Annotated in this window: 54 protein-coding genes and 2 tRNA genes (2 of these 56 cut by a window edge); 21 read left to right on the forward strand and 35 right to left on the reverse strand. The window is 66.8% G+C overall.

Annotation, left to right across the window (positions count from 1 at the left end):
* Positions 1–150, reverse strand: the beginning of a protein-coding gene (locus tag ACZ42Y_RS03975; protein ID WP_058371158.1) for a protein phosphatase 2C domain-containing protein. It extends 696 nt beyond the left edge of the window; the window shows 150 of its 846 coding nt (coding positions 1–150); it begins with the start codon at positions 148–150; its stop codon lies off the left edge, out of view.
* A gap of 153 nt (positions 151–303) precedes the next feature.
* Here ACZ42Y_RS03975 and ACZ42Y_RS03980 point away from each other — a divergent pair, with 153 nt between their 5' ends.
* Positions 304–4,173: a PKD domain-containing protein gene (locus tag ACZ42Y_RS03980; protein ID WP_058371157.1), complete on the forward strand. Its 3,870-nt coding sequence runs from the start codon at positions 304–306 to the stop codon at positions 4,171–4,173.
* 90 nt (positions 4,174–4,263) lie between these two features.
* Positions 4,264–4,833 (forward strand): nucleotidyltransferase, encoded by a 570-nt coding sequence (locus tag ACZ42Y_RS03985; protein ID WP_058371156.1) that lies wholly within the window; start codon positions 4,264–4,266, stop codon positions 4,831–4,833.
* A gap of 48 nt (positions 4,834–4,881) precedes the next feature.
* Here ACZ42Y_RS03985 and ACZ42Y_RS03990 read toward each other — a convergent pair whose 3' ends face one another.
* On the reverse strand, positions 4,882–5,037 hold the full coding sequence (locus ACZ42Y_RS03990) for a hypothetical protein (protein WP_464735745.1): 156 nt from the start codon (positions 5,035–5,037) through the stop codon (positions 4,882–4,884).
* 226 nt (positions 5,038–5,263) lie between these two features.
* Here ACZ42Y_RS03990 and ACZ42Y_RS03995 point away from each other — a divergent pair, with 226 nt between their 5' ends.
* A complete protein-coding gene (locus ACZ42Y_RS03995) occupies positions 5,264–5,671 on the forward strand; it encodes a hypothetical protein (RefSeq protein WP_058371155.1) in 408 nt (135 codons plus the stop codon).
* 50 nt (positions 5,672–5,721) lie between these two features.
* Here the strand turns inward: ACZ42Y_RS03995 and ACZ42Y_RS04000 are convergent, their stop codons facing one another.
* Positions 5,722–6,303: a signal peptidase I gene (locus ACZ42Y_RS04000; RefSeq protein WP_058371154.1), complete on the reverse strand. Its 582-nt coding sequence runs from the start codon at positions 6,301–6,303 to the stop codon at positions 5,722–5,724.
* A 39-nt stretch (positions 6,304–6,342) separates the two neighbouring features.
* Positions 6,343–7,482, reverse strand: coding sequence for an ATP-binding protein (locus ACZ42Y_RS04005; protein ID WP_058371153.1), 1,140 nt, complete (start codon positions 7,480–7,482; stop codon positions 6,343–6,345).
* 181 nt (positions 7,483–7,663) lie between these two features.
* On the opposite strand from ACZ42Y_RS04005, the gene ACZ42Y_RS04010 reads away from it, so the two are divergent.
* Complete coding sequence (locus tag ACZ42Y_RS04010; RefSeq protein WP_058371152.1) at positions 7,664–8,908, forward strand: hypothetical protein; 1,245 nt, start codon at positions 7,664–7,666, stop codon at positions 8,906–8,908.
* Positions 8,909–9,061: 153 nt separating this feature from the next.
* Here ACZ42Y_RS04010 and cyaB read toward each other — a convergent pair whose 3' ends face one another.
* The gene (cyaB, locus tag ACZ42Y_RS04015) at positions 9,062–9,622 is read right to left on the reverse strand and encodes a class IV adenylate cyclase (protein WP_464735746.1); all 561 of its coding nucleotides are present in this window, start codon (positions 9,620–9,622) and stop codon (positions 9,062–9,064) included.
* A gap of 138 nt (positions 9,623–9,760) precedes the next feature.
* On the opposite strand from cyaB, the gene ACZ42Y_RS04020 reads away from it, so the two are divergent.
* A complete protein-coding gene (locus ACZ42Y_RS04020; protein WP_058371150.1) occupies positions 9,761–11,065 on the forward strand; it encodes an ATP-binding protein in 1,305 nt (434 codons plus the stop codon).
* Here the strand turns inward: ACZ42Y_RS04020 and ACZ42Y_RS04025 are convergent.
* Entirely contained in the window at positions 11,062–12,435 is a 1,374-nt protein-coding gene (locus ACZ42Y_RS04025) for a phosphoadenosine phosphosulfate reductase domain-containing protein (protein WP_464735747.1), read from the reverse strand. The genes ACZ42Y_RS04020 and ACZ42Y_RS04025 overlap by 4 nt on opposite strands.
* Positions 12,436–12,472: 37 nt before the next feature.
* Entirely contained in the window at positions 12,473–13,660 is a 1,188-nt protein-coding gene (locus ACZ42Y_RS04030) for an MBL fold metallo-hydrolase (RefSeq protein WP_058371148.1), read from the reverse strand.
* Between the two features lie 114 nt (positions 13,661–13,774).
* Here ACZ42Y_RS04030 and ACZ42Y_RS04035 point away from each other — a divergent pair, with 114 nt between their 5' ends.
* The 5 genes from ACZ42Y_RS04035 (at position 13,775) to ACZ42Y_RS04055 (ending at position 21,019) form a co-directional block, all read left to right on the forward strand.
* Positions 13,775–15,433: an ATP-binding protein gene (locus ACZ42Y_RS04035; RefSeq protein WP_058371147.1), complete on the forward strand. Its 1,659-nt coding sequence runs from the start codon at positions 13,775–13,777 to the stop codon at positions 15,431–15,433.
* On the forward strand, positions 15,390–16,607 hold the full coding sequence (locus ACZ42Y_RS04040) for a DNA double-strand break repair nuclease NurA (protein ID WP_058371146.1): 1,218 nt from the start codon (positions 15,390–15,392) through the stop codon (positions 16,605–16,607). The genes ACZ42Y_RS04035 and ACZ42Y_RS04040 overlap by 44 nt, the downstream gene beginning before the upstream one ends.
* 21 nt (positions 16,608–16,628) lie before the next feature.
* Positions 16,629–17,213 (forward strand): CDP-alcohol phosphatidyltransferase family protein, encoded by a 585-nt coding sequence (locus ACZ42Y_RS04045; RefSeq protein ID WP_236698204.1) that lies wholly within the window; start codon positions 16,629–16,631, stop codon positions 17,211–17,213.
* Positions 17,214–17,279: 66 nt separating this feature from the next.
* Positions 17,280–19,328 (forward strand): hydantoinase/oxoprolinase family protein, encoded by a 2,049-nt coding sequence (locus tag ACZ42Y_RS04050; protein ID WP_464735748.1) that lies wholly within the window; start codon positions 17,280–17,282, stop codon positions 19,326–19,328.
* 14 nt (positions 19,329–19,342) lie between these two features.
* The gene (locus ACZ42Y_RS04055) at positions 19,343–21,019 is read left to right on the forward strand and encodes a hydantoinase B/oxoprolinase family protein (RefSeq protein ID WP_464735749.1); all 1,677 of its coding nucleotides are present in this window, start codon (positions 19,343–19,345) and stop codon (positions 21,017–21,019) included.
* Positions 21,020–21,105: 86 nt separating this feature from the next.
* Here the strand turns inward: ACZ42Y_RS04055 and ACZ42Y_RS04060 are convergent, their stop codons facing one another.
* The 5 genes from ACZ42Y_RS04060 to pyrD all read right to left on the reverse strand — a co-directional run bounded on the left by ACZ42Y_RS04060 (position 21,106) and on the right by pyrD (position 24,518).
* On the reverse strand, positions 21,106–21,357 hold the full coding sequence (locus tag ACZ42Y_RS04060) for a hypothetical protein (protein WP_058371445.1): 252 nt from the start codon (positions 21,355–21,357) through the stop codon (positions 21,106–21,108).
* A 94-nt stretch (positions 21,358–21,451) separates the two neighbouring features.
* A complete protein-coding gene (locus tag ACZ42Y_RS04065) occupies positions 21,452–22,447 on the reverse strand; it encodes an SIS domain-containing protein (RefSeq protein ID WP_058371143.1) in 996 nt (331 codons plus the stop codon).
* 137 nt (positions 22,448–22,584) lie between these two features.
* Positions 22,585–22,661, reverse strand: a tRNA-Ile gene (locus ACZ42Y_RS04070).
* Positions 22,662–22,962: 301 nt separating this feature from the next.
* Positions 22,963–23,493 carry a hypothetical protein gene (locus ACZ42Y_RS04075; RefSeq protein ID WP_464735750.1) on the reverse strand — a complete coding sequence of 177 codons (531 nt, stop codon included), beginning with the start codon at positions 23,491–23,493 and terminating at the stop codon, positions 22,963–22,965.
* Positions 23,494–23,609: 116 nt separating this feature from the next.
* Complete coding sequence (gene pyrD, locus ACZ42Y_RS04080) at positions 23,610–24,518, reverse strand: dihydroorotate dehydrogenase PyrD (RefSeq protein WP_168371327.1); 909 nt, start codon at positions 24,516–24,518, stop codon at positions 23,610–23,612.
* A 77-nt stretch (positions 24,519–24,595) separates the two neighbouring features.
* Between pyrD and ACZ42Y_RS04085 the strand changes: the two genes are divergently transcribed.
* Together ACZ42Y_RS04085 and ACZ42Y_RS04090 are read left to right on the forward strand one after the other, a co-directional pair.
* On the forward strand, positions 24,596–24,835 hold the full coding sequence (locus ACZ42Y_RS04085) for a hypothetical protein (RefSeq protein WP_058371141.1): 240 nt from the start codon (positions 24,596–24,598) through the stop codon (positions 24,833–24,835).
* Positions 24,836–24,917: 82 nt separating this feature from the next.
* Positions 24,918–25,412, forward strand: a complete 495-nt coding sequence (locus ACZ42Y_RS04090; RefSeq protein ID WP_058371140.1) for an NUDIX hydrolase — start codon at positions 24,918–24,920, stop codon at positions 25,410–25,412.
* A 12-nt stretch (positions 25,413–25,424) separates the two neighbouring features.
* On the opposite strand, the gene ACZ42Y_RS04095 is transcribed toward ACZ42Y_RS04090, so the two are convergent.
* The 9 genes from ACZ42Y_RS04095 to ACZ42Y_RS04135 form a co-directional block, all read right to left on the reverse strand.
* On the reverse strand, positions 25,425–26,693 hold the full coding sequence (locus ACZ42Y_RS04095) for a hypothetical protein (RefSeq protein WP_464735751.1): 1,269 nt from the start codon (positions 26,691–26,693) through the stop codon (positions 25,425–25,427).
* Positions 26,694–26,850: 157 nt separating this feature from the next.
* On the reverse strand, positions 26,851–27,894 hold the full coding sequence (locus tag ACZ42Y_RS04100) for a hypothetical protein (protein ID WP_058371138.1): 1,044 nt from the start codon (positions 27,892–27,894) through the stop codon (positions 26,851–26,853).
* Positions 27,895–27,916: 22 nt separating this feature from the next.
* On the reverse strand, positions 27,917–28,705 hold the full coding sequence (locus ACZ42Y_RS04105) for a VWA domain-containing protein (RefSeq protein ID WP_168371326.1): 789 nt from the start codon (positions 28,703–28,705) through the stop codon (positions 27,917–27,919).
* A 45-nt stretch (positions 28,706–28,750) separates the two neighbouring features.
* The gene (locus ACZ42Y_RS04110) at positions 28,751–29,536 is read right to left on the reverse strand and encodes a hypothetical protein (RefSeq protein ID WP_464735752.1); all 786 of its coding nucleotides are present in this window, start codon (positions 29,534–29,536) and stop codon (positions 28,751–28,753) included.
* 148 nt (positions 29,537–29,684) lie between these two features.
* Positions 29,685–30,560, reverse strand: a complete 876-nt coding sequence (locus tag ACZ42Y_RS04115; protein ID WP_464735753.1) for a hypothetical protein — start codon at positions 30,558–30,560, stop codon at positions 29,685–29,687.
* A 165-nt stretch (positions 30,561–30,725) separates the two neighbouring features.
* Positions 30,726–31,775, reverse strand: a complete 1,050-nt coding sequence (locus ACZ42Y_RS04120) for a WD40 repeat domain-containing protein (protein WP_464735754.1) — start codon at positions 31,773–31,775, stop codon at positions 30,726–30,728.
* A 132-nt stretch (positions 31,776–31,907) separates the two neighbouring features.
* Complete coding sequence (locus ACZ42Y_RS04125; protein ID WP_058371134.1) at positions 31,908–32,486, reverse strand: hypothetical protein; 579 nt, start codon at positions 32,484–32,486, stop codon at positions 31,908–31,910.
* Entirely contained in the window at positions 32,483–33,988 is a 1,506-nt protein-coding gene (locus ACZ42Y_RS04130; protein WP_464735755.1) for an oxygen-binding di-iron domain-containing protein, read from the reverse strand. The genes ACZ42Y_RS04125 and ACZ42Y_RS04130 overlap by 4 nt, the downstream gene beginning before the upstream one ends.
* Before the next feature lie 154 nt (positions 33,989–34,142).
* The gene (locus tag ACZ42Y_RS04135; RefSeq protein WP_058371132.1) at positions 34,143–34,697 is read right to left on the reverse strand and encodes a hypothetical protein; all 555 of its coding nucleotides are present in this window, start codon (positions 34,695–34,697) and stop codon (positions 34,143–34,145) included.
* A 200-nt stretch (positions 34,698–34,897) separates the two neighbouring features.
* Between ACZ42Y_RS04135 and ACZ42Y_RS04140 the strand changes: the two genes are divergently transcribed.
* The 4 genes from ACZ42Y_RS04140 to ACZ42Y_RS04155 all read left to right on the forward strand — a co-directional run bounded on the left by ACZ42Y_RS04140 (position 34,898) and on the right by ACZ42Y_RS04155 (position 37,463).
* Positions 34,898–35,725 carry a hypothetical protein gene (locus tag ACZ42Y_RS04140; protein ID WP_058371131.1) on the forward strand — a complete coding sequence of 276 codons (828 nt, stop codon included), beginning with the start codon at positions 34,898–34,900 and terminating at the stop codon, positions 35,723–35,725.
* Positions 35,726–35,751: 26 nt separating this feature from the next.
* Positions 35,752–36,012 (forward strand): hypothetical protein, encoded by a 261-nt coding sequence (locus ACZ42Y_RS04145; protein ID WP_464735756.1) that lies wholly within the window; start codon positions 35,752–35,754, stop codon positions 36,010–36,012.
* Positions 36,009–36,446, forward strand: a complete 438-nt coding sequence (locus ACZ42Y_RS04150; protein ID WP_058371129.1) for a PIN domain-containing protein — start codon at positions 36,009–36,011, stop codon at positions 36,444–36,446. Before ACZ42Y_RS04145 ends, ACZ42Y_RS04150 begins: the two co-directional genes overlap by 4 nt.
* A gap of 168 nt (positions 36,447–36,614) precedes the next feature.
* The gene (locus tag ACZ42Y_RS04155) at positions 36,615–37,463 is read left to right on the forward strand and encodes a hypothetical protein (RefSeq protein WP_058371128.1); all 849 of its coding nucleotides are present in this window, start codon (positions 36,615–36,617) and stop codon (positions 37,461–37,463) included.
* Here the strand turns inward: ACZ42Y_RS04155 and ACZ42Y_RS04160 are convergent.
* Complete coding sequence (locus ACZ42Y_RS04160; protein WP_058371127.1) at positions 37,460–38,062, reverse strand: hypothetical protein; 603 nt, start codon at positions 38,060–38,062, stop codon at positions 37,460–37,462. The genes ACZ42Y_RS04155 and ACZ42Y_RS04160 overlap by 4 nt on opposite strands.
* A 140-nt stretch (positions 38,063–38,202) precedes the next feature.
* Between ACZ42Y_RS04160 and ACZ42Y_RS04165 the strand changes: the two genes are divergently transcribed.
* A complete protein-coding gene (locus ACZ42Y_RS04165) occupies positions 38,203–39,846 on the forward strand; it encodes an ABC-ATPase domain-containing protein (protein ID WP_058371126.1) in 1,644 nt (547 codons plus the stop codon).
* A gap of 175 nt (positions 39,847–40,021) precedes the next feature.
* Here the strand turns inward: ACZ42Y_RS04165 and ACZ42Y_RS04170 are convergent, their stop codons facing one another.
* From ACZ42Y_RS04170 to ACZ42Y_RS04205, 8 genes are all read right to left on the reverse strand, one after another.
* Positions 40,022–41,140 (reverse strand): hypothetical protein, encoded by a 1,119-nt coding sequence (locus tag ACZ42Y_RS04170; protein WP_058371125.1) that lies wholly within the window; start codon positions 41,138–41,140, stop codon positions 40,022–40,024.
* Between the two features lie 777 nt (positions 41,141–41,917).
* On the reverse strand, positions 41,918–42,706 hold the full coding sequence (locus ACZ42Y_RS04175) for a hypothetical protein (RefSeq protein ID WP_464735757.1): 789 nt from the start codon (positions 42,704–42,706) through the stop codon (positions 41,918–41,920).
* Positions 42,707–42,857: 151 nt separating this feature from the next.
* Entirely contained in the window at positions 42,858–43,718 is an 861-nt protein-coding gene (locus ACZ42Y_RS04180; protein WP_083494553.1) for a 7-cyano-7-deazaguanine synthase, read from the reverse strand.
* Between the two features lie 45 nt (positions 43,719–43,763).
* Complete coding sequence (locus tag ACZ42Y_RS04185; RefSeq protein WP_058371123.1) at positions 43,764–44,489, reverse strand: tRNA(His) guanylyltransferase Thg1 family protein; 726 nt, start codon at positions 44,487–44,489, stop codon at positions 43,764–43,766.
* A gap of 32 nt (positions 44,490–44,521) precedes the next feature.
* Positions 44,522–45,745: a pyridoxal phosphate-dependent aminotransferase gene (locus ACZ42Y_RS04190; RefSeq protein ID WP_236698168.1), complete on the reverse strand. Its 1,224-nt coding sequence runs from the start codon at positions 45,743–45,745 to the stop codon at positions 44,522–44,524.
* 252 nt (positions 45,746–45,997) lie between these two features.
* Complete coding sequence (nrfD, locus tag ACZ42Y_RS04195) at positions 45,998–47,242, reverse strand: NrfD/PsrC family molybdoenzyme membrane anchor subunit (RefSeq protein ID WP_464735758.1); 1,245 nt, start codon at positions 47,240–47,242, stop codon at positions 45,998–46,000.
* Between the two features lie 5 nt (positions 47,243–47,247).
* Positions 47,248–47,910, reverse strand: coding sequence for a 4Fe-4S dicluster domain-containing protein (locus tag ACZ42Y_RS04200; RefSeq protein ID WP_058371121.1), 663 nt, complete (start codon positions 47,908–47,910; stop codon positions 47,248–47,250).
* Between the two features lie 22 nt (positions 47,911–47,932).
* Positions 47,933–50,476: a molybdopterin-dependent oxidoreductase gene (locus ACZ42Y_RS04205; RefSeq protein WP_464735759.1), complete on the reverse strand. Its 2,544-nt coding sequence runs from the start codon at positions 50,474–50,476 to the stop codon at positions 47,933–47,935.
* 174 nt (positions 50,477–50,650) lie between these two features.
* Between ACZ42Y_RS04205 and ACZ42Y_RS04210 the strand changes: the two genes are divergently transcribed.
* Together ACZ42Y_RS04210 and ACZ42Y_RS04215 are read left to right on the forward strand one after the other, a co-directional pair.
* The gene (locus tag ACZ42Y_RS04210) at positions 50,651–51,100 is read left to right on the forward strand and encodes a hypothetical protein (protein WP_058371119.1); all 450 of its coding nucleotides are present in this window, start codon (positions 50,651–50,653) and stop codon (positions 51,098–51,100) included.
* Positions 51,101–51,142: 42 nt separating this feature from the next.
* Positions 51,143–51,219 (forward strand) — tRNA-Ala (locus tag ACZ42Y_RS04215).
* Here ACZ42Y_RS04215 and ACZ42Y_RS04220 read toward each other — a convergent pair.
* The 3 genes from ACZ42Y_RS04220 to ACZ42Y_RS04230 all read right to left on the reverse strand — a co-directional run bounded on the left by ACZ42Y_RS04220 (position 51,198) and on the right by ACZ42Y_RS04230 (position 53,681).
* Positions 51,198–51,713, reverse strand: a complete 516-nt coding sequence (locus ACZ42Y_RS04220; protein ID WP_083494551.1) for a hypothetical protein — start codon at positions 51,711–51,713, stop codon at positions 51,198–51,200. The two genes, ACZ42Y_RS04215 and ACZ42Y_RS04220, sit on opposite strands and share 22 nt — an antisense overlap.
* Positions 51,714–51,937: 224 nt before the next feature.
* Positions 51,938–52,663 carry an HAD-IC family P-type ATPase gene (locus tag ACZ42Y_RS04225; protein ID WP_464735783.1) on the reverse strand — a complete coding sequence of 242 codons (726 nt, stop codon included), beginning with the start codon at positions 52,661–52,663 and terminating at the stop codon, positions 51,938–51,940.
* A 79-nt stretch (positions 52,664–52,742) separates the two neighbouring features.
* Positions 52,743–53,681: an HAD-IC family P-type ATPase gene (locus ACZ42Y_RS04230; protein ID WP_083494549.1), complete on the reverse strand. Its 939-nt coding sequence runs from the start codon at positions 53,679–53,681 to the stop codon at positions 52,743–52,745.
* A gap of 118 nt (positions 53,682–53,799) precedes the next feature.
* Between ACZ42Y_RS04230 and ACZ42Y_RS04235 the strand changes: the two genes are divergently transcribed.
* Both ACZ42Y_RS04235 and ACZ42Y_RS04240 read left to right on the forward strand, forming a co-directional pair.
* Entirely contained in the window at positions 53,800–53,904 is a 105-nt protein-coding gene (locus ACZ42Y_RS04235) for a CopG family ribbon-helix-helix protein (protein ID WP_168371324.1), read from the forward strand.
* Entirely contained in the window at positions 53,901–54,179 is a 279-nt protein-coding gene (locus ACZ42Y_RS04240) for a hypothetical protein (protein ID WP_058371116.1), read from the forward strand. Before ACZ42Y_RS04235 ends, ACZ42Y_RS04240 begins: the two co-directional genes overlap by 4 nt.
* Here ACZ42Y_RS04240 and aroE read toward each other — a convergent pair.
* Together aroE and ACZ42Y_RS04250 are read right to left on the reverse strand one after the other, a co-directional pair.
* The gene (aroE, locus tag ACZ42Y_RS04245) at positions 54,176–55,027 is read right to left on the reverse strand and encodes a shikimate dehydrogenase (RefSeq protein ID WP_058371115.1); all 852 of its coding nucleotides are present in this window, start codon (positions 55,025–55,027) and stop codon (positions 54,176–54,178) included. The genes ACZ42Y_RS04240 and aroE overlap by 4 nt on opposite strands.
* A gap of 162 nt (positions 55,028–55,189) precedes the next feature.
* Positions 55,190–56,608, reverse strand: the 3' portion of a protein-coding gene (locus ACZ42Y_RS04250; RefSeq protein ID WP_464735760.1) for a coiled-coil domain-containing protein. The gene runs 738 nt beyond the window's last position; only the last 1,419 of its 2,157 coding nucleotides appear in the window; its start codon lies off the right edge, out of view — the gene reads right to left on this strand; it ends in the stop codon at positions 55,190–55,192.

The raw sequence follows: 56,608 nt of genomic DNA on the forward strand, positions 1-56,608 counted from the left end.
CCAGGCTGCTAGGAGGGAGGCTCCCCCGCCGCGGCTCGTGGAGACACCGTCCGCCACGGCTATGGCGCCGTAGCCCCCGTGGAGCCACAGGCTGGCGTCGTCCTCGTAGTGGACCGTGTTCGCGGTTGCCACCCAGGCGCGCCACGCCACCCTCCGCGGCCCCTCCCCCGGGTAGCACCCAAAGACCCTATTATGTTACGTAGGGCTAGGCTGATTACCCTCCCTGGAGGCTGGACTACGGTTTTTAAGTACTAGCATGCTGGGGCTCAGCCGGGGCCAAGCTTGAAGCCCGGAAGGCTGTTGATGCTCATTCTCCTCCTACTAGCGCTCGCGGCGCCGCTGCTCGCAGGCCTCCCGGCGGGGGCGAGCGGGCCCACGGCGATAGACCGCGATATAACGGTTAACACTGTTCTGACCCGCGACGGGAGCCCCTACGTGGTAACCAGGGATATACGCATAATGGCGCAGGTCAAGATAGAGAGCGGTGTCACAATCATATTCGCGCCCGGCGTCACCGTCACTGTGGAGCGGGGGGTTATACTCGCTGAGGGCACGCGGAGCGAGCCCGTCATCCTCGTCGGCCGCGGCACCCTCGTGGTTGTTAGCTCTGTGCTCGTCTTCAAGCACGTCGTGGTGAGAAACGGGCTTGAGTTCGCAGAGTTCACAAGCTCCAACGCGACGTTCATAGACTCCGTGGTGCAGGGAGGCATCTCCTTCCGGTCAGCATACAGGAGCCTCTACAACTCAAGCCTCCTGCTGGACAACGTGACCATACAGGGGGACCTTGAGCTGGAGTCTATCGGCCTGGGTAACGAGTCTACAGTGGTCTACGGGTCCCGGATAGAGCTGAGCCGCGTCAACGCCACCGGCGCCTTCACGATACACGCGCGCGCGACGGGGCTGCAGCTGCGGGTCCCCGTTACCTACAACGTGACCGCCGGCAATAAGACTGTCACTGTTACCAGCTACAAGCTCATACCAGCCATCATGTACGCCGTGTACGACTCCAACATAACGGTGTCGGACTCCAGCTTCTCCAACATGAGCATAGTGGTTGACAGGAGCTACGCCGGGGAGGGGGCGGCGGTGTTCCGCAGCACCGTAACCCTGGAGCGCGTCAGGCTCGGCAAGCTCATCGTGGAGGGCCCTGACGGGCTCCTCTCCTCCCAGTTCAGCGTGCTCGACTCCTCGCTGGAGGGCGTCGTCCTCCACGGCTACGGCCTCTACAACGGGACCTCCTCCGGCCGGGCGCTTGACTACTCGAGCTTCACGGCGGTGAACTCCGTCCTAGGCTCCGTGGCTGTGAGGGGGGAGAGCATAGCGGACAACTGGATACGCGAGGACTGGGGCCTCTACGGGAAGTCGACGGTTATGAGGCTTGAGAGGTGCCAGCTCGACAGCCTGACCGTGGACGGCGAGAAGGGCGGCGTGGGCAATAAGGCGAGGCTGCTTGTCCTATACTCCAGGATCAACGGCGGCATATACATCAAGAGCGTTGAAGACGCCACGGCGGTGGTGAGCTACAGCTGCCCCCTGGGCCAGGGGCTCTACGGGCTCCGGGTGGACAGCGGCTACGTCTACGCGGGGCACAACTGGTGGGGCGACCCCTCCGGCCCCGCAGCCCCCGGGAACACGGGCGGCAAGGGGAGCAGGATAATGCTCGGCGAGAAGGCGACGGTCGACTACCGGCCCTGGCTCACCACCCGGCCCACCTGGTGCGTGAAGGGCAGGCCCCCCGTGGCGGGCTTCTGGTTCACGCCTAGACGCGTCTACTGGGGCTCCAACGTCACCTTCTACGGGCTCCTCTCCTACGACCCCGACGGCAACATCACGGAGTACCACTGGGACTTCGGCGACGGCACGGTGGCGAGCGGCGCGATAGTCACGCACGTCTTCGAGAAGCCCGGCGTCTACAACGTCACGCTCACCGTAGTCGACAACACGGGGCTGAGGGGCTCGAAGACGGCGGCTATAGAGGTGCTCAGGAGGCCCGCCAGGGTAGAGGCCCAGAGCATAATCGTCACCCGCGGCAGCCTGGCCCGCCTAGAGGCTCGGCTCCTCGACGGGCTCTCGGGCAGGCCCATCGTGGGGCGCTCTGTCAGCTTCTACGTGGATGGGAGGCTCGTCGGCACGGGCCGCACCGACCGCAGCGGCGTGGCGGTGGTGGAGTTTGACACCTCATGGCTCGGGCTGGGCAGGCACGATGTAGTGGCCAGGTTCGAGGGGGACAGCCTCTACGCCCCCGCGAAGGCCGGCGCGGCGGTAGAGGTGGTGTCCTACCGGGTATCCCTCACGGGCTACACGGCGTCCCCCGGGAGCGTGGACCCAGGCGGCCAGGCGATAGCCACCCTCCGGCTGCGGCTGGAGGGCGAGGGCTCGGTCGACGCGACGCTCGTCATAAACATGTTCGGGAAGAGCTACAGCGCCAAGGCCCCCCTCTTCCCCGGCGCGAACGTAGTGGAGGTCCCCATCCAGGTCCCCAGGGACGCGGCCGCCGGCAGCTACGACGCCAGCGCGACGCTCTACATAGCGGGCAAGCCCTACGCCTCCTGGAGGCTCCACAACCTGCTCCAGGTCAAGCCCGTGGTCTCCGCGAGCGTGGAGGAGGTGCGTGTCCTAGACCTGCCCGTTGTGGGTAAGAGCTTCCGGGTAGAGGTGAAGGTGGCCAACGAGGGGAACACGGCGGCCAAGCTGAGGGTCCACATATCCATAGAGGGCCTTGGGGAGGCCGACTCGGCGGAGGAGCTGGTCCCCCTGGGCGGCGACACGAGCTTCATAGTGAGCATCCCAGTCCCCCCTACAGCCTACCCGGGCACCTACACGGCCAGCATAGAGGTGCTGGACTCGAGCGGCAGGGCTGTAGCCACGGCCACTACGAGCATAAGGATACGGTCGGTGGTTGTGGAGCCGCAGCTCGAGAGCGCGAGCGTCGACATAGCTAGGAGGGGGCTGGTGGCCCACGTATCCTTCTACAACCCCAGCGAGCGCGACTCTGTGTTCCTGGCCAGGTTCCTGGTGGTCAGGGGCCAGGGGAACTGTGTGAACGTCAGCGCCTGCGCCATCTACGACTACGCCCAGGTAGTCACGGTGCCCGCTAGGAGCCACCGCACGCTGGACGTGAGCATGAGCCTGGGAACGGTGAGCCTCAAGCCCCTGGACGTTCTGAGCGTGGTCCTGGAGATCTACGATGACACGGGCAGCTACCTGCTCAAGAGGTACCAGATTGCCAGGGTGCCGGTGATAGAGCTCCTGCGCCGCAGCGTGGGGGTCGACGTGACGCCCAGCTACATCGCCGCCCCGCCCGGCGGCAAGGTTGACGTCAAGATAGTGGTTTCCTCGGGCGTCAGGATAGCGGGCGCGGCGCTGGAGCCGGTTAACGAGAGCTCCATAGCCAGGCTCTTCCTCCCGGCAACCCGCGTGGATATAGAGCCTGGGGAGTTCACCACCCTGTGGGCCGGGGTCCAGGTGTCCCCGGTGGCCGCGCCGGGGAGCGAGGACACGCTGTACCTCGTGCTCCGGCTGGGCGGCCAGGCGCTGGCAACAGTGCCCATCAGGGTCAAGGTGCCCTACGTGAAGCTTGAGGTGAAGAAGCTGGAGAGCTATAGGAACCTCGCAGTGCTGGAGGTCAGCGTGGCCAACCTAGACTCCATAGACTTCAAGAACGCCATACTCAGCATATCGTTCCCAGATAGTGTGACAGTGCTCGAAGCCGAGCCGGGCAACCACACGGCGGGGACCGCCTCCCTGCGGAGCGGCCTGCTGCGCCCAGGCGAGACCCTGTCCATGAGGGTGAAGGTGGCGTTGAGGAGCGGCAGCAGCATACCATACAGCGTCGTGCTTAGAGCGGTGCCGGATGGGGCGAGCGAGTCATTCACACTGGCAAGCACAAGCGGGCAGATACCCCTCGGCCCGAGCCGCGCCGGTCCCACCACGGCGTCCCAGAGGCCTACGACACCCACCACAGCAACGCCGGCGGGAGGCGCCGCGACACCCACCACGGCCGCCCACGCCACGCCCGCACCCGCCGCGGGAGGGGTGACGCTGACCCGCCGCCAGCGGGCCCTCATAGTGCTTGCGGTCAGCATCGTGGCGGTGGTCTCGCTGCTCGCCGCCATGGGCAAGCTGAGGCTCAGGCGCAGCCGCGGGGCCAGGAGGGCCAGCCGGGGGCCATGAGGCGGTAGCCATCTAAACCCTAAACCCAGGGGCCGCCACTAGCGGGCCACATGGGGGAGGCCCACCGCTCCCTTGGAGGGTGCATAGCCCGTGTACAGCATTCAGGACCTGGCGTGGCTGCTTTCGAGGCTGCAGCGGCACGGGGTGAAAGGGGTCATAGTGGGGAGCACGGTCGTAGAGCTAGAGCTGCGGCGTAGACGGTTCGAGGACGACGTAGACATCTTCGCCCTGGAGCCCAGCCCGCTGATAGAGGAGGAAAGGTACCACGCCATAGCGGAGGAGGAGGGCTGGCAGGTAGCCTACACGGCGCTGGGCACGCCGAAGTTCGTGGCGAGGCTCCCCAGCGGCGAGGAGGTTATAGTGGAGTTCTACGAGAATATCCACGACTACTACATACCGCCCGAGATGCTCGAGAGGGCGGGCAAGAGGAGGCTAGGGAACATCGAGGCCAGGCTGCTAAGGCTCGAAGACTACATAGTGCTCAAGGCGAAGGCGGCGCGGGAGACCGACATAGAGGACCTGAAGATAATACGCGAGTACATAGACGAGGGCAGGCTCAAGGTGGACGAGAGGCTGATCAGGCAGGGCATAGAGCTGCTGCCCGAAGAGGACAAGCGGTTTGTGGCCAACAAGCTACGGGAGATAGGCTTCAACATATAGAGCCCTCCGGCGCTGCCGGCCGGAAAAGAGGGAAGCCCAGGGGCTTCCTCACCGGGACGCCAGGAGGACAGCGCCCACGGCTACGAGGATGGCGCCAATCACCAGCGAGAAGGGTATGAGCAGCGCGCCGATGACTATGAGCGCAATACCAATCCAGTACCTTGTCTCGTCTTCCTCATCCCTGTAGCCGGGCTGGTCGGGCACGCCCCTCATCTCCGCTAGAGAATTATGGGCGTCAGCCCGCTAAAAATCATCGTTGATACCCGGGGGCCTGGAGGAGCAGAGCCATCCAGGGTTTAGGTAGCCCTTCTCCCTGCAGAATCCTCGGGGGATAAACCCTGGGTTTGCTCTACGCTTTTCGTGGCCCAGCCACGTTACCGTTATATTAGGCATTATAGTTGATAATCCTCGGCATTAGTGGTGGTTCTGCATGCTAAAAGAGTTCATTGTACCGGGCCTCATAGCGCTCATCGCGTCATCACTCATAATAGGCGTCATAGCCCAGTACGTTAAGACGGTCGTAAACCAGGCCGGTATGGATCTCGTGGAGGTGGCTAACGCGATTGCACAGAACAAGCTGAATAGGACAATAGTTGACAAGGTTAGCAGCGACTTTATAAGTATTGTAAACAAGTCTAACACGTTGATGATAAGCCTCCACCCTCTCGGTAATAGCAGTTTCATACTTGATGTTAACGGCTTCAAGACGCTGGTTAACAGCGAGGAGCTTGGGGAGGTGTGCAGGCAGATCTACAGCCTCAACCAGACGCTGGCAGAGAAGCTAGCCATATGCAGGCCCTTCCTGCACGCCGGCAGCAACACCAGTGCCTCCCGGTAGTCCTACCCGCCAGCCTACCGCATTAGTGTTTCTAGCGTTTGCCGAGACATCTACATGTAGCTCTCGAGGTCCTCACGTATACCTTTACTATAGCTCCTCACAGTGCTTAGCAGGAGCACCAGGGACGAGAGCATCATGACTATCACGAATATCCTCCCTACCGGGTTGGTTAGCACCAGGCCGAAGCTGCCCAGGCTGGCCACCTTCTCGGCCTTGCCCAGCACGCCCTGAGGGAGCACATACCAGGGGTCTGGCGTGGGGTTGTTGTCGCCTTTGGTGCGGAAGTAGAGGTGCCCGTTGATAACCTTCTTGCCTATCACGCGGTGGACCACTATTACCGTGCGTCTTACGTCTACGGGCCTCCCCTGGCTATCGATATCATATGCCACCAGGTTGAAGGCTATTATGTCACCTATGTGTATGTCATTAGGGTTTACATGGGTTATCATAACAACGTCGCCGGGCACGAGGGTTGGAACCATGCTCGTCGTCTGGATCACCGCGAAGCGCGGCAGAGTGCCCCGCAGGCTTAGCCCAACCGCTACAATGACGCCGAGCACGGCCAGGGCTAGTAGGGCTCCAGTCAGTGAGCCCTCCTCCGGCACAGTGAGGTCTAGGTAGTCGTTGCTCATACCATCCCCCACCTGCAGCCTGGGGGGCGCGGCCCCTCTTTAGGGGGCCGATACGGATTTCATATGCACGAGCACGCCTACCAGCATCAGCACCAGGCCCACGACTATGTACGGCAGCTTGAGGCCTGGTGGCACGAGGTTTATCATTGAGAGTGTTACGGCCATCGTGCCCAGTACTACGAGCCCGCCGGCCAGGAGGCCGTTGACGTAGCGGCGTAGGATGACGGCTCGGATCTGGGTTAGGGGTATCGCCCCGCGACGGGCCTGGAGGATCCTTCTGGCGAGCACGTTCGCGTGTGAAACGCTTACCAGGCGTGAGCGCGAGCTGGCCGCTATCCTTAGGAGCTCGTCGAGCTTCTCTAGGTACACGCGGGGGGTGTCATCGCCTATCACGTCGTAGAGCACGTTTATGACGCTCTGGTCCCTGATGGGGTGGAGGGGGTAGCGGCTCAGGGTGGCGGCCGCCTTCTTGCTTAGGCTGCGGGGCCGTACCCGCTGGAAGTGGGCGTAGATAAGCCTCGCCAGGTCGCTGGGGGATTTCACCAGGTGCTCGTCCATGTCTATAACCTCCATGTAGGATTTTATCAGCCCCCTGGTGAGCGGGTCGAGGCTGAGCCTCGCCAGGGTGTCACGGGCCATGCTGAACACTATGAGCAGGCTGCGGCCCAGCTCCCGCTGGGCCGAGGTGAGGGTTGTGAGCAGCTTGATCACGTCGTCGATGTTCCCGCCCGCCATCCTGTCGATATCGTCTACTAGCAGAGCCATAGCCCCCTTCTCGGCGGCCCTCTCCCGGAGCTTTTCCCTCAGCGAGTCGAGGCTCGGCTCGGTGCAGCCGAGTATCGTGCAGAGGCCGGCCACCAGGTCGTCGAGGCTGCGGCCCGAGGCGTTGACGTAGACCGAGTACACGCCTCCCCGGCGGAGCCGGCTGTGAAGCGTCTTGAGCAGCGTCGTCTTGCCCGAGCCGGGGCCGCCGACTACTACGTATATCCCGCCCCTGCCCGACACCGCCTGGTCCACGAGGCTCTCCAGAACCGAGCCGGCGCCGCCTATGTCGGCGAACGGTGGGTCAGTCATCTTGGAGGCGTCGAGGGTCTCCACCGGCCAGCGCTCCATGAGCCAGACGTCCGCTAGCCTCAGCTCCCTCCTCACCCTCGCGCGCCGGGGAAGCCTCAGCCTCATAGAGTACACCTCTGCCCAGAGGCGTCGATGCCAGCCGGGTGGCCCTCAGACCCCGGCAAAACCTTGCGCGTGGTGCTCCTGGCTACAGGCTCTGCCTTGAAACACGGGGCCTGCACTATATAAGCGTCTCCAGTGCCCAGCCGCCCCCGGGGTACGCTGTCCCTCGGGGAGGCCGTCCTGCATGAGGCGTGCCAGCCTCGCCCTGGCGCTGATACTATCCGCGCTAGCCCTTGCGCTGGCGGCGGTGTTCGCCACCACGCTGAGCCCCCTGAACGACTTCTACGCCGTGGGCGGGGCCAGGGCCGTCCACAAGCCGGTGGAGGTCTCCATCATAGAGACGCCCGTGCTCAGGACGGGAGGGGCCTGCAGCGTCGAGAGCCTCGACGTCGGCAGGTGGATCCGCGTAGAGCCGGCCCCGGGGGTGCGGCTGGCCAAGCTGGTGGTCAGCCTAGCGGACGCCAGCCTGCTGAGGGCCTGGCTCAGCTACCTCCACATCGAGGTCTACAACACGCTTAACAACGAGCTGCTCGCAACACTGTCCCTCGACAAGCCCTCAGCAGCCATAGTGCTCGACGCGGATAGCTGGGCCGGCAGCGGCGACAGCCGCTACGCGGTCCTCGGGGCAAGGATATACTACATGCCGAGAAACTGCACGGCAGCGGTGCAGCTGCCAGTCCTGGTCTCCATATCCGACGAGGAGACGGGCACAATATACTTCACACCCACAGCAACCCCCAGAGCCACCATAACGCAGACCACCCAGCCAACCACCACGGGCCAGGCCACAGCGCCAGCCGCCCCGACAGCCACAGGCACCACAGCCCCCCAGGGCAACACGACAACCATCACAACAACCAGAGCCACAACTAGCACATGGAGCAGCACTACGGGGACGAGGAGCGGCACGAGCACCACCAGCGCCACCAACACCTCCAAGGAGGAAGAGGAAGAGGGCCGTCACTGCCCCCGCGCCTGGGTACTCCACGGGAGAACAAGCATCCCCATCCGCCTCGACTGCAGCTGCAAAGCCGCAGACCACGGCGAGGAGGAGGGGATATGCAGGCTAGTAGCGAACTACACGCTCTACATCATACTCGACCGCAGCTGCGGCTGCAGCGGGGGCGCACCCATAGACGCCCTGACAATAGCCCTCAAATCCATGCACCCGTGCTCACTAATCCGCAGCCTGAGAATAGACCTCTACAGCCCAGCCCACGAGCACAAAGCCACCCTAACACCGCAGAAACCAGCGGCAACCATACCCATAGACAAATCCAACTGCGTCGAGCTAAGACTCGGAGACCGAACCTACCCCGCGGCAGTGCTCCAGGCAAGAATAGAGGCCACAGTAGACAGGAACGACAAGCTTCACTGCATCAGCATAGTGCTCGACTACACCACAGACCCTCCACACTGCAGGCCATAGACCCGCCGCCAGCCACCCCCGCCATACAGTGTCATAGACGATATTGGTGATAATCGTAGCCTTATGGAACCAGCACCCCATATAGGACCGGGTTCCCGGTGCAAGGTGTACCGCTGCGGGGGCTGCGGGGCACCCATCCAGCCCCGTGGCCCCCTAGGCTTCCGGAGCTTTCTTCTCCAGGAGGAGCTCTAGGTAGGACTTGTAGATCCTTTCCCTCTCTGCGACGCCCAGCTTCTCTAGGGCCTCCTCTATAGCTCTCGCCGCCTCCTGGCCCCCCTCGCCCGTGTACTCTGCCTCGAGGAAGCAGCCGAGCCCCTCCACCCTGTCGAGGGAGACCGATATGTTGCCTAGCCGGTAGTAGCTTCTCCTCTTCCTCACCACTGCGGCGGGCCGGAAGCCGAGGGCCTCCAGTATCCTCCTGGCGCTGCTGGGGTCCTCGAGCGTTATTGTGTACTCTGCCCTGGCCTTGGAGCCCCCGATTATCCTCTTGGGCCCCTTGTAGGTCAGCTCCGCCCTGCCGTCTACGAGCCTTACGCGGAGGGCCTCGTCGGTCTCTGCGAAGTCGCGGCAGGGGTGCTGGTAGTAGGTGTCCTCCTCTGCAACATCCTCCTCGTGGACCGCCCCCAGCTCCTGGAGCCTCTTCTCGACCTCCTCCAGCTCCCTGCAGTCCCGGAGCCTCAGCTTGGCCTCAACCTCAACCCCGCCCCCAGCCAATACACTGTCCCCGCTGCTGGCCCCTAGGGCCCGGCTGGGCGGATAAAGGGGTAGCCCTCCAAGGGGGCTGCCGATGCCCTGTAACTCTGGTTATATAGTGGCTGTTATATAGTGGTAGTGTCCTGGAGGTCCTCGGGGTTGCCGGCGGCGCTGGACCGGTGGGAGTGCAGCTACCTCGCCTCGCGGCGCCAGGGCTGGCTGCTGGTCTACGGGAGGAGGAAGACGGGGAAGACCTGGCTGCTCCGCCGCTGCGTCGACTGGGGGCTCTACGCCACAGCCACGGGGGACGGCGAGTGCATCGTGGAGGAGAGGGGCGGCGGCCCGAGGATAACGGGGCTGGGCGACTGTGTCAGCCTGGTCGCCGGGTGGCTGCGGAGGGGCCGGGGCCTGGCGGTGCTCGACGAGTTCCAGAGGCTGCCCCGGCGCTACTGGGAGCTCCTAGCCGCTGTGGCGGGGGAGGCGGAGCCAGGCCTCATAGCCTGCGGCTCCAGCATGGGGGTGGTGCGGCGGGTGTTCGACCGCCGCAGCCCCCTCCTGGGCCTCTTCGAGGCCTTCCACGTGGACCTGGTCGACGTAGCCGACGCCATCGCGTCGCTGCGTCGCCTGGGCCTCGGGGCCAGGGAGGCCGTGCTCTGGGCTGTGGTGGCCCGGGACCCCTGGCTGCTCCGCCACGTGGAGCCCCGGGGGGACCCCTGGAGGGCTCTAGCCGCCCACGCGGCAGGCCTCACGCCGGCCGCCCGGGGGCTGGTGGGCGAGGTGTTCGAGGAGGAGGAGAGGCAGCTCACCAGGGTCTACGATGCCGTGCTCCGCCTGCTCGCCGAGGGCTACTGGAGGGCCGCCGAGATAGCGGCAAGGCTCTACGAGGCGGGGCTCGTCTCGAGCCCGCAGCCCGGCTCAGCCACCGGAGTGCTCAGGGTGCTGGAGGAGATGGGGCTGGTGAAGAGGGTGCCCCTCTGGAGGACCCGGGGCGCCCGCGTCTACTACCGGCACCGGTCGCCCCTCCTCTCCCTCCTCTACAGCGTCGCCGACGTGGTGGAGGAGCTGGGCCAGCCGCCCAGCGTGGAGGCCCTCCGCTCAAGGTACGGGGTGGAGCTGCAGTTCACCCTGGGCGAGCTTCTCGCCAGGCTTCACGGGGCCCGGAGGGGGTACTCCCTCCAGCCCAGCGGCAGGGACGTGGACGTGGTGCTCCTCGACGGGAGGGGGCGCCCGCTCATAGGGTACGAGGTGAAGATGGGGAGGATGGCCGCGGGGGAGGCGGAGGGCTACGCCTCCTGGATACGGGGCCTGGGCATACCCAGGGCGGGCGCCGTGGCGCTTGAGGGCTTCACGGCCCCGCCCCGGGGGCTGGACGAGGCGCTGGACGCCGAGGCGGTCGCGGAGGCGGCTGAGGAGCTGAGCAGGAGGAGCAGGGCCGAGGCCGCGGAGGGCCGTATCCCCGGCTAGCCCCGGTCCTGGATCCAGGTCCCGGGCTCCCCCTGGCGGCGCCACCGGCCGGAGAGGAGGAGGCGCAGCGCCTCCCCGGGGTCGATGCCCTCCCTCCGGGCGACCGCCTCGGCGAGGCGGCGGTACCAGGATGGGTGGAGCCGGTAGGCGAGGTGGATCTCGTAGAGGTGCATCGCGGGGCAGGCGATGCAGCCTATCCTGGTCAGCCCCTCCTGGTAGAGCTGGCTCAGGGGGATCCCCCTCTCAGCCAGGTAGAGCTGGACCGCTAGCCGGGGCCAGTGGTGGATGGGCAGCGCCCTCGCCACGCCGGGGATGAGCGGGTTCTCCCCGAGCCTCGGCGTCCTGGCCCGGCCGCTGCTCTCCCACCGCCTGGCCCCGTCGAGGATGAGCCTCGCCCCGACCCGCTGGTAGAAGCGGCGGAGGGGCCCGAGCTTGAACACCCTGGTGCACCACCTATTATCCCTCGTCATCAACCCCCTCCTCTCTATCTCCTCCAGGGGGTCGACGCCTGGCTCCACGACCTCGAGGTCGACGCCGAGGATGGAGGCTATCCTCTCCACGTGCCTCCTCGCCTCCGGGAACTCCATCCCCGTGTCGGCGTAGACCGCCACCACCCTCTCGGCGCCCAGCGCCTCCCTGGCGAGGCTGAGCACTGCGGTGGAGTCGGCGCCGCCGCTGAAGGCTACGTAGACCCTGCCCCTGCTCGCCTGCACCCTCGCGTAGGCCCTCCTGATGAACTCCCTGGCTTCGGAGGCCAGGGCGCCGACCAGCTCGGCGTTCCTCTCCACGGCCTCGTCGAGCCCGGCCGGCGGGAGCGGCTCCAGACCCCGCGGCGCCATGTCCTTGACCTTGGCCAGGCAGGCCCCGTCCTCGACCCGGTCCACCCTCGCCGGGCCCAGCCAGCCCCGGGAGGAGACGATGACCCAGCGGCGGCCCCTGCAGGCCCCCGCGGGGAGCCGGACACGCTTGCCCTTCAGCCTCCCCCCTGCCGGGGCCTGCACCGCCTCGGCCCCGAGGCTGGCGGCCAGGCTCGCCAGGGCGCCGCTGGGGTGGAGCCTCCAGCCCCTGCTCGTGTACTCCACCACGCCGAGGCGGAGGGCCTCCCCGAAGGCCTCGGCGGCGTACTCGCCGCCCGGCGCGGGGGCGCGGTGGAGGACCACCAGCTTCTCCCGGAGCCCCGGGTCTACGCCGAAGGCCAGCTGGGCCAGGGAGTCTAGGATCCTCTTCTCGTAGCGGCCCGCCAGCCAGTAGTCCCCCCGGACTCTCCAGCAGGCCCGGCCGGAGCCCCTGCAGCCGATGACGGGGACGCTGGGCTCGCGGAGCCAGCCGAGCCTTGCAAGCGCCTCTTGCAGCTCCTCCCCGGGCGCCAACGCCTCCCTTCTCCTCCCCCCGGGCTGCGCCCCCGGGCTAGCCTGGCCCGGATAGCAGCTTCCCCAGGGCCCGGTGGAGCCAGTCTCCCCGGGGCTCCAGAGCCCCCAGAGCCTCCATGCCGCAGGCCTGGAGCCTGGCCGCGAGAAGGGCCGCGGGCGACGTGGCGCCGGGGCCGTGGAGGATGAGCAGCCTCTGCCTGGAGGCGGCGTGGCTGCAGAGGAGGTTGACGAGGAATGAGAGGGGCGGCGGCGCTCCCCCGTCCCAGGGCCGGCCGAAGCCCATGACTATGTAGGCGGCGTCGACAGCGTCGCCCAGGATCTCCGAGATGTTGGGCCGCCGGGTCTCGGTGAACCCGTAAACAGCGACATCCACGTCCTTCTCCTCCAGGGCCTCGGCGAGCCTCTCAACCGCCTCGGCCACCGGGCCCGAGTCCAGGTCGAGGTAGACCGCGACAGCCTTGCCCGGGTCCAGCCTGCCCCGGGCCCAGCCAGTGTAGAGCTGCAGCGCCTCCGCGGCCCGGGCCTCCAGCGCCAGGCCGTGGAGAGGTGCCAGCAGCCTGGGGCCGAGGGCAGCCAGCTTCTCCAGCAGCCTCTGGAGCCTACCCCTGTAGGGCCCTATGACAGTGGCGAAGTACTTCCTCATAAAGTAGGTGTAGTAGCTGAACAGCTCCACGTCCTCGCGGTCAACCATTATGGGGGGCGTGGAGTAGCCGGAGAACAGGTCGCCGGTAAACACCAGGCCGTGGGGCTCCAGCACTAGGATGCCTCCGGGCCAGGGCGGCTGCCCCGTCGGCAGGAAGAGCCTCCAGCCGCCCCCGAGGCTGATGCCCTCCCCGGGCTCCAGCACGGCCGCCCTGAGGCCCGGCGGCTCCCCGAGCCCTGGGAGGGTGTAGAGCCTCACGCCGCCAGCCTCCCGGAGCAGGTGCTCGGCCGCGGCCAGGTGGGAGGTGTGCTGGAGGACAACCGCATCCAGGTCCCGGGGCCCGGCGGCTCTCCGGAGCAGCTCCAGCAGCGCCGCGGCATGCCTCCTCTCCGCGAGCCCAACGAGGACCAGCTTCTCCGGCCCGGCCACCAGGTAGGCGTTGTAGGTTACCCCTTCCGGGACCTCCCAGACAGAGTCGAAGAACTTGACCCTATAGTCGGCGATCCTGAGCATGTACACGCCACTGTCTATCTCCTGGGCCTCGCAGCGCCCCGGGCACCAGCCCCCAATGCTGGGCGTCAACAGCTCCGTGCCTCCCCTCCCCCTTCTACCTCTCCGCAGCCCCTTCCCGGGCAGCGGCCCCGGGCGGATATAGCTAGGGCCCCGCCCAGGATAAGCCGGGGATGGGCATAAGCCTTGAAGCCGATAGGAGTGGTGCTCAGCGGCTCCACAACGGAGACCCTGAAGATACAGCTCACCCTCGAGGGGGAGAGGCTGGCCCGCGAGGGCCTCCTGGTGTTGGTGGAGGCCCGGAGGGGCGAGGACAGGGCCCTGGCGAGGATAGACAGGATAGTCCCCGTCAACGAGTTCTACCTCGAGGGCGACCTCTGGAGCGAGGCTAGGCGCCGTGGCCTCGAGCCGCCCCTGCTAGAGGAGGCGGCCCGCCGCTACACGGTGGCCGAGGCGACGGTGCTCGGCCGCCCCGGGGACCGGGGGCTGGAGGAGCTGCAAGCACCGCCCCTCCCCGGCGACCGTGTCCGGCTCCTGGGACCGGGGGAGCTGAGAGAGGCACTGGGCCTCGGCGAGGAGGAGCCAGGGGTGGTGTGGTTCGGTGAGCTGCTCGGCTACCAGGGCCTAGGCCTCCCCCTCGACGTGGAGAACATAACCATGCATGTCGGCGTGTTCGGCGAGACGGGGAGCGGGAAGAGCTACGGGGTGGGCTACCTCCTCGAGCTGCTCTCCAGAATCCCCCTCGGCGGCGGCCTCGAGGGCGCCCTCCCGGCAATAGTAGTGGACGCCAACGGGGACTACATGGACTACCACGAGGCCTACGCCTCCGGCAGGAAGGTGGGGGCCTACAGGAGGGTCTACAGGCTCGTGTTCCCCGGGAGCCCGGCGAGGTACCGGCCCTACACCCTGCCGATAACGATAAGCCTCGACGGCTTCACCGCCAGGGAGCTGGCGGAGTTCATAATAACCTACAAGACGGGGGGCGTGGAGCTCAACGAGCTCCAGGTCTCGGCGCTGGAGAGGGCGCTCCGGGAGCTGGAGGCAATGGGCTACGGGTTCACGGAGCTCCTCACGTCCAGGGTGGGCCTCGTCTACGAGACCCTGGAGGATCTCAGCACGGGGAGGGGCGCGCCCATCCACGCCCAGACAGCGAGGGCTGTCCGCGCCGCAGTGGAGAAGTTCCACCGCGACATAGTCGAGGGCTACCGGGTGATCTCCGGGAGGCCGAGCCTGGACCCGGGCTTCGTGGACACCCTGACTCGGGAGCCGGGGCTCGCCATACTAGACTTCTCCGCTGAGGGCGCACCGGGAGTGCCGCTGCCTGTCCGCCAGCTGGTGGTCGCGTACCTGGCCAGGCTCCTCTACAAGCAGTTCACGGGCTACAAGACCAGGGGCGAGGAGCGCTACCTGGTCCTGGTCCTGGAGGAGGCGCAGAACTACGCGCCCAACCCCCGCAGCTACCCGGTGGCCTGGAGCCTGGCGAGGGACTACCTCTCCCTCATAGCCACGCAGGGGAGGAAGTTCGGCCTCAGCCTGGTGCTGGTGAGCCAGCGCCCGGTCTTCGTGGACCCCGTGGTCCTCTCGATGCTCAACACGTGGATCATCTACAGGCTCCCCGTCGAGGACGTGGCCTACGTCTCCCGGGCGGCCGGGGGGCTCCCAGCGGGGCTCGAGAGGAGGCTCACCAGGCTCCCCCGCGGCGTGGCGGTGGTGACGGGGCAGATGAACATGCTGGGCTTCCCCGCCCTGGTCCGGACCGGGAGGAGGAGCGTGGGCCACGCAATGGGGAGGACCAGGGTAGTTGAGACGCTCCGCCGCCTATACGGGGGTGGTGGTAGTGGCTAGCAGCTGGGGCCTCCCAGAGCCCCTGGCCAGGAAGGCCAGGGAGATGATGGACCTGGAGAGGAGCGAGCCCGCGCTGGTCCAGAGGCTGCTGGAGAAGGCGCTGCAGAGGGCGAGGGAGAGGCGGGACATCTACCAGAGGCTCCGCGAGGCCGGGGTGGAGGCTCTCCGGGAGGCGCTCAGCCGCGGCCTCATCCGCGAGGCGCCGGAGCCTGAGCCGTCCGCGAGGAGCTACGGGGCGGACGGCTCCCGGCAGCTGGTGGGCGGGGGCATGGGCAGCTACTACGCGCTCCTCTCCGCCGTGGTGGTAGGCCTCCCCGAGGGCATCGCGTCGAGGAGCCCGGTCATCCTCTACCCGGGGGCCGAGGTGGTCGAGATCCTCGACCCCACCGGCGCCGCCGCCGAGGCCGCGGCGGAGGCCGCCCAGATGGTGCTGGAGACCCTCGCCCTCTCCAGGCTGGAGTGCATGGAGCCCGGCGTTGTGTTTATCGACGGGCCGGTGGCCGACCCGCCCTCCAGGCTCGACCCGGCCGCCTCGGCGCGGGCGGTGGCAGGGCTCCTGGGGGTTGATCCCTCCGAGGCCCTCCGGCTGGTGGAGGGCTACCACTGCGCCCGGGCAGCCGTGGTGGCGGCCCTGCTCGAGCGGGGCCACCTCGCCGCCGGCGTGGTGAAGAGGATCGGCAGGGTCCGGCTCCTCGCCTCCAGGCTCCGGAGCGCAGCCGGGCTGCCCGGCATGGGGGACGAGGAGCTGGCCGCCGCGCTCGCGGCCGCGGCCCGTTCCAGGCTGGGCAGGCCCTTCTACACCGAGCCCCTGGAGGCCTCCAGCATCCCCAGGGACGTCTACCGCTGCTACCGCCGCAGGGGGCTGAGGATCTACGCGAGCTACACCGTCTCCCCCTACACGCTCCGGCCATACCGGCTGGAGGCGCCGGTCCCCGAGGGCGGCGACCCCCACGCCGTCATGGAGAGGCTGGCCGCGGCCGCCCACGGACTGACCCTGCCCGGCCAGAGCCACCCGCTCCCAGTGGTCCTGGCCCACGAGAAGGCGAGGCTCCGCAGGGGCCTGGCCGAGCTGGTCTACAGGGAGATCATAGCCAGGGCTACGCTCCCCGAGGGGGACCCCGAGGCCGATACCCTCAAGGCGCTCCTCGCAGGCCTGGACATGGCTCACGAGTAGCCGGGGCGGCCGGGAGCCTTGATGGGCAGGCTACGTGGGAGGATAAAGGGCTTCGTGGAGGCGGCGGCCAGGCCCCTGGCCTCGCTGCCGGGTGACGTCTACACGCTGCTGGGCCTGGCTGCCTCCCTGGCCTACCTCGCCGCCGCGGCCGCGGGGAGCCCCCTGCTCGCCGTGCTCCTCCTCGCGGTGAGCGGGCTCCTGGACGCGCTCGACGGCGCGGTGGCAAGGCTGCGCGGCGAGGCGGGGCCGCGGGGGGCCTACCTCGACAGCCTCCTGGACCGCGTGGAGGACACGGTGTACGCCGCCGGCTTCATGGAGCTGGGCTACCCCGCCTGGGCGGTGCTCGCCTTCCTCACCGGGGCGCTCCTGACCAGCTACGCCCGCGCCCGCTACGAGTCGCTGGCGGGCGGGAGCATGGAGGGGACGGGGCTCCTCGAGAGGAGCGACCGGGTGGTGGCGCAGCTGCTCGTGCTCCTGGTCCACGCCGCCCTGGGCGTGGGGGTGGCCGTGTACCTCTACAGCCTGCTAGCCGTCCTAGCGTGGACGACCTTCGCCCAGAGGCTTGTGGAGGGCTACCGTGCCCTGCCCAGGACGCGCGCCGGCTAAGCCCCCCGGGGGGCCCTGGTATTAGGCCGGCGGCGCCGCAGCCCCTCTGGGGTGCCGGCCCGGGCCTTGAGGAGGATAGGGGTTGACATCGGGGGCACCTTCACCGACCTCGTAGCCTTCGACGAGGAGTTGGGGAGGGTTGTGAGCCTCAAGACCCTCACCACCCCGAGGGAGCCGTGGAGGGGCGTGCTGAACGCCCTCGCGATGCTCGGCTGGAGCCTCGACACAGTGGAGGTCATAGTCCACGCCTCCACCCTTGGCACCAACATGTTCCTGGGCCAGGAGGGGCTGGAGCCGCCGGAGGCAGTCCTCGTGACCAATGAAGGCTTCCGGGACGTGCTGGAGCTGGGCAGGCAGGCCCGCCCCACCCTCTACGACCCCTTCTTCCAGCGGCCCAGGCCCCTCGTGCCCAGGGAGCGGAGGCTGACCGTCAGGGGCCGGGTAGGGCCCCGCGGGGAAGAGATAGAGCCCCTCGACAGGGAGGCCGTCAGGAGGATCGCGAGGGAGTGGTGCGGCCGAGCCAGGGTGTTCGTCGTCTCGTTCCTCCATAGCTACGCCAACCCGGGGCACGAGGAGGAGGCGAAGAGGATTATCCTAAAGGAGTGCCCCGGCGCCGAGGTGGTGGCGAGCCATGAGGTAGACCCTGCGCCCGGCGAGTACGAGAGGGCCAGCACCGCTGTGGTGAACGCGCTGTTCCGGCCGCTGCTCTCCGGCTACCTGGCCAGGCTCCTGGAGGAGCTGCGGCGCCGCGGGTTCCGGGGGACGCTCCTGGTCATGCAGAGCAGCGGCGGGGTGGCCGGGGTCGAGCAGGCTGTCGAGAGGCCCGCGGCGTTCATCGAGAGCGGGCCCGCCGCCGGCGCGGTCGCGGCGGCCTACTTCTCCAGGCTGATGGGGGTCGAGCACGCCGTGGGCTTCGATATGGGCGGCACCACGGCGAAGGCTGTCGCCGTGGTGGGCGGGGAGCCGCTCGTGGTGGGCGAGTACGAGGTCGGCGGCAGGGCCCACATGGGGAGGAAGCTGAGGGGCTCCGGGTACCCGGTACGCTACCCCTTCATAGACCTCGTGGAGGTCAGCGCGGGCGGGGGCAGCATCGCCTGGGTCGACGCGGGGGGCGCGCTCCGCGTGGGCCCGGTGAGCGCGGGCTCCGACCCGGGGCCGGCCTGCTACGGCCGGGGCGGGAGGGAGCCGACGGTTACGGACGCGCAGCTCGTCCTCGGGAGGCTCCCCGAGGCCCTCGCCGGCGGCGTCCTCCGGCTCCGCAGGGACCTGGCGCTGGAGGCTCTCACGGGGCTCGGGGAGAAGCTGGGCATGGACCTGGTCGAGGCAGCGGCGGCGGTGGTTAGGATAGCCAACACTATTATGGCGAGGGCGCTCCGGATAGTGACCGTGGAGAGGGGCTACGACCCCCGGCGCTTCACCCTCTACGCCTATGGGGGCGCCGGGCCCCTCCACGCGGCTGAGCTGGCGGGGGAGCTGGGGATGGAGAGGGTCGTGGTCCCGCCGATGCCCGGCGTCTTCTCCGCCCTCGGGCTCCTGCTCACCGACTACCGGCACGACCTCCACGCGGCTGTGGCGAGGACCGCCGGCGAGGTCTCCGAGGAGGAGCTCGACAGGGTGTTCGAGAGCCTCGCGGAGAAGGCCCTGGCAATGCTCAGGGCGGAGGGCGTGCCGGGCAACAAGATAGTGATGACAAGGAGCCTGGAGATGAGGTACATGGGCCAGGCCTACAGCATCACGGTCCCCTACCGCGGCAGCCTGGGCGAGGCGGTGGAGGAGTTCCACCGGCTCCACGAGGCCCGGTACGGCTACAGGCTCCGGGAGGCGCCGGTCTTCATAGTCGCGGCCCGGCTCACCGCCTACGGGAGGACGGGGAAGCCCAGGCTGCCGCAGGGGGAGCCGAGGCCCCACCGGCCAGAGCCGCGGGGGCGGAGGCGCGTCTACTTCGAGGAGGCGGGCTGGGTTGAGGCCCCGGTGTACTGGAGGCCCCTCCTGAGGCCTGGGGCCGAGATCACGGGCCCCGCGGTGGTCGAGGAGGAGGACTCCACCGTCCTGGTGCCGCCGGGCCACGCTGCCCGGGTGGATGGGCTCTACGCGCTCCACATCGAGAGGGTCTAGGAGGGGTGGCGGGGATGGTCGACCGGGTTACCGTGGAGGTGGTGAGGCACGCCGCTATAGCGGCCGCCGAGGAGATGGGGGTTGTGCTCCGCAACGCGTCAATGAGCCCGAATATACGGGACCGGCTGGACTTCTCCTGCGCGGTCCTCAGCCCCGAGGGCGAGCTGGTGGCGCAGGCGGAGCACATACCCGTCCACCTGGGCAGCATGCCCGTCGGCGCCAGGGCGGTGCTCGGGGAGCTGGAGAGGCTCGGCGTCGAGCCCGGCCCCGGGGACGTGGTGGTGTCCAACGACCCGTACCTCACCGGCACTCACATCAACGACGTCATGATGCTGGCGCCCGTCCACGCCGGCGGGAGGCTGGCGGCCTACGTCGCGTGCAAGGCCCACTACGTGGACGTGGGGGGCTGCGTGCCCGGGGGCATAGGCCCCGGGGCCAGGAGCCTCAGGGACGAGGGCCTCGTGGTCCCGCCGGTCAAGCTGGTGGAGGCGGGCCGTGTCCGCTGGGACGTGCTCCGGCTCCTGGAGGCCAACGTCAGGGAGCCGGGGAGGGTGAGGGGCGACGCGATGGCGCAGCTGGCCGCGCTGAGGAGGGGCGCCGAGAGGATAAGGGAGCTCGCGGGCCGCTACGGCACCGGCACGCTGCTGGAGGCCTGGAGGGAGATACTCGACTACACCGAGCGCTACACCCGCAGCGTGCTGGCCCGCCTCGTGGAGGAGCACGGCGGGGGAGTCTACGAGGCGGAGGACGGCCTCGAGACCGCCTCCGGCAGGCTGCTCCGGATACGGGCCCGGCTCGAGGTCACCAGGTCAAGGGTGAGGGTAGACTTCTCCGGCACCAGCCCCCAGGTCGAGGAGCCCCTCAACGCCGTCTACGGGGTCACAGTGGCAGCTACAACCTACGCCCTGAAGACCGTGCTCGACCCCGACATGCCCATGAACAGCGGCTTCTACCGCGTCGCCGAGATCCACGCGCCCGAGGGCACCCTGGTGAACCCCAGGCCGCCGGCCCCGGTCGGCGGGGGCAACGTGGAGACCTCCCAGAGGATAGCGGACGTCGTGCTCCGGGCCCTCGCCGAGGCGTTCCCGGGCAGGGTGCCGGCGGCAAGCTGCGGGACGATGAGCAACCTGATACTCGCCGGGAGAGGCTGGGTGTTCTACGAAACCATAGGCTGCGGCGCTGGCGCCAGGCCCTGCTGCGACGGGGTCGACGGGGTCCAGACCAACATGACCAACACCCTCAACACCCCGGTGGAGGTGGCGGAGGCGGAGTATCCACTGCGCTTCAGGAGGTACGAGCTGAGGCCAGGGAGCGGGGGCCCGGGCCGCTGGAGGGGCGGCCTGGGGGTTGTACGCGCGGTAACCGTCCTCGAGGACGGGGTGGTGGCGACAGTGTATGCGGAGCGCTCGAGGACCAGGCCCTGGGGCCTGGAGGGCGGCGGCCCCGGCGCCCCCTTCCGCGCCCTCCTCGTGAGGGGGAGCGGCGAGAGGCTGGAGCTGGCCTCTAAGACAACCCTGGTGCTGAGTAGGGGCGACACTATCTACATCGAGACCCCAGGCGGCGGGGGCTATGGCGACCCCTGCGCCAGGCCCAGGGAGCTGGTCGAGCGCGACCTAGCCGAGGGGAGGATAAGCCTGGAGGAGGCCCGGAAGCACTACTGCTACGAGGACCAGGGCGGCGGGGGCTCGTAGCCCTAGGGTCCTCTGCCCTCCCCTGCCCCCGGGGGCTAAAAACCGGCCGGTGCTGCTCCGCCCAGAGGGCGGCCCAAGGCCCCATCCTAGAGCTGGACGTCGAGGGTCCTGGTTATCGTCGCCGCGAGGTGCTCGGGCTTGGTGTACCACTTGTCGTAGGTGTACTTCTTGCCCTTGAAGCTCAGCTCAACTATCTCGCCCTTGTCGGCAATGTTCATCACGGTGTTGCCGTCCTTGACGAGCTTCATGGTCGAGCCAACAACCATCACCTTTATCCCCTTCTCCTGGGCCTTGGGCTTTATCAGGTCCTTCAGCTTGGAGAGGTACTCGCTAGCCATAGCACCCACCTCCATGCCGGGGACGGGCCGGCCAAGCTCTATTAAAAATTACCCCTTGCAATCCCGGGGGCCTGGAGGGCGCGGCGGCCTGGGGCTAGCTGTGGGCATCCCAGCCGCTAGTCTCCTCCACCACGCGGCGGAAAGCCTTGATAGTCTTCACTGGCTCCGGCTCCAGGCCCTCCTCCAGCGCTAGGCGGACAGAGGCCAGGCCCGCCAGCCAGGTGCCCCACACCATCCTGGAGAGCGGGCTCCCGCCCTGCAGCCTAGCCACATGTATGCTGGCGGGCCTCGCGAGGCCCGCGAATTCATGGAGGAGAGTGCTCCACGGCTCCTCCCCAGGGTCTATGAGGAGTAGCCTGGAGTCACCATCCCTCGCCAGCGCCTCGAGAAGGTTATGCCCCGCCTCCGGCACCTGCATAGCCACAGCGGAGGTCTTAGCATTCTCGGCGAGCTCGCTCACAGCCCTCACCGCCACCGGGTAGTAGGGCTCTGGCGCCAGAACCGCCAGCCTCCCCCGGCTCTCCCGGAGCCACGCCACAAGCTCCCCGGCCTCGGCCTCAGCCCTCTCACGCTCCCCGAGAAGCTGCAGAGACTCCTCCACATGGCTCTCGGGCACCTGGATCAACCCAGCCGCCTTCAGGCTGCCCAGCAGCGTGTAGAAGAGCTGCGGCCACCCCGCCCGCGGGGCAGGAGCCTCCTCCACCAGCGCCACCGGCGCCCCCACGCTCCGTGCCCAGGAGGCCAGCCTCCCACCAGTGGTGACCGCGACTACCAGGCCGCCGAGCCTATAGGCGCGCGAGGCACAGCTCAGCGTCTCCCTAGTGTTACCCGAGAAGCTCACCGCATAGACAAGGCTCCCCCGCACCCACGCCGGCGGCTCAGCCGACTTCACAACGTAGACCGGGAGCCCGCCATACCGGGCCGACAGGGCGGCGAGATAGTCGCCAGCAGCACCGCTACCACCCATGCCACAGACCACCACCTCCCCGGCCCTGGCATAGCCCTGGGGCAGCTGCAGCGCCACCCCAGAGGAATAGGCGCGCCGGGCAGGCCCAGCCCAGCCAAGATAATACTCGTAGAACCCGGCCATCCCGCCCACGCACCCCTTAGAACAGCGCCGCGGGGAAGGAAGACACCAGCCCCTAAAGAACCAGCCCCTAAAGAGGGAGCCGGCAGGAGAACCAGATGGAAGAGCAGCAGGCCCCGTCCCTCCGGGGCCGGAGGAGGTGGTGGGCCCGGGGGGATTCGAACCCCCGACCTCCCGGTTATCAGCCGGGCGCTCCGCCGGGCTGAGCTACGGGCCCGTCTGCAGGCCCCAGTACTAACGCGATGGAGCGGACCGGGGATATTTCAGCACTACGGCCAGGCCCCCGACCAGCCCGGCATCCGCCACGACAACCCGGTAGATAAGAAACGGCTTGAAAGACCTCTAACACATTTATATGCATTAAACGAGGAAGCTCGGGAGAAGTCCGGCAAGACGGAGATGTGGATTAGAGGCCAGGAGTCTCCACAAGGGAGGTGAGAGTGGCGAGGAATGTTAGGAGCCAAGTGTAGGGGGTAAAAGGATGGGGTTTGGCTTCTGGGGGCTGCCGCCCCCGCGCCTTAGCTGGTGCTGAGCACCTGGAAGTTGAAGATCACCGGCATGCTGTCGAACAGCATGCCCTCCTTGACCTCGTAGTAGGCGTGGAAGCTCAGCGTCGCCTGGTTGTCACCGCCTATGTCGTTCTGGTCGAGCACTATGACGGCGCTGGGCTTCTCCAGGCTCACCATGGCCTTAGCCTCGCCGTTGTCGTTGGCTATGGTTATCTCCAGGTAGTCGAAGTACTTCTTCAGCTGCTCGGCGTTGGCGAGGGTGGCCCTTATCTTCACAACGTTCACGTTGCTGCCGGCCTTCACCGTCACAGTGCCTATGTCGGCATCGCCCTGCGCGCCGGCGGCGGGCGATATGCCGCTGAGGTTGCTGGTTATGGTGACGGGCTCGTTGGGCGCCTGCGCGCCACCCACCGCGTAGAAGCTGTTCAGCGGGCTCTGGGTGGTGGCGAAGCCTGCTAGCAGGGCGAGGGCGGCAGCCGAGGCGACGAGGCCGGCTAGAGCCAGGCTCGTGTACCTCATACGCCTCACCAGACCCTTCACGGGTCATGTAAATGAGGGCGACTTCGGGGAAATAAAAACTATCTAATCATGACCCATTCTGGTAATATGCTACGCGTGTTAATATGCCTGTTATGCTTGCTCTTCTTTTTGCTGTGCTAGTTTTTGTGGGCTGCTCCCACAACGTCTTGGATGCTCGTGGCGCCTACTTCCTGGAGGTACTTCTGGAGCCCTTGTACTATCTCGCTTATGACTGTCTCGCCTCTGGTTATTACCGCGGTGCCAACCTGTACCGCCCGGGCGCCGGCTAGGATCATCTCCGCCGCTGTGCGCCAGTCCTCGACCCCGCCCACCCCTATTATGTCGGTCCTGTACTCCCGGTAGACCTCGTAGACCGCGCGCACCGCCACGGGGTGGATGGCGGGGCCCGAGAGCCCGCCCACGCCGTGACCCAGGACGGGCTTCATGGCGTAGACGTCGATAGCCATGGCCCGTATGGTGTTTATGAGCACCAGGCCCCTCGCCCCTGCCTCGAGCGCCTTGCCGGCAACCTCCACGAGCCTATCCACCACGCCGAGCTTGGCGAGCACCGGTATGGTCACCGTGGAGGCGGCGGCGCCGGCCACCTCCCTGACCGCGACGGGGTCCATGCCTATCTCGAGGCCCCTTCCCCTCGCGTGGGGGCAGCTGAGGTTCAGCTCCACCGCCGCCGCGCCCGCCTCCTCGGCAGCGGCCGCTATCTCGGCGAACTCCTCCGGGGTGGAGCCAGCTATGCTGACGATCACCGGCTTGCCCAGCCCCCGGATCCTCTCCAGGAGCCCTGGGAGCGCCTCGAGCCCCGGGTTCGAGAGCCCCACGGCGTTGAGCAGGCCCTGGGGGATGGGCACGGCTATCGGCGTCGGGTAGCCGCTCCGCGGCTCGCGGGTGAAGGACTTCGTGACCAGCGCCGCGGAGCCGGCGCGCGCGAGCCTCTCCAGCGCCTCAGGCCTGGAGCCCAGGATGCCGCTTGCATTCATAACCGGGTGCTCCAGCTCTAGGCCCGCAGCCCTGACCCGCAGGACGGGCAAATGGCACCCCCACACCGGCGCCCCCGGGGCCCCGGTTTATAGCGCCGGGGCCCCGGGGGAGCCCCCCGGGAGGCCGGATGAGCTACGAGTGCGAGGAGCCGCCGTGCCTCCACGTGGCGGTCGACTATCCCCGTAGGCGCTTCGTGGTCTTCCTGGAGACGGGCGGCGGGGAGCTGATATACATACCCTTCGAGAGGCTGGAGAGGGCCTACAGGCAGGCCCAGGAGCTGCTCTCGAGGAGGTTCAGGGAGGCCCGCGGCGGGGAGGTGGACGAGGTGGCCAGGGAGGTGCTGGGGGCCGAGCCCCTCGAGGAGTAGTGGCGCCCCAGGGGCGTCGAGGGGCCACGGTCTAAGAGCCCCTGGGCCCCCGGTTTACACACCCCTGGGGTGCCGGCCGGGCTTGTCCAGGAGGGGTGGGCTCCACGGCCCAGTGGTGGGCGTGGGCGCGATAGTGGCCCTCGGGCAGGGGGCGGGGCTCAGGGTGCTCCTCGTGAAGCGCCGCTACCCGCCCTTCCCTGGGCTCTGGAGCTTCCCCGGGGGCCACCTGGAGCCCGGGGAGACCGTGCTGGAGGCGGCCCGGAGGGAGCTCATGGAGGAGACCGGGGTGGACGCAGAGCCCCTGGGGGTGGTGCATATCCACGAGCTGCTGGCCATGGGCCCCGTGGGCCCCGAGCACTACGTCATAATGGACGTGCTGATGAGGTACCGGGGCGGCGAGCCCCGGGGCGGGAGCGACGCCGCGGATGCCAGGTTCTTCCCCTACCGGGAGGCCCTCCAGCTGCCCCTAACCCCCGGGGCGCGGGTGGTCCTCGAGAAGCTCCCGGAGCTTCTGCGTGGATGCATTCTCAGGCCGGCGAGGACGGAGACCCTGGACGCGGGGGTGGAGAGAGGCTAGGCGCCCAGGAGGCTAGCCCGTCTCAACCACCCTGGCGTTGATCACCAGGGGCACGCTGTCGAAGAGCACGCCCTCCCTAGCCTCGTAGTACACCCGGGCGCCCAGGACCGCCGCCCGGCCTCCATCGTAGAGCCAGGAGGAGTTGTCCAGCACGAGCACAGCCTCCGGCACGGACCAGCCGCTGGAGGAGTCAAAGCCGAGCACAACCCTGGCGCCGGCATGCCCGCCCTGGCCGGCCCGAGCAGCCTGGACGGGCACCGCCTGGGCGGAGACTGTGGCGCCCTCTTTAACGTCTATCCAGTTGTACCTGCCCCGCTGTGGTACAGTAATATTGGCGTTGCCGATAGTGACGCTGCTCTTATTGACATAGGTGTAGTAGCCGCGCCACCATATGCTGAAGAGCCACCGGCCGCTGGCGTCGTAGAAGTCTAGGGAGAGGGTCCAGTTCAATGCAGAGTAGACGATGTCAAACCCTCCCTCGACGCTGCCATTGAGCAGCCAGACCCCGTAGTCCCTAGAGTCGAGTACAACCCTCTCAAACCGCCATGGGCCAAGTACGCCGGCCTGCATGTACACCGACAACCTAGCCCCCTGCGGCGGCTCGCGGTCAAGCACGTACGCGAAGAGCTTACCCCTCTTCAGCGAGTCCACGATAATGCCTGGAGCGGTGCTGTTCTCCGGCGCCAGGCTTACCTCCCCGCCGGCAGTGGAGTTGCCGTACGAGAACCTCACTACAGCGTAGGAGGCATTGCGCCAGAGCCTGTTTGCGGCAGCGTTTGCATTCTTCACGCCCGCCTTGGCCAGCGCGTTGCTCAGCAGCCATAGGGCTTCAGTCCTGTCCACCAGCGCCCCCCACCAGCAGTCGAACATGTAGAGGGGGGCGTCCACCAGCGTAACGTTGTAGCTCATAGCGGGGGGCGGGGCGGCGCTCCCGGCGGCGGGCTCCCCCACCTCTACGACCACGGCCAGGTACCTGAAGAGCCTCTCCAGGTACTCTATGTTCTCCAGGCTCAGCTCCAGCTTCACATAGTCGACATCACTGTGCCTTGTTATCTTGAGCCAGGTGGTCACCTCCACTACTCCCTGGGAGCCCGCTGCGGGGCTTATGGTGAGGCTGGAGAGCTGCTGGAGGCTTATGGGCTCGTTGGGCGCCTGCGCGCAGCCCACCGCGTGGAAGCTGTTCAGCGGGCTCTGGGTGGTGGCGAAGCCTGCTAGCAGGGCGAGGGCGGCAGCCGAGGCGGCGAGGGCGGCCAGGGCGAGGGCTGCTGAGCGGTGGTTCAAGGCTCTAGGGCACCCCTATACTGGCCAGCCCTCCCTCATTGGCAGCCGGGGCGGGACTCCCTCCACAGTATGGGCTTGACTGTGGTCCGTCCTACTAATCTCCACCCCTGGCGGGCGGGGCGGCAGCTCCATGAGAGGCTGCGGGGCCGCCCGGGGGCTAGAATATTGACGAGAGTGGGTAGCTCGGCATGCCCCGCCGCTCGCCCGGGTCGACGATGAAGACGTGGTACATCGCCTCCACCACGTCCTCGCCAAGGCTTCTCCACAGCTTGCTCAGCTCCAGGTACTCGGTCTGGTCCAGGTAGCCCTGGTCCACCATGCTCAGCGGGGGCCAGCCGCCCGGGTAGCCCTGCGCGGCCTCGGCCTCCACTATCTCTAGCCAGTAGCTGCTGCTCAGCACGGGGAGGCCGTGGAAGGGACTGAGGCCGCTGTAGACCAGCGCCACCAGCTGCAGGCCGTACCAGGTCGGGGTCCAGGCTATCCAGGAGAGGATGGGCCTGGGGAGCCGGGAGGGCTGGAGGGGTATGGGCAGCTCGCCCGGGTCCGGGGGCTGTATCTCAACCCCGGCCTCGGCCAGCACCTCCACGGGGAGGAGGTTGGCGTCGCGGGCGGGGAGAACGGTGAGGGGGTAGTCCTCGGAGCCTATAATGCCCGCCGTCTCGTAGTCGTAGAGGAATACCCCTCTAGTCTCCCCGACCCTGCCGTAGGCCGCGTTGGGCGTCGTAGCGTCGACATGGACTATGTCGGCCGCGTCTAGGCAGGCGAGGCCCCGCAGCACCTCGCGGGCGAACCGCCTCCTCTCCTCCAGGCTGTGCCTCTCGAGGTACTCCCCCAGCAGCTCCGGGTTGTTCACCAGCTCGGATACCGTAGTGAAGTCCTCCACCTCCCGGAACACTAGCACGGCCCTGTCCTCGAGGGCTCCCACGGCTACGGGGAGGCCGCGGGCCCAGAGGCTCTCGGGTATCGACCCCCCACACCTCCTGCGGAGCCTAGTGAGCCTCCTAAGCATCTCAGCGATGCGCTCCACCGGCCGGGCGAGCCCCGTGTACTTGGGCGTATACAGCTTGACTATGTAGCTCTGCCCGCCCCGGAGCCTAGCCCGGTATATGTCGGCCTCGCCGCCGCTATCGAGCAGCTCCCACTCATCGCTATCAGTGGACACCACGAAGCCGCTGTGGAAAACCAGGCTGAGCCTAGCCATGGGGGCTGACACCCTAGAAGGCCTAGACCGTAGCCGTCTCGCTCAGCCTCTCCACGAACCTCCTCACAGCCTCCTCCCACTCGCGCGTTATACGGTCATCGGCGGGCGCGTCTATGAACATCTTCTCGTGGTAGGGCGGGTCCACCAGGTCCAGGAGCCCCCGGTCCTCGAGGACACGGCGCTGCGCCTCACGCAGGAAGCTCGCTATATCCCTCAGCGTCTCCCTGTCGGCGTCCTGGCCGAGGGCTATGGTTGCGAGGCCTATACGGTTCCTCTCGTTGAGCTTCTTCATCCTCTCCGCCAGCTCCATGGTTATCTTCTCCGCTGCCACCACCACGTCGTCCACCGTTCTCCTGGTCTCCCTGCCGTCGGTGAAGAGGAAGAGAGTCCCATACTTCTCCGGCGGCAGCGTCAACTGGTCCACATACCGCTCGACCACGGACGCCGCCGCCTCCAGCGCGTCAGCCATGGCGGTCATGCCGTAGGGCCGGTTCCTCTCCGCACTCTTACGGAACACGTCGAGCGCCACGTTCCTCGGGGCGACGGGGAAGTAGACCTCGCCGTTCCACTCAACCACCTCGACGTCGTCGCTGAACCAGACGAAGCCGACCCGGAAGGCGGGGGCCATCCTGCTGCGGCCCAGCCTGCGTAGGAGAGCCTCAACCAGGTCCACTAGGTGGAACCACTTGCCGCGGTAGTCATAGGTCTTGGGCTCCATCATGCTCAGGGAGCGGTCTAGTATGAAGAGGACTAGGACAGTGTAGCTGAGCGGGCGCCTACGCAGCAGCCTCATAACAAACGGCTTTGACAAGCCCATCAGCCTCCAAGGGCGGCTGGGAGACTGGGACATCAGCCTCTACGACGCCCCGGAGCCGGAGGCGTCGGCCTCCTCTCCGCCACCCTGCTGCAGCACGGTGGCCACAGATATTTTACCCGCTACATTGGCCACTATAAGGCTTTTGTCACCCGATACTATGAGGCGTGAAACCTCGCCATCACCGAGAATACCCAGGGCCTCAACAAGCCTAGAGTAGGCGTCGGAGAGGGCCCTCGCTATCGTGCTAGCCTCCTCCTCGCCCAGCCCCTCCGAGTTTATCACGACCCCGCGGCTGAGGTCCACTGCTATACTGCGTAGCCTGCCCTGGATCCTCGCGCTACCCCCCTGGGCGAGGTTTATGAGCTCCAGGAGCTCGATGAAGTAGTCCCCGAGCCTGCCCCCGGAGACCCGGGGCTGCAGAGTGGCGGGGAACACGCTGACCAGCGTGACCATTATACGGTTTATTACGCGCGAGAGGGCGTCACCGCCATACTCCTCGACGAGCTTACCCTCCCCCTCAGCCTCGAGGTAGAGGCGGCACCCGCTGCCCTTGCTGACCCCGACAACCCGCACGGAGCCGTGGAGGTCGCCCCGGAGGAGCAGCTCCAGGCGGTCAGCCTCGACCCTCTCCTCGGCCTCCACCCGCAGGCTGCCGTACCTGGCGGAGGCGAAGGTAAGCACCTTCACGCCGCGCTTCTCTCCCTGGCCGCTGAGCCTGGCCGCGCCCGCCAGGAAGGAGGAGGGGTCGCGGGAGGATAGCAGCCGTATAACCCGGTCGCAGGGGGCGGCTACGTCGAGCACCGCGCTCCTCTTAACAGGGGCCAAGGTCTATAACCCCGCCCTCTCAATCCCTCCAGGGCCGTGCCGACACTAAATACGCGTCGCCCATGGCGCGGGGCCGCCGCAGCGAGCCATGGCGCTGCCAGGCGCGTAGAGGAATGTAGGGGCGGACACGGACCGGCCTCCGAAAAGCCTAAGCGGCGCCGCCTCTCCTGCCGCCCCTCCTCCTATGACCCGCTACGAGCATGAGAAGGCCTATAGCCGTCAGGGCCGCCACGATCCCTGCCGCGGCCAGCCTGCTGCCGGACCAGGCTCCCCCGGCGGCGCTGGTGGCCGCGCTGGCCGCGGGCCCCCTGGAGGCCGAGCTGGCCGGAGGCGTGGCTGCACCCCCGCAGGCTCCAGCCGGGGTCGTGGTCACCGTCCTCGTCACGGTAGTGGTGACAGTGGTTGTTACCGTCCTTGTAGCTGCTCCGGGGGCCGGCGCCACTAGGCCCTGGATGCGGCTGAAGTACTTGGCTAGTATGACTGTGGCCGGGACCAGGTTATCCACCCTTATCTCGGAGGCCAGCCTGCCGGGCCGGCCCCCGTAGTACACCGCGATGTAGGGCGCTGCCTGCAGCCTAACCAGTACATGCTCCCTGTCGCCGAGGAGCCGCAGGCTACTGGTCTCGGAGAGGGCTAGCACCGCCCGGCCATGGACGCTCACATTAGACTCCTGGTAGCCGTATTTTATGCCGTGGCAGGATATCTCTAGAGGCTTGTCGAGCAGCATAGTTGCTACAGTCATATTGGTGTCCATTTCCTTCAGCTCCACCACGTTCACCTCAAGCACGACGATGCAGGGCAGCCTAACCTGCTCCAGGACCGCGTCGAAGGATACATTATAGCTGCCCACGTTCAGCGAAAGCACGGACGGCAGGTCTATGACAGTCCTGAACAACACCACGGGCCTATCATCAATGGCTACGCTGATCAGGGTGTAGACGGTGCTCACCCCAGACACTATCTTGGCAAGCCTCTCGTAGATGAAGTCGGCGGCGTTGAACGAGGCTACGACACCCTTCTCCACGCCTATGGCCAGCTGGGAGCCGTCGGGGCTGACCGCGATAGCTGTTATCGGGGCAGTATAGTTTTTGATTGTTGTTGGAGACTTTTATATCAGTTGTTGGTTGTTTTTAGTCCTTTAGGGCTATGAAGGGGAGTCCCCACATAAAATTTATAAACCATATAAGCCTTATAAACTATGTGGTGACCGCTGGGTGCGCGAGGGGAGCCTCCTGCAGGAGGCTCCCGTAGCCCGCCCAGCGGAGACCGTGATGAACCCTAGAGTGGACATTACCACTCTAGGGTGAACGGCAAGCGAGACCCTGTCTATGTCTACCAGCTCGAGGCCTCCTCGGCCGTACTGGAAGAGGTAGAGGTCGCCGCCTAGATCACCCGCTATGAGGTAGTTGCCCGTGACCGCTATCGAGGTGATAAGCGTCTCGACGCTATAGGAGGCCATAACCTCCCCTCTAGCGAGCGATAGCAGGTAGAGCCTTGAGACACCGTGGCTCTTGTCGATGACGGCTGCCGCCACAACATCGCCGCCGAGAGCCATGCCGGCCAGCTGCCCCCCGAGGCTGGGCGACACCCAGACGGGCTTGCCGGAAATGAGGGAGACGAGGGCTATGTAGCCGTTGCGCATGCCTACAACCACCTGCTCCTTCCCGGGTATGCAGGCTATGGAGGCCACGCCGCCATAGTCCCCATCCCCTAGGCTTATCACCGCCAGGCTGCGCGGCTCCAGGGACCCCGTCGGCCCCTGGACCAGCTTGTAGAGGTGGAGCCTCGGCCTCCCCGACTCCCCCGCGACGAGGAAGCCGGTGGAGACCCAGCAGACGCTCGCCAGGTCGCCCCATATGCTGAATATCCTCGCGGCCTCCCTCCCGGTGGCAGCGTCGAGCACGTATACGTAGTGCCATATCCTCCCAGCGGCCACTGCCACAAGCCTCCCGTCGGGGGAGAACGCCACGTCGTAGACCGGCTCCTTGGGCAGCAGCCCCCACACCTTGTGGCCGGACCGGTCGAGCAGGACGGCGCCGCCGCTAGTGCCCACTAACAAGTGGTCGCTAGAGGTGTTCCAGGCTAGCCTGGTGACGCTGTATCCCAGGATGACGCTCCACGAGGGCTGGGGGGTGCTAGACCCGGCCTCCGCGGCGTGGACGGGCTTGAGGAGATAGAGCGCCGCGGCCAGGATGGCGAGCAGCAGGAGCGTCCTGGCGAGGGCCACCAGCGTCACCATGCAGCAGGCGGAAGTTCCGTAGGATAAAAGCCTATGTCCACTAGAAGCCCTGGAGCCGGGGAGAGGCCCCTACGGGCAGCCCGGGGGGCTGCGGAGGCAGCTGGAGGCGCCTAGGGGCTCCGTGCCGTCACGCTAGACGGATGTATTGTAGACCGTTAGGAGGGCCTCCGAGCTGGACTGGAGCGTGGCCAGCAGCGTCTCCGCCTGGCGGGGGCTCAGGGGCTTCCCCAGCTGGGCGGCCGCCACCACCCTGCCGCCGCGAACGGCCAGAAAGTAGTCGCTGTCTGGCATGGTTACACGGAGCAGGGCCGAGCGGCCCCGGAGCCTATCGTAGTTGAAGCCGGAGGGGTGGCCCCGGTAGAGGACGGGGGCCTGGATGACGGTGTTGACTATGTAGCCCGCATCGGATAGGCGCTTCGAGAGCTCGCTGTCCCAGGAGCCATGGTCGACCCAGAGCGGCGGGGCAGCAGCCTCCCGCTCCACCTTCTCCTTGGCGCCGCCCTGCTTGTCACCTCTCCTGGCCAGCCGCAGGGTACCGTCCTCCGCCAGGCTCGCCTGGAGCCCCTGGAGCCGGGCCCACGCCTCCACGAGGGGCACCGCCTCGGGGTCTACCGCGAGCCGCAGCTCCCTCACACCCTCCATGCTCCTCTCCAGCTCCCTGTAGGGGATGAAGCCACGGTATCCCCGGAGGTCAAGGTACGGGCCCTTCACTCCGCCTCACCCTCCGCCACGAGCTCCGCCGCCTCGCCGAGCAGCGACTTTACACGCTCCACTCCTTCAACGAGGGGGCCGTAGCGCGGGGCCAGCCTCTCAACCTCCAGGCCCTGGACCGTCTTCAGCCAGCGGCCCAGGGCCTGGGGCGTGAGCGTGCTCCGCAGGTAGGCGCGGAGGGCACGCCGGAGCACGGGGTCCCCGGCGTAGGGCAGGCCGGGTGGAAGCAGGAAGCCCAGCACGGGGCCTGTGAAGAGCGTCCTCGAGGCCTGGTCGTAGAGGGACAGCATGCCGCCGCAGCAGCTGGCCGGTATTACGTGTAGCTCGCTCCGCCCCAGCCTGACGCGGCCCCCGGTTAGGGGTGCGGCCGACACGCGGTCCGGCTGGTCTAGGAGGCCTGCTAGCTGGGCCCAGGCGTAGGGCGGGGCCAGCACCTGGGCGGGGGAGGCGGCGTAGAGCTCCCTAAGCAGGGGGTAGGTGGATGCGCTCGCATCCCCGGCCACTATGAGGCGCAGCTGCTCCATGTCGCCGACGAGGCCGCGTACAGCCTGGCTCCACTCCGCGGGCCCCGCCGGGTCCACCACGGCGTACTCGTAGCCGTCGCCTACGATGTACGTGGAGACTGTCAGCCCGCCGTACTCGGGGCGCCCGCCGGGCCACAGCCTGTAGACCGCGTGCCGCCCCTCCTCGTAGACCGGCTGGGGGGCGTTGACCCTCACCCTATGGCGCTGGCCTCCGAGGGCCCAGGCGAGTAGGCGGACGCGGTGGCTTGGGGGCTTCCACGCGGTCTTCAGCGCGTCCTCGCCCCGGACGCTGTGCCCGTCCATCTCGGCGTAGACGCCGGTCACGCTGCGGCCGCGGATGACCAGGCGGGCGAGGTAGTAGTACTCGTGGAGCATACCCTGTATCTCCGCCAGGTACTCGCCGGGGCCCAGGGCGGCTATGACACGGTACGCCGCCTCGACGAGCACGTTCTTCACGGGGGTGAAGCTGTCATAGAACACCAGCGCCGCGTCCTGCACGCCCGCAGCGGCCAGCTCGTCGTCGGCGCCGGAGAGGCTCACCGTGGGCCAGGCCTCCTCGACTACACCCGCTATAGCCTCCCTCACGCCCCTAACCAGGCTACCCGCCGCCGGGGATAGCCTGCCGCTGCCACCGCCGCTGACAACTATGTGCACGCCCTCGCCCACATCAGCTATACTTACCACCAGGACCAGGGAGTCGGCGCCGCGGCCCAGGAGGACCACCAGCGCGTTCTCGAGCCTATAGACGTGCATGTCCAGCCGCATAGGCCTGGAGCCGAGCCTCAGGATGCCGAAGCGCCGGGGGACACGGAGAACGACGTACCCGTCGCCGACCTCCTCCACAAGTTCTATCCTGGAGAGCACACGCTTGAAGTCGCTTATGAGCGAGTGTATGCTCTCCGCGTCGAGGGGGACCACTAGAGGCTCGCCCGGGCCGCCGCCTAGCAGCGGGCCAGGCGTCACGGAGCCTGTCGGCAAGGCCCGTCAACGCTCCCCAGGGCTTTAGCGGCCCCTGCAGCGGGCCTGCTGGGACCTTCCCCCACGCGTCCCCGCGCATTCTCCTTATTAACCTTGTTAATCATCCGGTATGGGGCTAGCGAGGCCTGCGGGAGCGCCGGCGCGCCTGGGCCGCCTACTCCCCGGGCTCCCGGGCCTTGTACACGCTAACAGCCAGTACCACCGGCACCTCGCCCCCGTCGCCCGGGCTACCCCGGAGCCTGTACTCCACGAGGGCGTCCACCCAGGCTAGGCCGCCCGGGCCGCAGGAGATGTTTACATCCAGGGCCGGGTGAAGGGCGTCTAGCACGCCAAGCCTCTCTCCCCGGGGCCCCTTAAGGACGATGCTAAGCCCGTCAAGCCTGGCCTCCACGACGTCCCTGTCGGCGAGCTGCACCCGTAGGCCCACTGTGCCCGTGCTGCTGTTCCGGCAGAGGAGCGTGAGCCACCTATCCACCCTGGCGCTCTGGGCTGCGCCCGGGAGGCGGACGCTGGGCCGGACGTCTACTAGCACCCCTCCCGAGGGCTGGACGACTGTTGTCAGCAGCACGCTGGGCCCGGGCTTGTCGGGGGAGAGCATGCTTGCAAGCGCCGCCAGAGAGGCCAGGGCAGCCAGCGCGGCCAGGACGGCGAAGGGCCGGAGCCGCATTCCTGAGCCGCCGTTCCCGGCTGTAAGCGGTCTCTGGGGCATCTCGGGGCCACCCCTCTGGCGGCGCTGCAGCCGCGTTTCTAAGCGGCGGCCCACGGCAACATGTATTTTACGATTAACTGTGTGGCTGAATTGACGGGGCTACCATGGTTCTGGCTGTGGAGGCGTGGGACTAGCCCATTGCCGGGGCTAAGCAATTTAAAAAGCCAAGGCATGTGCACCAAGCTAGGGAGCCGGGCTCCTTGTCCGTGCCAGCGCAGGAGAGGGCCAAAGCGGAGTCGCCGGAGGAGGTTCTCACAAGGCTTATAGCGTTGGCCTCCTCCGTCGACGGCATAGATGTCACTGTGGCCGCGTACGAGGGCTTCACCTACGCCGTCAACGCTAGGAACCCGGACTACGAGGCGGCTGCGGACGAGCTGGCGGCTATTGCCTCGGCCTACCTCCAGGCGTTCCGCCAGCGTATCCCCGGGGGCGAGATAGCAGCGAGGGTAGCGCTCGGCGAGTACAAGGGCAGAGCTGTCCTCGTGGCGGACGTGGGAGGGGGCTTCACGTTCATAGCGCTCGGCGAGTACCCGGGGGTGTCCTCCCTCCTCGACCCGGTCCGCAGGCTTGTGGAGGGCAAACCCCTCCGGTGCCCCTCCTGCGGGGTAGTGCTCGACGTCTACACAGCCACGTGCCCTAGCTGCGGGCACACTACACCCTTTACACAGCCCGTCTGCCCCTTCTGCGGCCACGTGCTCAACAGGAAGCCCTGCCCCAACTGCGGCACCATGCTCAGCCTCTCGGTGTCACGGGTGGAGGCTGTGAAAGCCGCTGCGGAGCCCTCTGTAGGGGAGAAGGTGGCCGAAGAGGCTGCAGCCCCCGCAGAGGCTGAGAGGGCCGCGGCAGCCCCCATCACCGCTGGCCCCAACTCTCTGAGAAGGCTTAAGACCATGCTCAAGGTGATTATAGGCTCCTCGGTAGCAGTCATCTACTTCGCGTCAGCCTACCTGCTGGGCGCCGACATGACGGCAGCCGCCCTGGCCGGGATAGTCCCCCTGGCCACGGTGTTCGCGCTGCTGCTCAGCTAGCGGAGCAGCCCGGGGGGCCTGGCTGCATGGCCGGCGGCGATGGGCTTCAACGGCTTATACGGAGGCTTGCGCTCAGGCTCGTCGAGCACGGGGTAGCGGGTAGCCGGGAGCACGCGGAGAGGATTATAGCGGTCTCAGGCGCCGTCCACCTGGTAGACGTTGTCAGGGCGCTCGAGGAGTCGAGGAGGCTCGTGGAGCGCTACATGAGGGAGGGCGGGCCCCCGGTCGAGCCCCCAAGCCCCTGGAGGCTGCCGCTGAGCGGGAGAGAGGGTGACTACCCCACTTGAGGGACTGCATCTACCTTGACACAACCTTCCTGCTCGCCTTAGCCCAGGAGCACGGTGCTTTCCGCGAGCGCGCCCTGGAGCTGCTTGAGGAGTTCCGGAGGGGTGGCAGGGCCCTCGTATCCTCCCACCTGGCCCGGGCGGAGCTTGTCGCGCTAATCGCCTCCAGGAGGCCCGGCCTGGGCCTTGAGGGGGTTTACGCGCTAGCAGACTACGCTATACGCCGCGCGGGGGCCGAGGTAAGGGACCCGGACTACAACAGAATTGTGCGGGAGGCCCAGCTCTACGGGGGGCTCATCCGGCTTAGGCTTGGCAGCCTGCTCCACCTCCTGGCCGCGCTGTCGCTCGGCTGCCTCTCCATAGCTACCTTCGACACGGCCATCATAGAGCGCTCTGGCAGGGTGAGCGAGATCCTGGGCGTCGAGGTGGTGCACTAGCCGTAGCCGCCCCGGCTGCCCCGAGGAGGGCCGTCTTGGGGATGCTCCTCGAGCCCCCACGGCGAGCCTATATTAGCGCGCCACGTGGCCGCCCTCCTCGGGGCTAGGCGTAGCCCCTCGTATAGTCACGCTTAGGGGTAGGCGGGACCTCACCGAGGCTCCTCGGCTATGTTCGTCTCGAGAGGGAGGACCAGGGGATTCATACAGCTCGGGCCCAGCACGCTGAGGGAAGCCATCGCGGAGGCCCTCGGCGGGCTCGGGAAAGAGGGGCTGAGGCTCGTCTACTACACGCCAGAGGGGCTCCAGGTCTACCTGGAGGCCTCGCCTAGCCTGCTGGCGTGCATAGCCGCCGCCCCGGGCGGCGCCGTGGCCGCTGGAGAGGAGTGCCTAGAGCTCCTGGCCAGGCGCGCGGATGATAGGCGGGGCGTGGTGGAGATTATAGAGCTGACCGAGCACCAGGTGGCAGTGGATGCCGAGGAGAGGCCGGAGGCCGTCGTGCCCGGGGGCCTGGAGAGGCTCCGGGCCGTTCTCGCGGGGGTCGGGCGTGGAGAGGGGGCCGGCGGCCCCCAGCCCGCCCCCGGGGAGGCCGCCGCGCGGCCGGCGGAGCAGGAGGCGGGGCCCGCGGCAGGCCCCGGGGAGGCCGTGGAGGCTGCGGGGGAGGAGGACCTAGAGGAGCTCATGGAGATGCTGCGTGTAAGGGGGCTGAGGCTCTCGGACACGTTCAATGTCCTCGCTCTTGCAGCGCTCTCCTCCAGGGGGAGGGCGGTGGAGGTAAGGGCGGGGGATAAGCCCTGCATGGATATCGTTGACGACGCGCTGGCCCTCCACACGAGGGTCGCCGTGGTGTGCAGGGGCGGTGGGGGCACCCTCTACGTCTACGCCGACCCGGGCGCCGGGAGGCTCGAGGCATACTACATGGATGACGGCGGTGGGGCCCTCCTCGGGGCCGAGGCGCTCCGGAGAGCGGGCAGGCTGGTGCCGAGGGAGGTTAGGGTCTACGTGGAGGCCGGGGGCTAGGGGAGCTGGAACTCTATCCTCTCATAGCCCCCGGTGCGGCCGCCGCGCCGGCCGTAGATCGCCAGCGTGCTCTCCCCGACAATGTCCCAGTCCTCGCTCCCCGGGCCCATGTCGACCGAGAGTACCCTGGAGCCCGGCGGGAAGACCCAGTAGGCCTCGTAGCTGTACTCTATCTCCTCGGGCTCGTACCTGTTCTCGTAGACGTTCCGGCCCCTCCGGAGCGGGGCCCGGAACCGGAGGGCGAAGACTATGAAGACCCTGCTCCTGCTCCCCCGGAACCCTATATCAACCATCTCCACCCTCGGCCTCACCCTCTCCCCGTTGACCACGACCTCCTCCTGGTCCACCAGCTCCTGCATGTTGTAGTAGAGCTTGGTGGTCTCCTCCTCGTAGAGCCTCTCGTCCCTCAGCACGGCGTCGTAGTAGCCGAGGGGGTCTATGTAGTCGAAGACGAGGTAGTAGGCTATGTAGCGGTAGCCCACGTAGAAGAAGCCCTGGCCGTGCACCGGCTGGACCTGCTCGCTAGCCTGGCTGAGAAACTCGCTGCTCGCGCCGGGGCCCCGGCGGCCTCCCCTCCCCCCTCTCCCCCTGCCTGGCACCCCCGCGGCGCCTCCGGGGTGCTGCGGGCGCGTAGACCCGCTATGAGGCTTTGCCGCGCAGCCGGCGGGCCCCCGGGGCCCTGGGGGAGATGGAGCCTTAGCCGCCCGGGGGGGCCTCGGGGCCCCGGCGTGGGTGAGCATTGGCTGCCAGGGGCGCTAGCATCAGCCGCGTGCTCCGCGTGATAGACGGGCGGGGCTACAAGGCGTATAGGGAGCTCAGGGGCGCCGAGGAGAGGGTCCGGGGCCTCCTCATCCGCGTCGTGAGGGTGCAGGGGGACCCCTTCGCGCCGCCGAGCGTTGTGAGGATAGAGGCCAGGCCGGGGCTGCCCCGGTGGGCGCTCGAGCACCCGGTGGCGGCCGCTGACTACATCTACCGGAGGCTCCACCAGGCGCTCCGCCGCTACTCAGCGAGGCTCGGCGAGGGCCACAGTGGGCTCCTCGCGGTGCCTCGGCCCGGGCCGGTGATGCTGCGGAGGAGCGGCGCTGAGCTGGGGAGGGATGGGCTGGTCCTCCGCGTCTGGGCGGGGCTGCCCAGCAGGAGGCGCCGGGTCCTCGGCGACGCGGCCGAGGAGCTTCTCCTGGAGAGGCTGCCCCGCGCCGTAGAGGAGGCGCTGAGGGTGGACATGGAGGGGCTGAGACGCCACGTGGAGGCGTGGAGACTGCAGGAGGAGATACGCTCCAGGCTCCCCGGCATGGGGCTCGTCTCCTTCGTGGGGGATGGGAGCATCCTGCCCAGGCGCTGCGGGGGCTGCGAGGACCCACTCCCCGGCGCTGTGCCCTTCGAGTCGCCGCCGAGCCTCCGGGTGGAGATCGAGACCAGCCTGGGGCCGGTGACGGGTATGGGCGTCCGCAGGGGTGTCACGGTGATAGCGGGGACGGCCTTCCACGGGAAGACGACGCTGCTGGAGGCTATACAGAGCGGCATCTACAACCACGTGCCCGGCGACGGCAGGGAGAGGGTTGTGACGATAAGGGAGGCCGTCAAGGTCCGAGCGGAGGACGGGAGGAGCGTGGAGTGCGTGGACATATCGAGCTTCATCCACAGCCTCCCCGGCGGCAGGGACACGGGCTGCTTCACCACTCGGGACGCGAGCGGGGCTACAAGCATGGCGGCCGCGGTGCAGGAGGCTGTGGAGGCGGGGGCCAGGCTCATACTCGTAGACGAGGACACCTCGGCGACGAACCTGCTCTTCTACGACGAGCGCGCCGAGCCCCTGATACGGAGGAAGACGGTCACCACGATAGCCGAGCAGGCCGCCTCCATGGCCGAGAAGGGGGTCTCCCTGGTGATAGTCTCTAGCGGCTCCCTCCCCCTCATAGCCTCCGCCGACACGGTAATAGTCATGGAGGACTACCGGGCCCGCGACGCGACCAGCGAGGCCAGGAGGCTAGCCGTAGGGAGGAGAAGCTACGCCGCCTACAGGCCCCCGGCCAGGAGGCTGCTGGCCGAGACGCCGAGGCTGGAGAAGCCGAGGCTGCGGGGCTCCTGGCTCGTAGCCCGGGGGCTCGAGGAGCCCCTGGACCTCGAGTCCAACGAGCAGCTGGTGGAGGAGGGGCAGCTCCACCTCCTAGTAGCGCTCGCCGGGAGGCTGGACATGTTCAGGGGCAAGCTGATGAAGGAGGTGGCGGAGAGCGTTGACGACGCGCTGCGGGAGGGCTTCGGGAGGCTCCTGGGCGGCGAGCCCGGGCCAGGCTACTCGGAGGTAAGGGGCCTCGACCTTGTCCACATGGTTAACAGGATACCTGGGATAGGGGTGAGGCAGGAGAGGCGGGGAAAGCCTTAAGAGGGCCCTGGGAGCGGCGGCCTGCGTCAAAATAGTGGGGTGTCGACGAGGGCGCGCGGAGGACCCGGGGGTCTGGAGGGGAGAGTCCTCCGGGCTCCCACCCGCTCCTCTCCTATCCGGTGTCCCGTCTGCTATATTCCTAGTGGTCCTGGGGTGGGCGCGTAACGCGTAAAGCCTAGCGGGGCAGGGGGCGCTGGGGCTGCAGCAGCCCCAGCCGGAGCCTCTTCTCGCCATCAGCCTCCTCCACCTCGACAAGGGCCAGACCGTGAGCCATGAGGGGCGCCAGAGCGTCCATAGTCTCGCCCACACCGGCCTCGAGGCCGTCCAGGCGCAGGACATCGCCGTCCAGCGCGGCCGTGGCCTCGAGCCAGTGTAGGCCGGCGGGGAGGCAGGGGGGCTCCACGGGGCAGCCCAGCCTGGGGAGGCAGTTGAGCCTCCGGGCGGCGCGGCCGGCGAGGACCTGGAGCAGCTCCCGGCGCTCCGCGGGGCAGGCCTCCAGGCTCTGGAGCGCAGCGTCCACTAGGTCGCTTATGGGGCTGGGGAGGGTGTAGAAGGGCTCCAGCTCCCGGAGCCCGAGGAGCCTCGCGCCCGCGTAGACTAGGCAGCGGTAGCGGTGGAGGGGGGAGCTCTCCCGGGCGCGGAGCAGCCTCCTACGAGGGTCCCCCTGGGGCCCGGGGAGCTCCGCGTGCTCCTCGAGGCCGAGGTCCTCCAGCCCCCCGGCGCCGAGGCTCTCGAGCAGCGCCCCCGTCACCGTGGCGGAGGCGCTGTAGAGGACCAGGGCCTCGCGGCTGTAGGGCGGCATGCCGCGGATCAGGGCTGTGAGGAGGCGGTGCAGCGCCTCGGGGGCCCACATGGGGTCCCCGGTGTCGAGCTGGCCCGGCTCCGGGGGCGTGGCTCCCAGGCTCTCGAGCAGCGCCCGGGCAGCGTCGGCGACCGCCTCGATCGCCGCGAGGGGCTTGGTCTTGGAGGAGGCTACCCGGATCCCCCAGCCGGCCAGCCGGAGGGGGAGGCCGTCGCGCAGCCGGGCGGCTAGCCTCTCGGGCTGCGCGACGTACACGCCTACCACGTCGCGGTAGAAGCGGGCGAGGCTCCGCGGGGGGTACCTCTGCTCCCTGTGGATGGATGCCTGGAACCCGCCGAGCAGCATCTCCGCTGCAGGGCCGAGGTCGACTAGCTCGGAGAGATCCCTACCCTCTACGGTCGCCAGGAGCCTGCGCCTCGCCTCTAGGAACCCGGCGGCCTCTCGGTAGACGGCGGCGGCGTAGTCCTCCAGGAAGCCCCTGAGCCCGGGCAACCAGCTGCCCCCGGGCGTGAGGAAGGCGGCCCCCGTAATGCTAGTTACCGCCCGCAAAGCGGGCACGGGTACCGGGGCCCCGAGGGCTTAGGCTCGAGGCCGCCCTCCAGGCGCTAGGAGCCGGCAGGCGGAGCTAGCCATAGGGGCCTGCACGGGGCGCCGCCGGCGGAGGTGGAGAAGCTCCCCAGCCTCGCCGGGCTGGTCGCGCCGATCCACTGCAGCGGCAGCGCGGCGAGCTACATCGCCAGGAGGCGCCCGGGCCGCTACATGGGGGCGGCCGCGGGCACAGTGATGGAGGTCTGGGATCAGGGGTCAGCCACACTAGGGCTCCCCACCCGGAGCGGGGGTCGGCATTGCTACCCCTCATCACGCGCTGGGGCCGGGGAGAGGGGCCGCCTCAGCGGCGGCGGGCCCGCGCACCGGCCCCCGGGGGACGCGGAGGAGGGCCTCGCAATCTGCCCCGGGCAGGGGCTGCACGTTGATCCCGGTGCCTCACCGGCGGCCCCCTGGAGGCACGCTGGGAGAAGCCCTTGGCCCGGGGGCGAGATTGATTCCCCCGGGGCGTTATTACACCCTAGGCCCCGTGGGGCTGTGAGGAGGTGCTTTTCGCCCGAAGAGGGCTGGAGGGTGTGGACCGCTTGCCGCTCCGAGCCCCCAATGGCCGGCAGGGGGTGATGAGCCCACCCTTGCCGCTATCCCGGGGGTCTCCCGGGGCGTGGCGGAGCCCCTCTAGGGGCTGCCCGGGCTGCATGTCTCTCGCCGCTGACCCCCTAGGGCCTAGGGCGGTATAGTGTTCGCCATCTCCTCCCGGAGCTGCTTAACCACCCTGTGGCGTATCCAGGGTGGTTCTGCGGGAACTAGGCTGTCCACCTTGTCCGCGATCTGCGGGTCGAGCCTTATAGCGCCAGATACTACGAGCCTCGTGAAGGCCTTAGTAGCTGTGTAGGCGGTGTAGAGGCGGCTGGCGCCCCGGCTGGCCGCTTGGGCGAGCTCCCTCAGTATACGGTAGACCGTCTTCACCTCCCCCTTGCTGTGGGGCCTCAGATAGGCCGTGGAGCGGCTCTTGCCGGCTATACTGTAGAGCCACTCCATTATCCTTGCCGGGACCGCCACGTAGACCCTGCCGCCGGAGCTGAAGGCGGCGGGGAGCGCGTTCCAGGCCGCGCGGTGGATGTGGGCGAGCAGGCTCCCCTGTATATGCTCGCCCTGAGCCGTGGAGCCGAGCTGCATGACCTGCAGGCCCGCCCCCCGCCGATAGGTGTAGAGGACCGTCACGCTCCCCGCGCCCACCGCTGCTCCCGCAGCCTGGAGCCACTCGGCCACGAGGCCGGCCTCCTCGGGCCGGAGCACTCTGCGGCTGTGGAAGAGGGCTATCTCGCGGAAGAGGAGGAAGAGGGGAAGAGCGATTACGCCGACCACAGCCCCCGTGACTATGGCCAGGCCTAGGGGGGAGCCTCCAACCAGTATAAGGGCGGCGGCCGCCGCGGCTACGCCCACCGCCCCGAGATCGGGCCGGGGAGGGAGCAGCGTGGGCGTAGCAGGGTCTGACCTCTTTTTAGCTTCCACCCTCCCAAGGCACCCCCGCCGTGGCGCCCCAGGGCCCTGCCCAGCCAAGAGTTCCCAAGGGCCCTGGGCATGTATCCATAAATATTACCACGGGTACATCCCAATAAGTCCTACCCCCAGCCCGCCGGCCAGGGGTCCCGGCGCCGGTGGTCTAGGCGCTCCGGGGCTCGGCTAGCCTCCTGCAGCTCCTGTGGACGTAGGCGTCGCCGACCCGTACGAACTCGCTGGGGTCGCCGGGCGGGGTCTCGTAGAGGGTGCAGTCCGGCAGCCCAGCCTCGAGGAACGCGCTGTGCCTGCTCCTGCAGCTCTCGCAGCGGCCGCAGTGGTAGCGGCCGGAGAGGTAGCAGCTCCAGGTCTCGTAGATCAGGTCGCCTACGAGGCTGTAGGTCCTCTTGAGGCCCTCGGCCTTGGTTAGGCCCTCGCGGCTTGGGCTCCAGATCTCGAGCCTCCTCTCTCCCCGGAAGTGGCAGATGCGGAGCGCTGTCTGCAGTGCCTCCAGGCACTCGGGGCTGCAGTCGGGGTAGAGGGGCTCCCAGGTGTCGCTCCTCGGCGCTATGTCGTTGTAGTGGGCGCCGTAGACCACGTAGACGCTCTCGCCCGGGTGCTGCTGGGCCAGGCTGTAGGCGTAGGCGCTCGCTATGCTGAGCATCACCACGTTCCTTATGGGCACCACCACCGTGGGCTGGTACCTCTCCTCCACCGCAATGCTCTCGTCCGTGAGCTGGCTCCCCCTCCACAGCTCGGCCATGAAGCTCATATCCACTATCCTGTGCTCCACCACCCTGCCCCAGCCCTTCCTGGACTCGGCTAGCCGGTTCGCCTCCTCTATGAGGCGCTTAGCCACCTCGAGCTCCTTGCTCCCCTTCTGCCCGTAGTTGAAGCTGAGCGCGTGCACGCTGCAGCCCCTGGCGAGCCACTGGACCATGTAGCCGAAGCTGTCCGGGCCACCGCTCACAATAGCCACGACGCGGCAGGGCTTTCTCACGACGGGCTCCACGCCCCGCAGGGCCAAGAGCAGGCACCTCCCCCGAGGGGTCCAGCCGAGGAGCCCCCGGGGCTATAGCTCCTCGCCGGCCCCGAGGGCCTCCAGGCAGGCCTCCAGCCCGCCGTCTAGTATCAGCAGCCTCCTCCTCTCCGCCACCACGCCGGGCGGCTCGACGAGCCTCCGGGACGGGGCGTAGACCAGGCAGCTGCCGACGAGCCTCCAGGCGGGCTCCTCCAGGGGGTCGCGGCCCCTGCGGCGTAGCTCGCCTATCATCTCCCGCAGCCCCGGCGTGCGGCCGGCCCCTCTGGGCGACGCCGCGTGGTAGATGCTGGAGACGTAGTTGTTGAGCCCCACCCGGGCCCGGTGGAGCAGGTAGCGGGCCGCGTCGCGGCCGGAATAGAGCTTCACCACCCTAGCGTCGAGGAAGAGGGGCCTCCCCAGGCTGAGCGAAACCCCTGCAGAGACCACTCCGGAGGAGATGCTCACGAGCTTCTCCACCCTGCCAGAGTAGGGCGGCTCCCCGGTGAACACTAGGCTCGCCTCATCGCTCACCACCAGGGCGCAGCAGCCGCCGAGGAGCCGGAGCGCCTCCGCCACCGCCCTGGCCAGGGCCCGGTGAACCCTCTCGTCCCTAGGCCACCCGAAGCCCTGGAGCCTCCTCCCCCAGCCAACCCCGTCGAGCCGCAGGGCGAAGGGGGGCTCCACCCGCTCCCCCTGGAAGATCTCCCTGGCCTTGTACTCCTCCTCGAGCGCGGCGGGGTTTAGGCGGAGGAGCCTCTCGAGGAGGCCCCGGTCCACGCCTGGGGCCACCCTTCCCGGGAGAAGGGGGGCTAGCGGCGGCCCCTCTCGGCCAGGAGCTTCTCGACCTCCTCCCTTATCCTGCCCACGCCCTCCCGGATCTTCTCCACGCTGACCGCGTAGCTCAGCCTTATGAAGCCCTCGCCCGCCTTCTCGGGGAACACTGTGCCCGGCAGCGTCACAACCCCGCGGCTGTAGAGGAGGTGGTCGACGAACTCCTCGGTGCTCATGCCTATCTCCTCGAGCACCTTGGCAACCCTGGGGAAGATGTAGAACGCTCCACGGGGCACCGGGACCTCGAAGCCGGGGACGCGGCGCAGCTCCTCAACCACCGCGTCGCGGCGGCGGCGGAACTCCTCGACCATCCTCCTGACCGGCTCCCAGGGGCCGCGGAGCGCTGCGACGCCGGCGCGCTGGCTTATGCTCGGAGCGCAGCTGTACACGTTCACCGCCAGCCTCTTCAGCCTCTCTATCACCGGCCTGGCCGCTGCCAGGTAGCCGAGCCGCCACCCCGTCATGGAGAAGGTCTTGGAGTGCCCGTTCACGTATAGCACGTTGTCCTTCCAGCCGCTGTAGGTTAGTATGCTCCTGAAGCCTCCCTCGTAGACGAAGTTGTCGTATATCTCGTCAGCCAGGACTACCAGGTTATGCCTCCTAGCTATCTCGAGCACCGCCTCAACCTGCTCTGGGGGGAAGACCTCGCCCGTCGGGTTATGCGGGTTCGTGAGCACTATCATCTTGGTGCGGCTCGTCACAGCCTCCTCTATGGCCTCCACGTCCAGCTCGAAGCCCCTCTCCTGGCCCTTCCAGCGGAGCGGCACAAAGACCGGCCTCGCGCCCATGGCGCGGGCGGCCTCGGGGTAGGCGGGGTAGCTAGGCTCCGGCACCACCACCTCGTCCCCGGGGCCGAGGTACGCGGCTATGGCGAGGAATATCGCGGTCTTAGCGCCCGTGGTGACGAGCACCTCGTCCGGGCCAACCTCGGCCTGGTACCTCGAGTTGAGATAGTCCGCTATGGCCTCCCGGAGCTCGGGTATGCCCACGGTCTCCGTGTACCCGGTGAACCTCTCATCCAGAGCCCTCTTAGCCTCCTCGATTATATGGTCGAATGTGGGGATGTCGGGCTGCCCAACCCCGAAGCTTATAACCTTGACGCCGCGGCTGGCGAGCTCACGCGCCTTGGCTATATAGGCGAAGCCTGCCTCCCCCCGGAGGCCCTGGATAACGGGCCTCATAAGCCTCTCAACCGCGGACACGGCGGAGAACACCCCCGCGCCGGGCTGGAAGCCGGCACGCCCAGGGGTTGAAAGAAGTCGCGTACGCCAAGGAAGGAGGGGTCGCGGCTAAGGGCGTCCCTCCCCATGCCCCCGGGAGGGTCGGCTGTTAAGGCCCCGCTCATCCCCCGGAAGGGCCCTGGGAGTGGCTGGGAGAAGGGAGCCCTCTTTCTAGGCACTGCGGGCCCCGGGGAGGCCGGGGGAAAAGCCGGGGGCGGGGGCTCTATAGCTGCGCTACCTGAACACGAGTATCCGGCGCGGCTTCTCGCCGGGCTCCACCGCTAACAGCCGCAGCCCCGCCACGTAGAAGAGGAGCCAGAGGCCGAAGCCGCCGACGAAGGCCGCCGCCTCCACGCTGTTTGACAGCAGCTCGTGGAGCGCCTCGGACTCGAAGCCGCCGCCCAGAGCGGCTGCGGCTAGCCCATGGTAGCCTGGCAGGGCCTCAAGCCGGGCCACCTGGCCTGCCGCCACCAGCGAGTGGAGCATGAGGAAGCCGCCGACTATTGCTAGCACCGAGCCCGTGAACATGGCGGCTCTGCTCCTTCTAGCGCCAGCGTAGAGCCCCAGCGCTATCGGAGCAGCGACGGCGAAGGCCACGCTGAGCCAGAAGAGCCATGCCACGCTGCCCCCGACGAGCATGGAGGCCGCCTGCCTGGATAGCCCCCAGCCCTCGTACTGCTGTACTAGCGTCCAGGCCGCCAGGAAGCCTACAGCCACCGCCATGCCGGCGAGCTCCTTGGAGACCCCGTGGATACAGCACTCGCGCCACTTCTCCCTCGGGAGCGCCGTGAGCTTAACCGCTATCTCCCCTATCCCTATCCCAGTCCAGGCGGCGCCTAGCAGGAAGGCCAGCGCTATGTTGAGCACCCCCAGCGGGGCCGCGAACCAGCCCGGCACCGCCAGGTTCTGGCCGAAGGCCATGGCCAGGTTGTACTCAAGGATTAGGCTCGCCAGCAGCCCTCCTATTAGCAGCGCGCGGCCCCCCAGCCCCGTGAGCGCCCCCTCTCCACGGGCTATGGCGTAGACCAGCGCTGCCACCAGGAACACGGCATAGATTATGTAGAGTATACCGTTCCATGCTATCCTCGACGAGGGGTTGAATCCAAGGTATATCCAGGAGGCGTGCATTACGTGGGTAAGGTCTGCGAATACCAGCACTATGCCGGGTATTAGTAGGGCTAGTGAGAGCCAGAGGGTCTTACGCGCCAGCGGCAGCGCCTCCCTCTCACAGTAGACCGCAAGCCTTATCGCGAGGGCGTCGAACACCCCGCCGCTGGATATCGCGAAGAACACGTAGCCTGTAACCATTATCCCCCAGGGCACTAGTGCGTGCAGCGGAGACGCTTTGCTCAGTGTCTGGTAAGCATATATCCCATAGAGCATTAGTAGCGTCAACGCCGCGCCCACGCCTAGGAGCGTATAGCCGGCTGCGCCGAGCCTCCCCCTGGCGATTGCCGGCCCAGCCCTCTCCTCGACCATGGTGCTCACCTCCTACGGGGTACGGCCGGGACCCTCTGGGGAGGTATGAAGAAGAGCTTGGGCCTGGTGCCCAGCTCCGGTGCCAGCGTCACAGCCTTACCGCTCCTAACTAGCCTCGCCACCTCGCTATCAGGGTCGTCCAGGTCGCCGAAGACCCTGGCGTTGAAGGCGCAGGCTTCGACGCAGGCTGGTACCCAGTTGCTAGAGCCCTCTCCCCCACGGTGTATGCAGAACGTGCACTTATCGGGATAGCCTACTGCGAGCGCCTCCCTGCTCGCCGGAACCCAGCCGGTGAGCACCCTGCCGCGATACACTGTTCTAGCGCCGTAGGGACAGGCTATAACGCAGGCTCTACAGCCTATGCACTTCCTGTGGTCCAGCATCACCACACCGTTCTTGGTTATGTAGGTGGCTCCGGTGGGGCATGCGATGGCGCAGGGGGCGTTCTCGCAGTGCATACACTGTATGAAGTAGGTGGTCTTGTATAGTGGCTCGCCCTCGACAGGCATCTCGACGGGCTTGGTGCGCGCATAGAAGATGCTATTACCCTCGGGCAGTTCGAGGCCCTCGCCACTCTGCCTCATAACGTTCTCGCGTATACATGCTATGACGCAGGCCTGGCACTGGACACAGCGGTTAAGGTCTATAACCATAGCCATGCGGGCCATCGTATACCACCTCCCTCACGGGCTAGAGCTTCTCAACCCTCACAACAAAATCGTGCTGGGCGGCCCTGTAGCCCTCCTCAGGCACAACGCTCACCATGGGGTCTCCCAGGAAGTTGTTGTTCACGCCATAGCCTCCACCGTCTCCGAATAGCTTGACCGTGAGAGTGCCGCTGGAAGTCTCAACCACAACCTTATTGGGTACAACCCTTTCGTCAAGAGCTGTGGCATGGGGTGCTGCTAGAACCATGGGGTGCACCTTCTCGGTGACTATGACCCTAGCTGTTACCTCACCGTTGGGGCCCACCAGCCTCACCAGGTCGCCATCCCTGAGCCCGAGCCTCCTGGCCCTTGAGGGGTGCATCTGGACGCCGTAGTGCCTCCTCCACTTGAGCGAGTCACTCACCAGTCTGGCGAACCTCATGAAGTTGTTTATCGCTGTCAACGGATCCTGGAACTCGACCACCACGAACTCGTTATCGGCAAGGCCGCCCTTCCTCATCCAGAGGGGCGGTACCCAGCAGGGCAGCGGGTTGAGCGGCGACTCCTTACCTATGTAGCTCCTGTACTTGGCAAGCCACTCTACGTTCACCAGCTCGAGCTCGCCCGTGGTTGTGGGGAGCGGCTTGCCGCCCCAGGGGTGGTATTTGGGCTTGGTCCAGAGCAGGGCGTAGCCTTTCCTCCTCAGCTCGGCATAGTTTATGCCAGCCTCCTCAGCCTGCTTCCTCTTGACTGCTATGGGGTCCACCGAGGCACCGGGGGGCAGCTTGCCGAGCCTCTTCGCAATCTCTACAAGTATCCACCAGGTGGGCCTAGCGTCCACGCCTCTCGGCGGGTCCAGGGCCTTCTGCGGGTCCACCACTACGCTTACATAGCTCTTCTTAGCATAGTTTAGCGTTATCGGCTCGTACTCGAAGAAGAATGGTACCGGCAGCACCAGGTCTGCATACATCGTTGTCTCGTTGAACACTGTGTCGAGTACTACTATGAACTCCACGCGGTTCTCGTCCTTAAGCGCTTCAGCCAGCTTACGGCCCCCTAGGACGTGGCTTACGAAGTTCTCTAGGTGTATGAAGAGCACGCCTATCGGATACGGCTTGCCCTCGATAATCGACCTTGCCACGAGCATGCTCCAGCAGCCAGGGCGGATGTTCTCCACGCCCTGGCTGGCCCAGTACCCCGGTATCGAGGTGCCCCTTGGCTTCGTCTTGGCTATGCCCAGTATGTCTATTGGGGACTTGAAGTGGGGCTTCCCAGCCGGGTAGGCTATGCCGCCCTTCGCCCCTAGGCTGCCGAGCATTATGTTTATGAGCATATTCACCCTGTTCAGCATGCCCTCGTTGTAGTAGCGGGTACCCTTGTAGCCGTGGTCTATGAAGGCCTTGGGCGCTGCATCGGCGAGCTCGTGGGCTAGCCTGCGTATAGCGTTGGCCGGGACGCCAGTTATCTTCTCGGCCCACTCGGGCGTATAGTTCTTGACGGCGTCGCGTATGGCTAGGAGCACGGTCTTAACGGGGCGGCCCTGGTAGGTGCCCTCGTACTCCAGGGCTGGGCTCAGGGCCTCAGTCTTCAGCCTGAACTTCCCGTCAGCCTCGTCGTAGACTAGGTAGGTCTTCTTGCCCTTCATCAGCGGGTTAGGGGCGAGCTTCACGGGCTCCATGGTGTCCGCGTAGACCAGCATTGGAGCGTTAGTCCACTTGACAAGGTAGTCCTTGCTGTAGAGCCTCTCGCTGAGTATGATGTTGAGCAGGGCGAGGCTCACCGCGAGGTCGGTGCCCGGGGGTATTATGTAGTACTCGTCGGCTAGCTCGGTCAGACGGCTCTCACGGACATCGAACACCACCAGCTTCATCTTGTTGGCGCGGCCCTCGGTGAACATCTTGGTCCACGCCGAGGCCACTATGCCCCCGGCCGGGTTGCGGCCCATGAAGACGGCGAGCTTAGCATTGGCATAGTCCGGCATGAAGGCCGCGGGGCCCTTATAGGCGCCGAAGATGGGTTTACGGCCTATATCGCAGCCGGCATGGCAGGTGTCGCAGTGCTGGGTAGTGTTCGGGGTGCCCAGCACGCTCTCGAAGAATGAGCGTACCAGGCCGCCTTCAAAGCCCTGGTGGCTGAGCACCACGATGCGCCATGGCTCATCGAGGTACTTCTTCAGCTTCTCGGCGAGTATGTTGAGGGCCTCCTCCCAGCTTATCTCCCTAAACCTGCCCTCGCCCCTTGCTCCTACACGGAGTAGGGGCCTACGGATGCGCTGGGGCAGGAAGCGCAGCTCCGGGATGGCCTGGGGCCTGCCGCAGGCTGCGAAGTACCGGTCGTACTCAGGGTCGGTGTTGTACACGACCTTCGCTACTACCTGCTCGCCACCCACCTCTGCCACGTATATCCTGATGGGGCACCTCTGCCCGCAGATAATGCAGGCAGTGTTGGCCACGCGTATCGAGGTCGGTGCTGCAGAGCTGCCGGCTCTCGCCCGGGGAAGCCTCCTTCTCGGGATAGAGAGTGGGAGCGCTGAAGAAGCTGCAGCGACGGCGGCGAGTTTGAGCGCCTCGCGGCGCGTTATCCTCAACCGATACCCACCCTGGTCCAGTGTTCCACCAATACCTGTACATGGTTGAACATTAATAAAATTACTTATATTAATTACCTTAATTATCAAGAAAATATCATGTGACTGGCCTGCAGCACTTATCCTAAGGCCGGCTGCGGTGCAGCCGGCGGCCGGGCCGGAGGGCCTAAAGGCATGAGAGAGGGCGGGAAGCTGGCAAGGCTTCTCGAGAAGGCGCTCAAGCCCATTGTAGAGGCTCTCGGCATAGACATAAATGACGTGGAGAACCTCGAGATAGACCCGTACGGGCCCAGGGTGGTGCTGGAGGCGCGGCCCCGGAGGGGGAGAACCCGCAGCGTGTTCCTCGACGCCAGCCCGGATGGGGTGGAGCTCGTAGCCTCCCTCGAGGCGCCTAGGGGCCTGGACCCCAGGGAGCTGGAGGAGAGGCTAGCCGAGCTGCTGGAGGAGTCGCCGGAGACCCAGGGCGTGGAGGAGTACGACGTGGACTACGACCCCGAGGCCGGCGAGGCGAGGATAACGCTCCACGCGCGCCTTGTAGCCGAGCTGCCCGGCGTAGGGGAGCTGGAGAGGCTCCTAGAGGAGGCGCTGGGGGGCCTGCAGACTGGGGGCCGAACCGCTAAATAGCCCCTAGGCGAGGGGCCGTAAGATACTACCATGGAGGAGGGTGGGCCGGTAGCTCAGCCTGGAAGAGCGCTCGGCTTGCACCCGAGAGGTCCCGGGTTCAAATCCCGGCCGGTCCACCACCCCCGCCGCTGCCGCCGGCTGCGCGCCTCCTCACGTCCTCTATCTCCCGGAGCACCTTCTCCTTCTCCTCCCTGGGGGCGGGGAGAGCCTTTACAAGCCTCTCCAGCTCCTCGAGCTGGAACGATATGAAACGGAGCACGCTCTTGGTGGCCGCTCCTGCCGCCTTGGGGGGTAGGGCTACCAGGAGGCTGAGGGCCTCACTGGTAGCCGTTGACAGTGCCTCTAGGAGCCTGGAGAAAGCCGGGGTCCGGGCCTGCTCCAGCCTGCTGTGAAGGTACTGGCTGGCCAGCTTCTCGGCCTGGTCCGGGGGTACTCCGTTCTCGACCAGCTCCCGGTAGAATCTAGCTACCTCCTTGCCCAGACTGGACTCGTCCGGCTTCTGCAGCCCGGCGGTGTAGGCTGCTAATTTCCTCACGCGATCCAGCACCGCCGCTATCGACTCCAGGAGGCTGCGTAACTCCTCGCGGCCCTCCTGCCCACTGGTGGGTGCCAAGAGCCTCGCCCCGGGTACCATACTGACCATACTGCTAACGCTTGATTATAAATTGTTGCGGACATACTCTTCCCGTTGTCTTGTGGTATTACTAGTATTACCTAGCGGGCGGCTCCCTAGCCTTCCCAGCAGCGAGCTTAGCCTTCCTCCCTTCCTCCAGGCAAAGCCCGCGGCGAGGCTGACAGAGGCCGCGGCAACGAGTGTGACCCCATCATCGCCGAGGACTAGCACTGGGGGGGAGGGAGATGACGCCCGCTAAGCCCGCCACAATTACTGCCAGCTTTAGCAGCGTGGCGGCTGCAAGCCCAGTGTAGAGGGAGGCCAGATAAGTCCTGGATCCGCGGAGCAGGTCTGGCAGGCCCCGGAGCCCCCCGGGTGGATACAGCGTCGGCGCTTCTAGCCACCAGCGCTATACGCGCCATGGCGACGCCGACATCGCTGGCGGCTAGCATGGGGATGTCGTTGACCCCGTCCCCGGCTACTAGGACAGGGCCCTCCCGCCGGAGATTTTCAACCAGCCTCTTCTTCTCATGAGGCCGTAGGCCCCCGTAGTAGTCTATGCCGAGCCTCTCGGCGATCATTCTCACCGATGAGCTCGAGTCGCCGCTGGCAACCACGACTCTAAGCCCCATGTTTTTCAGCGTCTCCACCACCCGCTCTGCCCCGGGGTCCAGCTCTTCTTCCAGGCAGAACGAGGCCACGTAGGCGCCGTCCACTGCAGCATAGACTACGGGCCCTTCGCAAGGGTTGCCGGGCGGCAGGCCGCCGGCGTGCTCCTCGACAAGGCTCCTACTACCCAGGACCACTAGATGCCCCTCAACCCTGGCTACCACGCCCTTGCCAGGGATCTCGTTGACCTCCTCCACCTCTGCAATCTCATTGCTCAGCCTAGCCACCGCCTCGGCTGCGGGGTGGAGGCTGGCCCTTGCAGCCGAGGCTATGAGGCGTATCGTCTCCCGGCTGGATCCCGGCCCTCATAGTGTATGCGAGCCACGCGAAGGCTGCCGAGGGTGATTGTGCCGGTCTTGTCTAGCACAACCGTCCTGGCCCGGGAGGCGTTCTCGAGGCTCTGGGGCTCCTCACCACCACGCCTCGACGTGCCAGCTGGCCCAGGACTAGCATGTAGGTGTAGCTCGACACCACTATGTAGGCGCTCGGGCAGCCAGCCAGGAGGAAGACTAGGCTTCTCTCCGGGCCAAGTATTGCTGATGCAGCCGCGTAGGAGGCTAGGAGCAGGCCTATGTACCAGGGGGCGATGCGCTCTATGAGGCGCTGGTGCCTCGTCTTCTTCTCCAGCGTCTCCAGGGCCTCGCGCACCAGTAGCTGGATTGCACTCTCCCTAGCAGGCTTTACAGCCCTGACCCCCACAGCCATACCGCCTATATTCATGTAGCCGCTCTCTACCGGGTCGCCTCTCGTCAGCCTCCTCGGCTCGTGCTCCCCGGTGACCATAGATGTATCAAAAACCGCCTCCTCGCTTAGCAGCATGGAGTCGAGAGGCACCATGCCCCCATGCGGGACTATGATCACGTCGCCAGGCTTCACCTCGTCAATGTGAACCTTCTCTACGTTGCCGCGGCGGACCAGGGCGGTGCGCGGCAGAAGCTCCCGGAGGCTCGTAAGCCTCCTCTCTGCAGCCTCCTCCGCAGCATCCTCCAGTATCTCCGACGCAGCGTACAGCGTGGCCACAAGCGCTGCCTCAGAGGTAAGACCGTATTTCAACATCACTAGGACGGAGAGCCCCATCAAGAGGTCTACAGTAACCCTGCCCCTTGCCAACATGACAGTGAACCTTGCCAACAATCCAGCTGCAACCGCTGCAAGGATGAACCAGGCCAGCTGGTCTAGCCCTAGCAGGCTGAGCGATAGTACTAGAAGCCCGAGGATAAGCAGCGCCAGCCACCAACCGTCATGCAGGAATCCACAGCACTTCACACCACTCATCACTGCAGGGCTACAAAACACCATTCATATAATAATTCTTCTTGTTAAACTAGACATGAACATATTATGTAGAATTTATTAGGTCGGCAATCGCGTTACTAGTATACCGCGCCACAGCCGAGGATGAATGAGCATGCCCGTAGTGAGCATATCCATTCCCGAAAACCTGCTCAAGAAGATAGACATGTACGCTGAGAGGCTCGGATTTACTGGAAGATCCGAATACGTGAGGCGGCTAGGAGGATGATAGAACAGTTTGAGGCATCTAATAGCCTCGAGGGGAAGAGGGCATGGATAATAGCAACCGTTGTATGCCACGAGGAGACTTCAGCCGAGCGCAGAGTGATAGGGGTGATCCACCGCTACCTTCACCTGGTCCGATCGTTCCACCACCAGCTTCTCGACGAGAAGCACTGCATCAATATAGCCGTGGCTGCTGCATCGGCCACTGAGCTGAGGCCCCTCATGGAGGAGCTGAGGAGGATCCGGGGAGTGGAGAGGGTGATGCTCCTCCCGGTCTAGCTGCTCGCCAGCGCCTCCAGCGCGGCCTTTCTGGCTGTCTCGTAGAGCTCCCGGGTGGGCTCTATGCCTAGCCATATTCTGTCCGCGTGGAGGGCCTGCCAGACGAGCATGCAGAGCCCGTCAACGGTCCTGGCCCCGCGCTCCCTCGCCGCCCGGAGCAGCCGGGTCTCCAGAGGCCGGTAAACCATGTCGAAGACTAGCTGGCCCTCGCGGAGCCCCTCCAGCACGGGCGGGGCCTGGTCAGGGCAGCAGGCCAGGCTGCCCAGCGGGGTTGCGTTCACCACTGTGTCCGCGTGGGCTGCGGGCACCGCCGCCTCCTCCAGGGGGGTGGGGGTGGCGTCTAGGCCGAGGCGGCCGGCCCACCCTGCGAGCCTCCTAGCCCTCTCTGCCCCCCTGTTAGCTATGTAGACCTTCTCCGCGCCTAGCCGGTAGAGCGCATAGACGGCTGCCCTAGCCGCGCCACCCGCGCCTATGACCAGTGCTACTCGCGGCCGGCTGCCCCTGAGGCACTCGGCCACGCCGAGGTAGTCGGTGTTGTAGCCTACTAGCTCCCCGTCCTCGTTCCTCACCGTGTTCACGGCCCCTATCTCCGCGGCCTCGGCCTCCACGCGGTCGAGGAGGCTGAGGACGGCCTCCTTGAGGGGTGTGGTTACGTTGAAGCCGTGGGCGAGGCTTCTCAGCGCCTCCAGCCTCTCCTCCAGCCTCTCCAGCGGAGTCTCCCAGGCCAGGTAGACAGCGTCTACACCCGCTCGGCGGTAGACCTCGCAGTGTATGGCGGGGCTCAGGCTATGGGAGACTGGGCTGCCTATAAGCCCGTAGAGCCTGGTCGAGGGGCTACAGCGCCTCAAGACGTGGAAGCCTCCTCCGAGGGGCCCGGGGCTGTACTACTGCGGGAGATCCTGGAGCCGGGCCTCCTAGTGTGCGTGGGCCGCCGAGGAAGAGGGGTGGGAGGAGAGGGAAAAACGTAGCCCCATGGGCCGGATGCGTCTTAGCGACGGCCTCTCTCCGGGTTACCCGTGGCCGCCCCTGCCGCGGCCTCCATGCTCGCCATGCTCGCCGTGGCCCCTCTGCCCGCCGCCCCCATGCTCGCCATGCTTCAGCTTCTCCTCGAGCATCTTCAGTGTGTGCTCAACCTTCTCCAGCATGTTCTTAGCTACGTTTATGAGGGCCTTGGCCGGCTGTGTCTGCCCCTTCTTAGCCAGCTCCTTAGCCTGTAGCAGGAGCGCTACAGCGCTCTGGAGCATCGAAGAGGCCCTGTGGACCAGGGCGGCGGCTGCCGGGTTGGCGCTGGTCTCGTTCCGGAGCTGGGCTAGCTCCTGGCCCAGCTCCTTGGCCTCGCCGAGCAGCTCGTCGATATCCTCGGTTATGTTGCCGGTCACATTCGCCTCGCCGGGCTTTATCCAGCCGCCGTGCTTCTCATGCTCGTGAGGGAGGCGGGGTATCGGCGGCCGGAAGCCCTTGCCGAGGCTGGCTAGCCACGAGGCTACTCTGACATCATTGAGAGCCTGCCCTATCTTTACCAGGGCCTTCTGGTAGAGCTGGAAGGCGGCAGCCGTGCTGCCCTCCGCCAGCTTCTCCTGGGCTTCCTTGGCCAGGTCTATGGCCTCTTCCAGCTTCTCTCTTGCCTCCTCCAGCTTCTCCATAGCCTTCTCCTTTATCTTGGTGTTGTTTATCCCCTGGACGGCCTCCATGGTCTTGTTTATAGCCCTACTCGCCTCCGCTATCCTCTCCTGCACTGCCCTCTGCAGCCTCTCCAGCGCCTTGGAGAGGCCTGGCGGGGCAGCGTGCTTGGCCGGGCCCTGCTTGCCGACGCCCAGGTGGCCGTGGAGGCGGCCACCGAGCGCTATGGCTATGTTGGCCCTTGCCAGGTAGATGCCCGCCTTGGCCACGAGGCTGGACGCCATCCCCAGGTCCTTTGCCGCTATAGGTATCTCGCCCTTCTCGAGCGCCGCCCTGGACTCGTTTATGAGGCGTGATGCCTTCGCCAACGCGTCCTTAGCTGCCTTCACCAGCTCCTGCACAATGGTGTTGTTGGTAGCGTTCTCTAGGAGGCTGGCCTCCTCCATGAGTATGCTTATCTTTGTCTCGAGCTTCTCTATCCTGGCCTGGAAGGCTGCGGCAACCGCACCCTTTATAACAGCGGTAGCGTTTGCGGTGGCGTTGCCGCCTGCCGCTATGCTAGCCGCCAGCGCTACATGGCCCACCGTCTCGTTGGCATCCTCGAGCCTCTCGAGGGCCTCCTCAAGGGCTTCACCGACTTCTGTCTCGTTGGCTGCGCGCAGCCTCTTCGACAGCGTCTTCACTAGGTGGAGGGATTTGGCGAAGCTCTTGTTGAGCCTGGCCAGGTAATCCTGGAGGCTCGTGGCATTGCCAGCCTCGGCTGCCTCGACCAGCTGCGCTATGGTGGCGTTGTCTATAGTGGTGGCCAT

The sequence above is a fragment of the Pyrodictium brockii genome (assembly GCF_055379715.1).

What these genes read in the sequence shown, in the direction of transcription:
- ACZ42Y_RS04135 (WP_058371132.1), bottom strand. Translation starts at nt 34,697, where the DNA reads ATGCCCCAGAGACCGCTTACAGCCGGGAACGGCGGCTCAGGAATGCGG.
- ACZ42Y_RS04155 (WP_058371128.1), top strand. Translation starts at nt 36,615, where the DNA reads ATGTTCGTCTCGAGAGGGAGGACCAGGGGATTCATACAGCTCGGGCCC.
- nrfD (WP_464735758.1), bottom strand. Translation starts at nt 47,242, where the DNA reads ATGGTCGAGGAGAGGGCTGGGCCGGCAATCGCCAGGGGGAGGCTCGGC.
- ACZ42Y_RS04200 (WP_058371121.1), bottom strand. Translation starts at nt 47,910, where the DNA reads ATGGCCCGCATGGCTATGGTTATAGACCTTAACCGCTGTGTCCAGTGC.
- ACZ42Y_RS04005 (WP_058371153.1), bottom strand. Translation starts at nt 7,482, where the DNA reads ATGAGGCTGAGGCTTCCCCGGCGCGCGAGGGTGAGGAGGGAGCTGAGG.
- ACZ42Y_RS04010 (WP_058371152.1), top strand. Translation starts at nt 7,664, where the DNA reads ATGAGGCGTGCCAGCCTCGCCCTGGCGCTGATACTATCCGCGCTAGCC.
- ACZ42Y_RS04055 (WP_464735749.1), top strand. Translation starts at nt 19,343, where the DNA reads ATGGTCGACCGGGTTACCGTGGAGGTGGTGAGGCACGCCGCTATAGCG.
- ACZ42Y_RS04120 (WP_464735754.1), bottom strand. Translation starts at nt 31,775, where the DNA reads ATGGTGACGCTGGTGGCCCTCGCCAGGACGCTCCTGCTGCTCGCCATC.
- ACZ42Y_RS03995 (WP_058371155.1), top strand. Translation starts at nt 5,264, where the DNA reads ATGCTAAAAGAGTTCATTGTACCGGGCCTCATAGCGCTCATCGCGTCA.
- ACZ42Y_RS04085 (WP_058371141.1), top strand. Translation starts at nt 24,596, where the DNA reads ATGAGCTACGAGTGCGAGGAGCCGCCGTGCCTCCACGTGGCGGTCGAC.
- ACZ42Y_RS04060 (WP_058371445.1), bottom strand. Translation starts at nt 21,357, where the DNA reads ATGGCTAGCGAGTACCTCTCCAAGCTGAAGGACCTGATAAAGCCCAAG.
- ACZ42Y_RS04045 (WP_236698204.1), top strand. Translation starts at nt 16,629, where the DNA reads ATGGGCAGGCTACGTGGGAGGATAAAGGGCTTCGTGGAGGCGGCGGCC.
- ACZ42Y_RS04210 (WP_058371119.1), top strand. Translation starts at nt 50,651, where the DNA reads ATGAGAGAGGGCGGGAAGCTGGCAAGGCTTCTCGAGAAGGCGCTCAAG.
- ACZ42Y_RS04230 (WP_083494549.1), bottom strand. Translation starts at nt 53,681, where the DNA reads ATGGTGTTTTGTAGCCCTGCAGTGATGAGTGGTGTGAAGTGCTGTGGA.
- ACZ42Y_RS04000 (WP_058371154.1), bottom strand. Translation starts at nt 6,303, where the DNA reads ATGAGCAACGACTACCTAGACCTCACTGTGCCGGAGGAGGGCTCACTG.
- ACZ42Y_RS04065 (WP_058371143.1), bottom strand. Translation starts at nt 22,447, where the DNA reads ATGGCCGGGTTCTACGAGTATTATCTTGGCTGGGCTGGGCCTGCCCGG.
- ACZ42Y_RS03980 (WP_058371157.1), top strand. Translation starts at nt 304, where the DNA reads ATGCTCATTCTCCTCCTACTAGCGCTCGCGGCGCCGCTGCTCGCAGGC.
- ACZ42Y_RS04100 (WP_058371138.1), bottom strand. Translation starts at nt 27,894, where the DNA reads ATGGCTAGGCTCAGCCTGGTTTTCCACAGCGGCTTCGTGGTGTCCACT.
- ACZ42Y_RS04145 (WP_464735756.1), top strand. Translation starts at nt 35,752, where the DNA reads ATGGCCGGCGGCGATGGGCTTCAACGGCTTATACGGAGGCTTGCGCTC.
- ACZ42Y_RS04240 (WP_058371116.1), top strand. Translation starts at nt 53,901, where the DNA reads ATGATAGAACAGTTTGAGGCATCTAATAGCCTCGAGGGGAAGAGGGCA.